This is a genomic window from Ensifer sp. KUDG1 (genome assembly GCF_050434285.1).
Classification (GTDB): domain Bacteria; phylum Pseudomonadota; class Alphaproteobacteria; order Rhizobiales; family Rhizobiaceae; genus Ensifer.
Window position 1 is genome coordinate 228645 of sequence record NZ_JBNDIG010000008.1, and the last position, 57671, is coordinate 286315.

Below are 57671 nucleotides of genomic sequence, written 5' to 3' on the forward strand. Positions count from 1 at the left end.
TCAAGGTGCAGCTTGCGCGCACCGCCTACATCGGCATGCGCTACCTGAAGCCCGAGCCGAAGAGCCGCGAGACCGGCGACGTCGCCCAGGACATCATCACCAAGTCGCAGAACGCGCTGTTCTTGCTGCATCGTTCGCTCGATCTGGCCGCGATCGAACAGGCGGTCGAGCGGATTGCCTCAGCGGAAATGATCTACGCCTTTGGTTCCGGTGGCAATTCGTCGATGATCGCCGGCGAACTTCAAAACCGGCTCTTTCGTTTCGGGCTGCGCATCACGTCCAGCTCTGATCACAGCATGCAACTGATGATGACGGCGGCGGCCCGGCCGACGGACGTGCTGATCGGCTCGTCCTTTTCCGGCCGTAACGCCGAACTGGTGCGCGCCTTCACGCTCGCGCGCGAACTGAAAGTGCCGACCATCGCACTGACGCAGAGCGGCAGCCCGGTGGCCAACGCTGCCAGCATCACCGTTCCGGTCGATCTGCCCGAGGGCAACAACATCTACCGTCCCACCTCCACCCGCATCGCCTATCTGGCGTTGCTCGACATCCTCTCCAGTCTCGTCGCCTACCGGGTTCAGCCGCAGGCGACAGCCACACTTCGGCGCATCAAACAGCAACTGGTGACGCACCGCGACGGTGACGACCGCCAGCTTCTCGGAGACTGACGTGCCGCGAAAGGTCAACGCATGACGCAATCTCTCGCGATCGTCACCGGTGCCGCCGGCGATATCGGCCGTGCCATCGCCCGCAAGCTTTCCGACGACCATGACGTGGTCCTGCTCGTCGACATCGATGCGGAGGCCGCCGAAAAGGCAGCACGGGCGCTTGGCGACGATAAGCGCTTCGTCGCTGTCGCCTGTGACGTGACCAACGCGACAAGCGTTGCTGCGATGGCAGCAAGGGCCGCAGAGAAGGGCGCTGTCCGCACCCTCGTCAACAATGCTGGTGCTGCCCGTGCCGTCAGCCTGCACGACACGACGCCGGAGATCTGGCGCATGGACAATGCTCTGAACCTTGAGGCGGCCTTCCTCACTTTTCGCGCAGTCGAGGACATGCTGAAAGAAACCCACGGTTCGGTCGTCAACATCGCCTCGGTCAACGGCATGAACGTCTTCGGCCACCCGGCCTATAGCGCCGCCAAGGCTGGCCTCCTGCACCTGACCCGACTGATCGCGGTCGAGTACGGCAAGTTCGGCATCCGCTCAAATGCGGTGGCGCCCGGTACGGTGCGCACCCAGGCCTGGGAGGCGAGGGCGGCATCGAACCCGGACGTATTCGAAGAGGCGCGCCGCTGGTATCCGCTGCAGCGCATCGTCAATCCCGATGACGTCGCCAATGCCGTGCACTTCCTGACAGGCCCGCTGGCGGCCGCCATTTCGGGCGTCTGCCTGCCTGTCGATTGCGGCCTGACCGCCGGACAGGCGGAGTTGGCCCGCACGTTCTCGCAATCAAGCCACTACTGACATAAGCATTCTGGAGGATGAGCATGCACCCGGTTTCCTACCGTCTCGAGGCGTCCTGGCAGCCGGATGGCGGGCCGTTCGGGCGGTTTACCTTCACGCTGTTCAATTTCTCCGGAGCGCCGCTTTCCGGTTTCAGGATCGTCTACACCTCGCTCACCCGGGTGATTGATCCTAAGGCCTGCGACAATGCCGTATTCCTGCGCCGCAACGCCAACTTTCACGAATTCGCGCCGCCAACGGGGCTGACGATCGAAAACGGCGAGAGCTGGACCTTCACTGTCAGCGGCCTGCACCGCAATGCGCGCCACTGCACCGATGGTGCGAAGTCTGCCTATCTGACGCTTGCCGATGGCCGGCACGTGCCGGTTGCCGTCTCCGACCTGCTGCTTGAAAATGCTGTCAGTGAGCCGCCGCCAGTGCGGCTGCCGGAAGGCAAGCTCGATCAGCCCTATGCGTTGCAGCCCTGGCCGGCGAAGCTCGAGCTTCGTGCTGGAGACGGATTCCCCGTCGTTCTCTATCCGGCGGTCGGCGCGTCGGGCGAGGATGTCGCAGCCATCGATACGGTTCTGGCGATGTACCACCGCCTTTTCTCGGCGGGTCACGCCCCCTTCAGCCTGGCGGCCTCGAAGCAGGGGCGGGCGATTGTCTTTGCCGCCGACGCTGGTCTTAAGGCTGAGGCCTATCGGCTCGACTTTTCCGAGACCGAAATTCGCCTCAGCTTTGGCGGCAGCGCTGGCCGCCAATATGGTTTGACCAGTCTGGTCCAACTTCTGGACGGGGCACGCAACCATCCGAACAAGTTCCGCTTTCCGGCGAGCGGCACAATTTCGGATGCGCCGCGTTACAGCTGGCGCGGTTGCCACCTCGACGTCTCCCGCCAGTTCTATCCGACGGCGGATGTGGCGCGGCTGATCGACATTCTCGCCTGGTTCAAGCTCAACGTTTTCCATTGGCATTTGACCGACGACGAGGCCTGGCGCCTGGAGATCAAGGCCTATCCGCAGCTGACGACGCTTGGCGTGTTGCGCGGGCCGGATGAGCCGCTGTTGCCGCAACTCGGCAACGGTGCTGAGCCCGTCGGCGGCTTCTACAGCCAGGAGGACGTCAAGGCGATCGTCGCGCAGGCGACGGCGCTGCATGTCGATGTCGTGCCGGAGATCGACATCCCCGGCCACAGCACGGCGACCCTGGTGGCGCTGCCGGATCTGACCGACGGCCAGGAGGCACCGGAGAGCTACCACTCGGTTCAGGGCTATCCCAACAATGCGCTCAACCCGGCCGTTGCCTTCACCTACGAGTTTCTGGAGAAGGTCCTCGACGAGATGGTCGAGCTTTTCCCGAGCGCCTACATCCATATCGGCGGCGACGAAGTGGCGAACGGTTCGTGGCTCGCTTCGCCGCTGGCCAAGAAGCTGATGGAGCAGGAGGGCATCTCCGGCACCTTCGCGCTGCAATCCTACTTCCTGAAACGGGTCAAGCAGATGCTGACGGCGCGTGGCCGCAAGCTCGCCGGCTGGAACGAGGTGGCGCATGGCGGCGGTGTCTCGACCGAAGATACGCTGCTGATGGCCTGGGAGCGGCCGGAGGTCGGGATCGAGCTCGCGCGCGAAGGCTATGATGTGGTGATGACCCCCGGCCAGGCCTATTACCTCGACATGGCGCAGGCCGATGCCTGGCAGGAGCCGGGCGCAAGCTGGGCCGGTACGGCGACACCTGCGCACACCTATGGCTACGAGGCCGAGGGCGAGTTCCCGGACGAATTGAAGGCCCGCCTCAGAGGGGTGCAGGCCTGCATCTGGTCCGAGCATTATCTTTCGCGGGGCTACTTCAACCGTCTCGTCTTCCCGCGGCTTCCGGCGATCGCCGAAGCGGCATGGACACCGAAGTCGGCGAAGGACTGGCTGCGCTTTGCGGCCATCGCGCCGCTTAGCCCGAACCTCTGAGGGGAAAGCCCATGCGCATTGCCGTTGGTGGGATCCATACCGAATGCAGCACCTACTCGCCTGTCCTGATGACGGAGGAAGATTTTCGCGTGCTGCGCGGACAGGCGCTGCTGGACGCCGAATACTTCGGGTTTATGAAGGCAGAAGGCGTCGAGCATCTGCCGCTGCTACATGCGCGCGCCGTGCCCGGCGGTCCGGTGTCGCGTCCGACCTACGACGCCTTCAAGGCGGAATTCCTCGACAAGCTGCGTGAAGCCCTGCCGATCGACGGCCTCTATCTCGCCATGCACGGCGCCATCAAGGTCGACGGGGTGGACGATGCGGAGGGGGACTGGATCTCGGCCGCCCGCGCTGTCGTCGGCCCCGATTGCCCGATTGCGGCCAGTTACGACCTGCATGGCAATGTCAGCCAAGAGATCATCGACCAGCTCGACATCTTTGCCGCCTATCGTACCGCGCCGCATATCGACACGCCGGAGACCATGACCCGCGCCTGGTCGATGCTCGTCTCGGCGCTGAGAGACGGCACGCGTCCCGGCATCGCCTGGGCACCGGTTCCGGTCCTGCTTCCCGGCGAATGCACATCGACGGAGGACGAGCCGGCAAAGTCGCTTTACGCGCAACTGCCCGAAATGGATAAGCGGCCGGGCGTTCTCGATGCCAACCTGATGGTCGGTTATGTCTGGGCCGACGAGCCGCGGGCGACCGCCTGTGCGGTGGTAACTGCCACCGATAGGGCGGCGGCCAAACGGGCAGCGGAGGAGATTGCCGCCGGCTACTGGTCTGAACGTCGAAACTTCCGCTTCGGTCCCGTGACGGGGCCGCTGAACGAAATGCTCGATGTAGCCGAGCACGCAACGACGACGCCGATCATTCTTGCGGATTCCGGCGACAACCCGACCGGCGGCGGCGTCGGCGACCGCGCCGATGTGCTGAAGGCGCTGCTCGCCCGCGGCTGGCGGGGCGCCTTGATTGCCGGTATCACGGACCTGCCGGCGGTCGAAGCCTGCTTTGCCGCCGGTACCGGCGAAACGTTGATGCTCAAGATTGGCGGCAGCCTCGATCCGGCAAGCCCCCGCGCAGAAATGCTGGCTGAGGTCGTCACGCTTGACGATCCCGGGCCTGCGAAAGAGCGGCAGGCGGTGGTGCGTGTCGGCGCGATCGATGTGGTCATCGCGGCACGCCGCAGGCCCTACCACAACATCGAGGATTTCCGGCGGCTGGGCCTCGACCCCAAGGCGGTGCGGCTGCTCGTCGTCAAGTCGGGCTATCTTTCGCCTGAACTGGCGCCGATCGCCAACCCCAACCTGATGGCCCTGACTGACGGGGTCGTCAATCAGGACATAGAGGGGCTCGCAAGCCTGCGCCGTCAGCGACCGGCCTATCCGTTTGACCAGGACTTTGCCTTCGAACCTGTCGCCCGCTTTTCGGCGCGTTGGTCGAGCGGCGCCTGAGACATGTTTCGCACTTTCCCTCCCCGATTTTCGGGTAGGGCTTTCCTCAAAGCGCCGCGCGTCGTTCGACGCGCAAGGAGCGCTGAAACGACTTGGCCTTCCGCATAACACCGTCCTTAAATCGATCACAATTTAAGCGATTGTGCGATATCCTCCACCCGCTTCGCGGACACGTTCTAGCATGACCTCCACCATTCTCAGCGCGATGCGCAACCCGGCCATGCGGATCAGCATGCTGGCAATCTTCCTGTTCGGGTTTGCCGGTGCGGCCACCTCGCCCTATCAGTCCGTCGTCGGTATCAACGAACTGGGGCTCAGCGATGCCGTCTATTCGCTGCTGATCCTGCTTGCCTCGACGGTGAACGTCATCGTCAGCGTTTCGATCGGCATTCTGGCCGATCGCGTCGGCAACTATCGACTGCTGATGTCGACGGCGATCTTTTTCGGCGTTGTCGGCTACGGCATCGTCTATGTGCTCCCGCACCAGATGAGTTTCGTCGTCAGCGTCCTTTTGCTGTTGCCGATCTACGGCGCGGTCTACACGCTGCTTTTCGCCAATGTGCGCAGTATCGCCCGGCGGATGAGCGGCCATGACGCTGCGTCGCTGACGACAGGCGCCCGCGCGGCCATATCCGTGTCCTGGGTTCTGGTGCCCGGACTGGTCGGCTTTGCGCTCGCCGGCGGCGACAGCATGTTGCCGGCCTATCTGCTCGCCTGTCTCGGTTGCCTCGCCAATCTGCTGATCGTCTATTTCAAGCTGCCCAACGAAAGCGGGGCCGACGCATCGCTCGGCAAGCGGCTTTCGTACTGGACGTCATTTCGGGAGATCCTGGCGCCGCGGATTTTCCTGCGCGTCATCGCGGTTGCGATCATCACCTCGTCGCTGCACGTCAACGCCGCCGTGCTGCCCCTGATCATGACCGACGAGATTGGCGGCAGCGTCACCGATATCGGCATCATCGTCGGTATCGTCGCCTTCCTCGAAGTCGTGTTCATCTTCGTCTGGGCGCGCATCCAGCTGAGCCTCGTGCCATTTAAGGCGCTCGCGCTCGGCACCGCGATCTATATCGGCTACATGGTGCTGCTCGGCTTCTCGACTGCGACCTGGCAAATCTACGCGCTGACGCTGATCAGCGCCTTTGGCGCCGCCGCGTTGATCACGATCCCGATAAGCTACCTCCAGGACCTGATTGCCGACCGGCCAGGATTGGGGAGCTCGCTGCTCGCCGTGAACCTTTTCCTGAGCGGCGGTCTTTGTGCTGGGCTTTTTGCACTCGGCACGCGGATCAGCGATTACTCGGGCACCGCCCTGCTTGGCGGTGCCGGGGGCCTTGCCGGGCTGGTGCTGCTGCTCGCGCTCGACGGCGACAAATCAGGGAAGAAAACAGTCCGGCGCTCGTGAGTCAGTCCCAGGGCTCGTCGACAAAAGTGCAGGTGAACTTTGTCTGATTGTCCTGGAGACACCTCTTCTTCTGATCGGCGAGGATCATGATCCTTGCGAAGAAGCGCGAAAAGTCGGCCTTGCTGGAGGTAAAGGTGGCGATCCCCAAAGCGTGCGCCTGGGCCTGCGCCACGCAGGTCGCCAATTCCTGATCGGGGACATCGCTGTTTGCAACGATGACGGCTCGGTCAAACCGTCCTTCCGCGGAATAGTTCACGGCGGAAGCGCAGTTCGGTACGCCAGTTGCCGCAGCATCGTTCAGTAGCCGCACGTAGTAGGCATCGAAGCCGAAATCTTCGATTTTGCTGACGTCGACCCGGCCATCCTTGACGACGTCCTTTCTGAAGATCACGCCGATGGTGTTTCTTCCAAGGCCCGGTTGTGCCTTGGTCTCAAGTCCGGCGGCCATGGCGATCATTTGAATTGTCGAGAAGACCACGTCCCTCTTCTTGGTCTCCCCTTGGCTCATTCCGACGCCGATAAACTCCGGGAAGGCGGTAAAATGCCGTTCGCCGTTGCGAACAGGGCCGAAGAAACTCACGGTCTGGGCGAGCGCGGACGAGGCAACAAAGACGCTCGCAAGAAGCCCGGTGGCAAACATCAGATGTCTAATGGTTCTTCTCCTGTTCGTGCCCTAACGCATCAAGCCTTCTCATCAAAGCCAGCGCGCGCGTGAGCGAACGGAGACGTCCTGCAACGCGTCGCGAGCAATGCGATGGCATCTCGATTTTTCTAGCATTGCTATCAACGGCTGCAAGGCGCCGGAGCGAGGAAGACGCACTCCTGACACCAGTCTCATCAAAAAGTGATAGGGGCGCCTTTCGGCGCCCCTATCTGTAGGTCCTTGATTATGTCGGTCGGGCGCGGCTCAGTTGCCGAGAATGCCCGGCAGGCGCAGGCCTTTTTCCTTGGCGCAATCGAGCGCGATCTCGTAGCCCGCATCGGCATGGCGCATGACACCGGTTGCCGGGTCGTTCCAGAGCACGCGCTCCAGGCGCTTGGCCGCATCATCGGTACCGTCGGCGCAGATGACGACGCCCGAATGTTGCGAGAAGCCCATGCCGACGCCGCCGCCATGGTGCAGGGACACCCAGGTGGCGCCCGATGCGGTGTTGAGCAGAGCGTTCAGAAGCGGCCAGTCGGAAACGGCGTCCGAGCCGTCCTTCATCGCTTCGGTTTCGCGGTTCGGAGAGGCGACCGAGCCGGAGTCGAGGTGGTCGCGGCCGATGACAACAGGCGCCTTCAGTTCGCCGTTCCTGACCATCTCGTTGAATGCGAGGCCGAGGCGGTGGCGATCGCCGAGACCGACCCAGCAGATGCGCGCCGGCAGGCCCTGGAAGGCGATGCGCTCGCGCGCCATGTCCAGCCAGTTGTGCAGATGGGTGTTGCCGGGGGTCAGTTCCTTGACCTTGGCGTCGGTCTTGTAGATGTCTTCCGGATCGCCCGACAGAGCCGCCCAACGGAACGGACCGATGCCGCGGCAGAAGAGCGGGCGGATATAGGCCGGCACGAAGCCCGGGAAGGCGAAGGCGTTTTCGAGACCCTCTTCCTTGGCGACCTGGCGGATGTTGTTGCCATAGTCGAAGGTCGGGATGCCCATGTCCTGGAAGGCAATCATCGCTTCGACATGCTCGCGCATCGAGGCGCGCGCTGCCTTTTCGACCGCCTTCGGGTCGCTTTCGCGCTTGGCCTTCCATTCGGCCATTGTCCAGCCCTTCGGCAGGTAGCCGTTGACCGGGTCGTGCGCCGAGGTCTGGTCTGTGACCATGTCCGGGCGGATGCCGCGGCGGACCATTTCCGGCAGGATCTCGGCAGTGTTGCCGAGCAGACCGACGGATTTCGCTTCGCCGTTCTTCGTCCAGCGGGCAATGATTTCCATCGCCTCGTCCAGCGTCTCGGCTTTTTCGTCGAGGTAGCGGGTGCGAAGGCGGAAATCGATCGAGTCCGGATTGCATTCGACGGCGAGGCACGATGCGCCGGCCATGACGGCGGCGAGCGGCTGGGCGCCGCCCATGCCGCCGAGGCCGCCGGTCAGCACCCACTTGCCCTTGAGATTGCCGCCATAGTGCTGGCGGCCGGCTTCCACGAAGGTTTCGTAGGTCCCCTGCACGATGCCTTGCGTGCCGATGTAGATCCACGAGCCGGCGGTCATCTGGCCGTACATGGCGAGACCCTTCTTATCCAGCTCGTTGAAATGGTCCCAGTTCGCCCAGTGCGGTACGAGGTTGGAGTTGGCGATGAGAACGCGGGGCGCATCCTTGTGGGTGCGGAACACGCCGACCGGCTTGCCGGACTGCACCATCAGGGTCTCGTCGTCGTTGAGGTCCTTCAGCGTCTCGACGATCTTGTCGAAGTCGGCCCAGGTGCGCGCCGCGCGACCGATACCGCCATAGACGACCAGCTCGTGCGGGTTTTCCGCGACGTTCGGGTCCAGATTGTTCATCAGCATGCGGAGCGGCGCTTCGGTCAGCCAGCTCTTGGCGTTGAGCGTGGTGCCCTGAGGGGCGCGCACGTCGCGAATGTTGTGGCGCGGATTGTTGATGGTCATGCCTCGCTCCCTGTCAGTGTCTTGAGGTCAAATGCTGTTGTTTCGATGCGGTTCAGGATCGCTCCCAGCGGCTCTCGCAAAAGGGCGGATCGCGTGGCGTCGAGCGCGAAGGGCGGCTCTTCGGCGGCGAGATGGGTCGATTGCGCGAGCTCCATCTGAATGGCATGCACGCCGGTTTCCGGGCGGCCATAGTGGCGGGTGGTCCAGCCGCCCTTGAAGCGGCCGTTGAGAATGCTGCTGTAACCTTCGGCAGCGGCGGCGATTTCTGCCGTCGCCTGCTCGATCTCGGGCGCGCAGGTCTTGCCCACGTCGGTGCCGATGTTGAGGTCCGGCAGCTTGCCTTCGAACAGGAACGGGATGCGCGAGCGGATCGAGTGGCAATCATAAAGCACGACCACGCCATGGATCGCTTTCACCCGCTCGATCTCGGCGGCAAGGGCCGCGTGATAGGGTGCATGGAACGCCTGGAGACGTTCGGCGATATCGGCTTCCGTCGGCGCTTCTCCATCCTTCCAGATCGACTTGCCGTCGAAATCCGTTTCCGGGATCAGCCCGGTCGTGTTCTGGCCGGGGTAGAGGCTGACGCCCTCGGGATCCCGGTTGGCGTCGATCACATAGCGATGGAAGGTGGCGCGAACGACGGTCACCTCGGGCAGAAGACCATCATAGAGCCGGTGGATATGCCAGTCCGTGTCGGCGAGGATACGGCCGTTGTCGTTCAGCCGATCCCAGACCGCCGCCGGCACGTCGGTGCCGGTATGCGGAAAGCCGAGGATGACCGGCGAGTTGCCTCTCTTGACTTCGACGACAGCCATCTCAAGCCTCCAGGCTTGGCAGGATGCCGGCGGAGACGGCGGCGTTCAGACGGCCCGAGGCGATGAGGTCGCCGGCGGCCTTGAGGTCGTTGGCCATGTAGCGATCCTCTTCGATCGTCGGCGAGACGGCGCGAAGGGCGGCGGCGGCCTTCTGCAATTCGGGGCTGGTGGCGAGCGGGGCGCGGAATTCGACGCCCTGGACGGCGGTTAGTGCTTCGATGCCGACGATCGAGAACAGGTTTTCCGTCATCTGCAGCAGGCGGCGCGCGCCGTGGCAGGCCATGGAAACGTGGTCTTCCTGGTTGGCCGACGTCGGCGTCGAGTCGACAGACGCCGGATGCGAGAGTTGCTTGTTCTCGGACATCAGGGCCGCCGAGGTTACCTCGGCGATCATCAGGCCGGAGTTCAGCCCCGGCTTCTTGGCGAGGAAGGCCGGCAGGCCGTAGGAAAGGGCAGGATCGACGAGCAGCGCGATGCGGCGCTGCGAGATCGCGCCGATTTCGCAGACGGCAAGGGCGATTTGATCGGCGGCAAAGGCGACCGGCTCGGCATGGAAATTGCCACCGGAAACAACGGAGTTGTCCGAAAGAACCAGCGGGTTGTCGGTAACGGCGTTGGCTTCGGTTTCGAGCACGCGGGCGACTGAGCGCAGCAGATCGAGGCAGGCGCCATCGACCTGCGGCTGGCAGCGGATGCAGTAGGGATCCTGCACGCGCTCGTCGCCTTCGATATGGCTTTCGCGGATCGCGGAGCCCGCGAGCAGCGCGCGGAGAGCAGCGGCTGTGTCGATCTGGCCGCGATGGCCGCGCAGCGTATGGATATCCGGATGGAAGGGGGCCGACGAACCCATGGCCGCGTCGGTCGACATGGCGCCGGTGATGAGTGCTGCCTGTGCGGCACGGTGGGCGCGGAAGAGGCCGGCGAGCGCCAGCGCCGTCGAGGTCTGGGTGCCGTTGATCAGCGCGAGGCCTTCCTTGGCGGCAAGCACCACCGGCTTGAGGCCGGCAGCGGAAAGCGCTTCGGCGCCGGACAGGCGGCGGCCTTCGAAGTAGGCTTCGCCGTGGCCCATCATGACGGCGGCCATATGGGCGAGCGGCGCGAGGTCGCCGGAGGCGCCGACCGAGCCCTTTTCGGGGATGACCGGGATCACGCCCTTTTCGAGCATGGCCTCGATCAGGCGCACGAGTTCGAGGCGGACGCCGGAGGCGCCGCGGCCGAGCGAGACGAGCTTCAGCGACAGGATGAGGCGAACGACGTTTTCGGCCAACGGCTCACCGACGCCGCAGCAATGCGACAGGATCAGGTTGCGCTGCAGCGTCGCGACATCGGCACTGTCGATCTTGATCGAGGCGAGTTTGCCGAAGCCGGTGTTGATGCCGTAGACCGGCGCATTGCCGGCGACGATCTCGGCAATGCGGGCGGCAGCCTTGTTGATGCCGGCGTCAAAGGAGGTGTCGAGGCGGGCCGGTTCGCCGGTCCAATAGATGGTTTCGAGGTCGCGGAGGGGCACAGAGCCCGGGTGTAGAGTGATGGTCATTGACCGATCCTTTGCCCTCTAAAGATGCGTTCATGAAGCGGATTGAAGCCGATGCGGTAGACGAGTTCGGCCGGATCCTCGATGTTCCAGATTGCCAGATCGGCGGACTTGCCGACTTCGATCGTTCCGGTTTCGGCCAACAGGCCAAGCGCGCGGGCGGCCTCACGCGTTGCACCGGCAAGGCATTCGGCCACCGTCAGCCGGAAGAACGTCGCCGACATGTTCATCGTGAGAAGCAGCGAGGTCAGCGGCGAGGTACCGGGATTGCAGTCGGTGGCGATCGCGATCCGCGCGCCGGCGTCACGCAAAGCCTGAACCGGTGGCAGGCGCTCTTCGCGCAGCGCATAGAAGGCGCCCGGCAAGAGCACGGCGACCGTGCCTGACTTCGCAAGAGCTGCAGCGCCTTCTGCGTCGAGATATTCGAGGTGGTCGGCCGAGAGCGCGCCGTAGGAGGCCGCAAGCTTTGCGCCACCAAGGTTGGAGAGCTGTTCTGCGTGCAGCTTGACCGGCAGGCCGAGCGCCTTGGCACGGTCGAAGACGCGGGCGATCTCGGCGGTCGAAAAGGCAATGCCCTCGCAGAAACCGTCGACCGCATCGACCAGGCCCTCGGCATGGGCGGCGTCGAGCCCAGGCAGCACGACCTCGGTGATGTAGTCGCCGTTGCGGCCCTTGTAGTCCGCAGGCGTTGCGTGGGCGGCGAGGTAGCTCGTCACAACGCGGACTGGCCGCAGCGTTTCGAGTTTGCGGGCGGCGCGCAGCATGTTGAGCTCGGCCGTGACGTTGAGCCCGTAGCCGGATTTGATTTCGACGGTCGAGGCGCCCTCGGCAAGAAGCGTATCGAGGCGCGGCAGGGCGCTTTCGACAAGCTGATCGACGGTCAGCGCATTGGTCGCCTTGACCGAGGAAACGATGCCGCCGCCGGCGCGGGCAATTTCTTCATAGGTGGCGCCTTCGAGGCGCATCTGGAATTCGCGGGCGCGGTTGCCGCCATGAACGAGATGGGTGTGGCAGTCGATAAGGGCGGGCGTCATTACGCGGCCCTGGCAGTCCGTCGTTTCGAGGCTGCGTGCGAGGTCGGCGGGCAGCCCGCTCTCCGGCCCGGCATAGGCGATCCGCCCATCGACGACCGCCACGGCCGCATTCTCGACGAGGCCAAGACCGTCAACGGATTCGCCAAGCGTCACGAGACGCACATTGCGCCAAATGCCGGATGCTGGCTTGCGGGTCGAGAATTCGTTCATCAGGTCGCCTCCACTGGATATAATGTATATACATATTAACTTGCTCCACAAGGGGAAATTTATGGAGCCTGCGGAAAAGGAAAGGGCGATCGGCCGAGTGAAGCGGAGCGGGAGCTTTGAGAAAATGGCCGTAGATCTCTGATTTCGCTGGAATTTCTTCTCGCGGGTTCGTCATCACGGCAGGTAAAAAGAAAAGGCTCCGAACCCTGAGGTTCGGAGCCTTCGCCTGTCCTTGGAATGGAGATCGCGATGCGTGCCCGCGACTCGCAAGCCTGCCGGGCCGCGAAAGCGGATCACGCTAAACCGCGTTATCCGCCTTTGCGCGCAGCCGTTCGACCACCTCGACGAAGCGGTTTCCGGCAATGTCGAGGCGCCCGCTGTTGTCGATCACGCTGACATCGGGGCCCGAGGTCACGTCAGGCGCTTGGCGGCTGAGGCGTCGCAAAACTTCCTCTTCACTCTCGCGACCGCGCTCGGCAAGTCGCTTTGCAAGCACCGGCGTCTCGGCTGTAACAACGACGACGGCGATCTCGCCGAAGGCTTCGCGGAACGCCGGCAGGGCACCGCGGCTGCCATTGACGATCGCCGTCATGCCGTCCCTGACATTCCTGAGCACGACGGCGGGGATGCCGTATTTCAGCCCATGCGCATCCCAGAAGACGGCGAAGGCGCCATCCTTCTGCATCTCGACGAACTCGTCTTCCGACACGCTTTCATGCACTTCACTACCGGCATCCGACGGACGGGTGATGACCCGGCGGACGAAATGCACGTCGTGACAATCGGCAAAGTGCCGAGCGGCAAAGCCCATGACGCTGTCCTTGCCGGCGCCGCTCGGGCCGACGACGACGACGAGCGCGCCGCCCTTTTCGGTCGCGCTCATGCGACACGCCGTCCTTCGCGCCAGACGGAGCGCACGACCGGGATGCCTTCCTTGCGGTGCACGCGGGCGATATCGGCGCGAAGGCCAACGGCGATGCGGCCGCGGTCATCGAGACCGACGGTGCGCGCCGGCGTCGACGTCACCATGGCGATTGCCTTCGGCAGGTCGACGGCGTCGAGTTCGTCGGAGAGCACGAAGGGGGCGTGGATCAGGCTGAAGGGCACATAGTCCGACGACAGCACGTCGAGCACGCCGCGCTCGGCGAGATCGCGGGCGGCGATGTTGCCGGAGTGCGACTTGCCGCGCACGATGTTCGGCGCACCCATCAACACGCTCAGCCCCGCGCGGTGCGACGCCTCGGCGGCCTCGAAGCTCGTCGGGAACTCCGCAAGCTTGATACCGAAGCCGATCGATTCTTCGACGTGGTCGACGGTCGCGTCGTCATGGCTGGCAATGGTGATGCCGCGGGCCGCACACGCCTCGGCGAGCGCGGTGCGGTGCGGACCGGCATACTTTGCCGACAATGCCTGCTGCCGCTCGACGAAGCGCGCGAATTCCTCGTCCGAGAAGCCGCGCTTGGCTTTGTAGTAGAGCGTGTACTGGTCCATCGTCTGGAACTGCCGCTGACCCGGGGCATGATCCATCAGCGAGACGAGCTTGACCTGCGGGTCGTTCTGGAAATCCTCGTAGTGATCAAGCACGTCGGAGGTCGACACCTCGCAGCGCAGGTGGATCAGGTGATCGGCGCGAAGGCGACCCTCTTCCTTGGCCTGGGCCAAGGCGTCGGCCATGCTGCGCATTTCGCCCTTCTGGAAGCCGCCGTCCTCGTCGGAGCCGAGACGCAGGCAGTCGAAGACCGTGGTGATGCCGGAGGTGACTACCTGGGCGTCATGGGCCTGGATCGCCGCGATCTTCAGCCAGCGCACGCCGGGGCGCGGGGAGTAGTGGGCTTCGAGGTGGTCGGTGTGCAACTCGATGAGGCCGGGGATCAGATAGTCGCCTTCGAAGTCCTCTCCGCTGGCAACCGTTCCCGCGGAGATATCGGCTATCTTGCCGTCGCGGATCAGCACCGAACCATCGAGGATGCTGTCCTCAAGGACGATGCGGGCGTTGGTCAAAACCTGTTCTTTGCTCATCTCATGCGATCTTTCGTTGGGTGTCGCTGCCGAGCGGCAGCAGGGAGCGGACAGTAAAGGGTGCGCCGCGCTCCGGTTCGACGAAAAGCGCGACTGACGTAACGTGAAGTGGTTTGCCGATATGCTCGGCAAAGGTGGTTTCGAGCGCGGTACGCATCACGCCGCTGGTTTCCGTGGGTACCGGGCCGGTCAAGGTCAGGTGGAACTGGAACTCTTCGAAAACATAGGGATAGCCCCATTCTCTGAGGTAGCGCCTCTGGCGCTCCGGCAGGCTGTTTGGCTTGCGGCGGGCAAAGTCGGCGTCCGACAGCGGCGCACGGAACGGGTCGAAGCGGTGAACGGCGTCTTCGGCCAAATCCTGCAGGTCGAGGCAAGGCGCGGATGGCACGAGAGCGAAGAACGGGCCCAACTGGTGCAGCACGATCTCAGGGATTTCGAACGGGTCGAGGTCGGCGGCAAAGCACTCGAAAATACTGAGAAGCTCGTCTTCGTCCCGGCCTTCGGCAAGTTCGAAAGGCGCCTTCAGCGTGCCGTGAAAACCGTAGCGCCGCGGGTCGGCCGTCAGTGCGCGTTGCGTCTCTTCGTCAATCCCGGCGATCGTCGGAAGCGTGAGGTCTTCGCCGGTAAAGGCATCGCGCCCAAGCCAACGGGACGCGACCTGCGACAGCCGGCTGTCCGCCGGCGGCGCGAAATAGATGGCATAACGCACGGTTTTCACTTTCTTGTAGCGACCGGCCCGCCAGGGCGGCGGGTCGATTGTTTGCGGGATGCGATGCGCAGCTAGCCGATTTCCATGACAACATCATGATGGCGGACACGCAAATGCTTGGCTGTCGTCAATGTGCCTTGCTGCCCATCAGGCGCGAACGGCACGCGTTCGAGATGCTGTCGAAAATAAAGACAACCAGCAAGATCAGAAGCACCATATAGGCGACATTTTCCCAATCGGAATTGGTACGCATCGCTTCCCAGAGTTTCAGGCCGATGCCGCCGGCGCCCACGGCGCCGATGATCGTTGCCGAACGGGTGTTCGATTCCCAGAAATAGAGCGCCTGGCTGGCAAAGACCGGCAACACCTGCGGAAGCACGCCGAAGCGTTGCACCGCAAGCGGCGTCGCCCCGACCGACTTCACGCCCTCGCGCTGCTTGTCGTCGATGTTTTCCAGCGCTTCGGAGTAGAGCTTTCCGAGTGTGCCGGTGTCGGTGAAGAAGATCGCCGAGATACCGGCAAGCGGTCCGGGGCCGAAGGCGCGGGTGAAAAACAGTGCCCAGATGAACATGTCCACCGACCGCAGGAAGTCGAAGAAGCGCTTGACCACCTGGTTGGTCAGGAAGCTCGGGGTGATGTTGCGGGCGGCCAGGAAGCAGAGCGGGAAGGCGATCAGCGACGCAAAGAGCGTGCCGACGAAGGCCATGACGACGGTCTGTAGCAGCTTCGTCCAGACGTCGAGATGCTGCCACTCGGCATTATAGAGGATGTTGTTCCAGGCAAGCGACAGGTTGGAACGGGCCGGATCGATGCGCTCGCCGGAGGCGATGAGCGAGGCGACCTCGCCATAGCTTTTGCCGAAGAAGGGCGAGTTGGTGTCGAACAGGAAGTTCGCCCAGCCGAAGAAGCGGTTGCGGACGGAGACCTCGTCGCCTTCCACTTCCGCCCAGCCGGTGGCGCCGAAGGCAAGCACGATCTTTTCGCCCGGCCGCTTCTGTGTTGCCCAGGCGGGCAATACGCCCTGCGGCCGCACCGTGTCGGCGCCGTCGACGGCCATGACAAGCGTGTCGCCGCCATGGGTCGCCTTCACCAGGCCATCGGTGATCTCGATCCTGGTCGAGCGGTTGTAGGTGACGACGACGCGCGTCAGGACTTCTTCTGTCCGTGTTTCGACACGGTTCTGCGGTTCCGTGGCGGTGGTGCCGCCGAGCGCGGAACCGGGGGCCATGAAGCTGAAGGACGAGCTAGCCTTCGGCTTGACCGCCTGCGTGGTGGCGGCCGGTATTTCGACCTGGCGTGTTACCGTCTGCCTGTCGAGTTCCACCCAATCCGGATTGGGATTGGGCCCGAGCGGCGAATTGCGCTGATAGTTGAGGCGCATCGTCCGGTCGGGGGCGACGTGGATTTCCGGGCGTACCTCATAGGAAACCCAGTCGGCGAGGTAGGTGCCGGCGATGCCCCAGTTGGCATTGCCGAGCACGTGGCCGATCGAGAAGAACCACCAGCTGAAGATGAGGTAGACGACGACGCCACCGGCGATGGCTGCGGTGCGCACGCGCCTGGAGGTCGAGGATTTCAGGAGTTCGGGATGGCGGCTCGCGATCGCGTCCATTTCCATCGGGTTCAATCGTGTGGTCGTGGTCATGGTGCGCACCTACTGGGCAAGCTGGAAGGCCTGCTCGCCAACGAGGCGGCGGCGAAGCCAGGCGGAGAACTGGTCGACGGCAAAAATGGTCGCAAACAGCAGGAGGACGATTGCAAGGGTCTTGGCCTGGTGTCCCTGGCCGATCGAAAGGCGGAGAAGCTCGCCAATGCCGCCGCCACCGACGGCGCCGATGATCGTCGAGGCGCGCACGTTGATCTCAAGGCGCAGCAGGAAGTAACTGGCGAAGTTGGGCAGAACCTGCGGCACCATGCCGAACCAGACGCGCTCGATCCAGTTGCCGCCGGCAGCCCGCAGGCCCTCGTCCGGCTTCATATCGGCGTTTTCGACCACTTCATAGAAGAGCTTGCCGAGCGCGCCGATCGTGTGGATCGAGACGGCGGCAATCGCCGGAATGGGGCCGAGCGACAGGATGGCGAGGAAAAAGCCGGCGATCACGACCTCGGGAAAGGCGCGCAGGATTTCCATGATGCGGCGAACGATGCCGCGGATCCACGGATTGGGCATCAGGTTGCGCGCGGCAAGGAAGCAGAGCACGAAGCCGAAGGCCGTGCCGATTACCGTCGAGAAGATCGCGATGTTCACGGTCTCCAGCATCTTGTGCACGTATTCGGGGATGTAGAAGCTCTCGGTCAGGTACAGCCGGCCCTCGGGATAGTTGTACTTGAAGCTGCCGTCGTCGTAGGGCGAGGGCAGGTCGAACATGGCGCGGAAAATTTCCAGCCCGTCGCGCGGGGCGAGATCGCCGACGAAATCGAAGAAATGCGGCAAACGGTCGAAGAACTTGCCGGCATTGGAATCGTTGGCGAACCAGAGCGAACCCGACAGCGCCAGGAGGAGAACGCCGAAGCCGAGCCAGGAGTAGAGCCGGCGGCGGGAACTGAGTTCCTGCCAGTGACGCTCGATGACGGCGCCGTTGTCGCTCAGATGTCGCGGGAGCAGGGAAGTTGCCATGACCGTTCCGGCTTTCGCCGGCCTCTAGAGCATTTCCAGGAAATTTGCGAAGCGGCTTTCCGCCCCGGAAATGCGTGAAAACAATGCGACGGAGGATGCGAAAGCACCCCTTCAAACAGTGAAACGCTGGCCGTTTGGGCGGCCAGCGTTCCCGAGTGGTGCGGGTCTATCAGCCGCCGATCGTCGCCTTGCGGGCGTCGATGATCGGCTTGTAGAAGTCGGCGTTGACTTCGGTGAAGCCGGTGAAGTCGCCGCCCTGGATGGCCGAGAAGCAAGCGGCGTCGGTCTTCGGCAGGTCGAGCATGAACTGCTTGAACTTGGCCTTCATGTCGTCGTTCATGGTGGAGCGCACGACGATCGGGCCGTTCGGGATCAGCGGCGACTTCCAGAGCTCGACCAGGTCGTTCATGTCGAGGATGCCCTTGTCGACCATCTTCTTGAGGTTGCCCGAGGTGTAGCCGTCCTTGAATTCGCCGACGCCCGAACCGAAGGTCGTGCCGGCATCGAAGGTGCCCTTGACGACTTCGAGAACGAGGTTCTCGTGACCACCGCCGAAGCCGGTTTCACCGAAGAATTCCTTGACCGGCGCGCCGATCGATTCCGGCAGCGTGACGAGCGGGATGAGGTAGCCGGAAGTCGAGTCCGGATCAGCGAAACCGAGCTTCTTGCCCTTCAGGTCTTCGAGCTTGGTGATGCCGGAATCCTTGCGGGCAACCATGATCGAGTGGTAGCCGGTCGAGCCGTCGGTCTGGACGGTCGTCAGGATCGGCTCGACGGCGTCGGCCTTGGCGAGATAGATCTTGGCAAAGCCGGAAGCGCCGAGTTCGGCGTAGTCGAGCGTGCCGCCAAGCAGGCCCTGGATGACGCCGTCATAGTCGGCGGCCGGGAACAGCGAAACCTTTTCGACGCCGATGGCAGCCGGCAGCTTGTCGACGATGCACTGGAAATTGCGCAGGCGGTCGGCTTCGTTTTCGCCGCCGATAATGCCGACGCGGAATTCCTTGAGGTCTTCAGCCTGGGCGTGGCCGACGAGGGCGAGGAGCGCGACGGCGCCCAGAAGAGCTTTCTTCAGCATAAGGTTCTCCCGTGTCCGGCTTGGCCGGATCCTATTGGGTTTCAAAGAGGTGCCCTTGACGCGGGCTTTCGATCGTGGCGGGCGTCAGATGCCGGCGAGTGCCAGCGGCTTGAGGCCGGCCGATGCCGTTTCTTCCTGCGGTACTGCCGCCGGAATGTTGATGCTGGTGGAGGTCATCGATTCCTCGATGCCCGTGTCGGCGCCGTAGATCTCGGCAACGGCTGCCGCCGTCAGATCCTTGGGCTGGCCGTCGAAGACCACGCGGCCGTGCGCCATGCCGATGATGCGTTCGCAATAGTTGCGGGCGGTGTCGAGCGTGTGCAGGTTGGTGATGACGGTGATGCCATCGCGCTCGTTGATGTCGCGCAGCGCATCCATGACGATTTTGGCGTTCAGCGGGTCGAGCGAGGCGATCGGCTCATCGGCAAGCAGAACCTTCGGCTGCTGCATCAGTGCGCGGGCGATCGCGACGCGCTGCTGCTGGCCGCCAGAGAGCGTGCCGGCCGGCTGCAGCGCGGTCTGCTCGATGCCGAGACGCTCGAGCGCGCCGATCGCCATGATCCGTTCTTCGCGGGTGAACATGTTGAGGATGCTGAGCACGGTCGAGCGGTGGTTGAGGCGGCCGAGCAGCACGTTGGTGAGCACGTCGAGGCGCGGCACCAGGTTGAACTGCTGGAAGATCATTGCGCAGTCGCGCTGCCAGGTGCGAAGGGCAGCACCGCGAAGCGACGAGACTTCCGTGCCGTCGAAGACGATCGCGCCGGAAGACAGGTCCACGAGGCGGTTGATCATGCGCAGGAGCGTTGACTTGCCGGCGCCGGAACGGCCGATAACGCCGACCATCTGGCCCTGCGGGATGTCGAAGGTAACCGAACTCACGGCTGTCTTCTTGCCGAACTGGCGGGTTACATTCTTCAACTGAAACATGTCTAGCAGGTCCTCTTTCGGGGAGACCGGTCATCGGTATGACCCTGCCATATCGCCGCTTCATGAAGCCGGAATGTCAGTTTGTTGTAAGTTCTGTTACAGTTCACAGCCCCGCATGTTTGGTTGACCAAATTTGACTGCCGGCGCGCAGGCGCCCGCACCCCCATCAACTTTCAGGGGGAGTTCGCATCAACATCGAGCGAATACCTGCGGTCGGCGACGCAGGACCGGTGAGGGGCGCTAGTTCTGCGGACCGGGGTCCAGCGTCGCGCCGGGAATGTAGAGTGCAATCGGCCGGATTTCGTAGATCGCGCTCGGATTGGAGCGGCGCAATTCGCGCGCGGCGTCAACGGCGGCGTCGATGGCCGGGAAGTCGACGACGTAGAGGCCGAGCAATTGCTCCTTGGTTTCGGCGAAGGGCCCATCGGTGACGATGCCTTCGCCGTTGCCCCTTAGCGTCACGGCACCTTCGGCTGGTCCGAGCCGGGCGGCCGGGCCAAAGGCCTTCTGCTGGACGAACCGGTCATGAACCTGAAGCAGGTCGGTCATCAGCGCTTCGTCCTCCTCCTCGGTCCAGGATTCGACGACGCCTGCTGTGTGGTAGGCCAAGATTGCGTAATACATGAACCGTCCTCCCGCGTGTATTCCTGTCAGGTTTTGCCGGCCGCATCAACGGCTCGTCGCGCGGACCGCATCACCGGGCGTGCCGCCGGAGAGGGGCGCCTGTTCATCCGATCAGCTCCAGGCCGTCGCCGCCCATCGACAGGCCTGCCGGGCGATCCGCGAACTGCGTGTGAGCTCGCCGCGGGTCGCCGCATCGCGGGCCCTCCAGACGAGGCCGCGCGCCAGCGAGCGGGCAACGTCGCGCCCCGACGGATATCGGCGGCTGAGTGCGCGCAGACCCTCATCGATCGCGGCGTTGCCGAAGACCTCGTCACAATCGTATTTCGATCCCGTTGCGCGCCGCAGGATGCGCTTCTCCTGACCGGTCAGCGCGATGGGGCTTTGCTCCATCGCGTGTCCGAAGTCGGTGATCGCCACGTCCCAGCGCTTCTTGCGGGCCATGATGGCGCCGCGCTGGAGAAGGGCTCGGCGTCGCTCTTCGGCGCTCTCGATCCGCCGCGTGGGCAGATAGTCCGCCAGCGGCAGTGTCTGGTGCAGGCGGTCGAATATGAGGGCGTCGTTGCTGATCCAGTTTTGATTTCGGCGATGTGCCTGGAAGCGGCTTGCCGCCGGCCCTCTGTCGCCATCATGCAAGCGCTGGTGAAAGATGATGTTGCGGCTCGACGTCGCCCTGCCGAGAAGCGACAGCCGGATCAGCATGTCGTAGTCGACTGATCGGGGCAGCGCTTCGTCGAAGGGGCCCGCCGCTTCGTAAAGCCGGCGGCGCACGAGCATGCCCGGCTGATGGACGAAAAAGTCTTCCAGCGTGGCGATCAGGAATTCGTCCGGCGGGCAGTCGGTCCAGTAGCCGGTGTCGAGGAAACGGGCAGGGGTGTCCAGCTCGTGCTGAAAGCGGACGTAGCGCCCATAGGCGATGTCGGCTGACGGATCCGCCTCGAAGACCTGCAGGAGGTCGGCGAGACCGGTCGGACAGACGATGTCGTCATCGTCGACGATCCAGACATATTGGCCAGTGCTCTGTTGCAAGCCGGCATTGAGGGCGCGTGCCTTGCCGGCATTTTCCTGGTTGAGGACGCTGATCCTGTCACCGTATCGGGACAGCACATCCATGGTCTCATCGGTCGAACCGTCGACGACGACGACGATCTCGTCATCCCCCGCGATCTGCGGCAGCAGCGCGTCGATTGAAGCCGGCAGAAACTGTGCGCGGTTGTAGGTCGGAACGATGATCGACACGCGGGCGCCGTTGCGAGATTCTTTCGACAATTTCATACTTTATGCTCCTCCTCGATCGCTGCCTCCCCTGCAGCGCATTCGCTCGATGAACCGGGCATCACCCGGAAAACGTGCACAACCATGACGCTTGAAACGTCCACAAAAAGGCGGCCTGCCCTCAATTTCGACAACAAGGCAAAATCTATCGTGAGATGGAAAGCAGGCTTGCTTCGGCTAGTTTGCGAGCCGAACGACGGAAGGCAGACCTATTGAGCCGTGCAGTAGAACTGACCGGGCAAGCCATCTGGGCGTCATTGGGCCAACTGGCGCAGGCGTTGCTTGCAACCATCAGCACCATCATCCTGGCACGAATTCTTGGCGCCGAGACCTATGGTGTGTTCGCGCTCGGATTGCTGATCGTCGGCTTCGCCGAGATCTTCGTTGGTGGTCATGCCGCCGACATCGTGGTGCAGAAACCGGATGTCACAGCCGGCCATCGCAATGCCGCCTTCGTCGCGCTGAGCGTGATTTCGGTTTTCTCGGCTGTCGTGATCTGGGCGGGCGGGGCCGCTGCGTCGGACTTCTTCGAGGCGCCGCAGCTGCAGGCGCCGCTTCTTGCGATGGCGGTTCTGCCCGTTCTCACCGGGCTTGCGAGCGTTCCCAACCAGATCCTCGTGCGGCGGCTGCAATTCAATGATCTCGCTCGCATCGGGGCGGTCAGCGGAACCCTGGCCGTTCTCGTCGGCGTGCTCCTGGCCTTCTCTGGCGCCGGCATCTGGAGCCTCGTTATCATGGAGATCGCGCGGCGCGCGATGAACCTCGCGATGCTCTTTCCGGCAGCGCGCTGGCGACCCGGCCTCGGCTTTCAGCGGCAGGAATTCGTCGAAGTCCTGCGTTTTGCATCGCGCCGGGTCGAAAACAACGGGCTGACCTACATCTCGCAGAACGCGCTGCCGCGGCTCTTCATCGGCCAATGGCTCGGCACCGAAGCGCTCGGCCTGTTTGCTGTCGCCCGCCGGCTGCTCGACCAGTTGCACAACATTCTGAGCGGTCCCGTTGCGGCAGTCGCCTTTCCCGCCGCCGCGCAGCTGCAGCACGACCGGGAGCGCCTTGCCCGGCTGATCGAGACATCCGTGCGGCTGACGACCTGGGTGTTCTGGCCGGTCGTGCTCGGGGTGGCGATGGTCGCCCCGGTCCTCGTGCCGCTGGCGTTCGGCGACGGATGGGCCGGCGCGATCCCCGTGCTTCAAATCCTTGCGCTTGGAACCCTGCGCGCGCCGGTCTCGAGCTTCAACACGGCGGTGCTGGTCGCGTTCGGCCGCATGGGGTCCGTATCCTTCATTTCCGTTCTGTCGATTGTTCTGGGCGCGGCCTTCCTCGCAGTCGGCGTCCAATATGGCCTCGTTGGCGTTGCCGCCGCGCTGTCGCTCCGGCAATGGGCGCTCTGGCCGGTCGGCGCGATGCAGGTCTATCGCGTCTCCGGGCTGCATCCCCTCGGCCAGTTGCGCATGCTTTTCATTGCAGCGCTTCCGTCCTTGATTATGGCCGGCTCCGTCTGGTTTGCCAGCGAGACCATTCATGGCTTGCAGCCGGTGCCGTTGCTCTGCTCACTGGTTGCGATCGGCGTGATCGTCTACGGGCTGGCCTGGGCCGCCTTCAATCCGCGGCAGACGATCCTGTTGCTCAAGGCCATGTTCGATGTGGTTCGTGGCGACTGGGCTTCGGCGAAATCACGCATCCCGCTGATCCTCGGAACGATTGCCGACCCGCAGGCATCGCGCAACGGCTGATCCAATCGCTCGTCAGGCAGCGAAGGCGCGCAGGCGCTTTACCCGGCGTTGGCTGATCGTGCCCTTGGCAGCGAAGAAGTCCCGTGCCTCCTTGCGAAGCAGCATCGGCTCATGGAATTGGATAAGATTGGGATTGGCAAGCGCGGCATTGCCCTCGATCACGACCGGGCCGGCTTCGGTCGACACGATATCCCAGCCGACATAGCTGAGACCGGGGATAGCGCGCGTGCATTGCAATGCCAGCGTCTTGATGTCGTTCCAACGTGGGATGACGGTTCCAACGATGGCAGTGCCCGTCTCCGGGTGACGATCGAAGATCGTCCTTTCAGGACCGCCGTCATTGGCGATCGCAGCGGTCAGCTGACCACTCTCGAGATCGACCAGCGCAACGATGCCGCCGGCCTTGAAGTTGTCCGTCGGGCGGGAGCGTTGCGTCCCGAAGCGGTGCGCGGCACCGAGCAGTACCGTCTTGCCGGTCGTCTCGTCATGGCCGACAAGGATCCGGATCGTGTTGACCGCATGCGGGTAGATGGCGGAAGCGTAGGGATGCTGCTCGACGGCGGCTTCGATCAGATAGCGGCCATGTCGGTCGACGTCATCGATCGACGCTATGCGCTTGACGCCCCGCCCGCCACTGCCGTCAACCGGCTTTGCGATTATCGCGCGGCCGTCGAATTCGGCGCGTGGCAGCGGGCTGCCGTCGGGCCGTCTCGTGACACCATCCTCGACGATACCGATCAACTCCGGACAGGATGCGGGAAAGGCGCCCGTGCCCGCCCATTGGTGGAACCGCAGCTTGTCGCCGAGAAGCGCCATCGCCTCCGGGCTGTTCAGCCGCGGCAACCGCGCTTCGGCTTCGAGGTCGGTCAGGAACAGGTGCTGGTCGAACTGGTCGAAAGGGTAGAGCCAGGCGCGGTTGGAAAGGAAGCCGCGGGTCAGGAGCTGCAACTTTGGACGACCGGCATTTCCACGTCGTTCCAGCGCCCAGAACTGCCGCAACAAGGAGACGCGGTGCCGGATGGTGCCGACGATCGGGAGCACGGCCATCAGAGCGGCTCACCGTTGGCTCGGGGGATATAACGGGCAAAGATGCGGCGCAGCCGGGGCTCATCAAGCAGGCGATCATAGAGCTGGAAGAAGCGCAGGCTCGGATGCGCATTGCCCTCGATCACCGTCGGGCCATCGGGCGTCACCGCAATGTCCCAGCCGACATAATGCAGATAGGGAAAGGCGCGGCCGAGATCCTCGACGAGCCGCAGGACCGCCGGCCAGTGGGTGATCTCGACATCGGTCATCGCTGCCCGCGTATCCGGATGCACGTCATGATGACGGACGTGATTGTCCTTGGCGATCGAAACGGCGCGCGAAAGCCGCCCCGTTTTCAGGTCCACCTTGGAGACGAGGCCGCCGGCGCTGAAGTTGTCGACCGGCACAGAACGCGCGCTACCGAAGCGATGGATGGCGGCGGCCGGGAGCGGAGTGCCATCGTCGTCGCGCAGCATGAGCAGGCGTATCGTGTTCAAGGCGTCCGGAAAAATAACCTGGGCATAGTCGGCCTGCTGCACGAAGCCGGTGAGAATGGCGTCTTCGCCGCGATAGCTGTCGACGGCGTCCGGGGTCGTGCCGATCTGCACCGAACGCCCTTTTGATCCGAGCGTCGGCTTGATGACAAAGCGGCCGCGTGCGGCGAGTTCGTCGTGGAAAGCGCTTCGGCTTTCATCGCGCCAATGCCACCTGTCTCCAAAGTAGCAGGCGAAGATCTGCGGCGTCGGCAGTTGAGCCGAGACGAGAAGCTCGGTGAACACGGACTTGTTGTCCAGCACATAGGCATAGTGGCCGTTTAGGCCATGCAGGTGCTGCTCTCTTTCGCAATTGGTGACGACACCCCTGACATCACCACGGATCTGGCGATACCAGTCGGCTTCCTTGGGGTCGAAGCCAGCCAGAATGTCCTGGATGCGCTGGAGCGCCGCCAACTGCCGCTCCTCGGTGGAAGCGCTGTCTGACCAGTAGCGCCGCGCGTGGCTTTTCAGAAAGCGAAGACGGCGTGTGTCGATCGTCTGCCGAACCAAAGCTTGCAGCATCAGGTGTGGGTCTCCTCTCCTGGTTCTGCTGTCGGCAATCGCAGCAGATCCCCGAAACGCAGTTCCCACTCATAAGGTTCGAAAACATCCATGCCGCCTTCCGGGAAGAAGGTGATTTCTCCGAACAGAACCCGACCGAAATTCTCGTAGAGATCGACGCGGCTGAACGCGAAGGGTGCAGAGAGTTCCGTCGCGACATCGAGCAGGGTGCGAAGGGACTGGGGTGCGGCGATCGCTTCCCGTTCGCACGGCGCGCAGCGCCGACGCACCGGCAACGGCTGCCAATCTGTGTCGAAAACCGTCTTGGTGCGCACGCCGTCCTTCTCGCGGATGACCATGATGAAATTCGGCCGACCGTGGAAACAGAAGATCTTGAACTCGCGCAGGCCGTCAGGACTATCTGCATGGAGAAACTCTTCGACGAGAACGCCCGGGCGGATGTCCCGATAGACCGGCTCGCGGTGTCGGTACCAATGGTTGAACGCCAGATGATCGGCGAGCTTGGCTCGGGCTGCACCCCAGTCGAAGGCGTTCCTGTCCCGGCAGATCACCACGCCGCCGAAGTCGTGGTTCGTCTTGAGGACAAAAGCATCCTGCCGAATGTTGCGGGGTGTCAGGTCTCTCAGCCGATAGGTTGCGAGTATGGCGCGGATGAGCAGATCTTTTCCGACGCGCTCGGCAACGTAGTCGCGCACCTTGATCTTGTCGGCGCAGATCGTCTGCAAGTCCGTAGCAGGCAGAAGCTTCAGCGCATTGAGCTTTTCGCTCAGTCCCCGCGGCCTGTCGACTTCGAGCACCCGTCCGGTTTTGCCGCGATACTGCGCCTGGATGAAGGCGCGCGTGCTGGTTCGGCGCTCTTCGCGGAAACGGCTGGAGCGGGACCAGCGGTAGAGTTGGGTCAGGAGATCGGGGGCCTGCCGCGCCAGCAACTGGCGGGAATATTCCTTCATGGTGGACATCGCTTATCCGTCACTAAGAAACCTCGGTGCCGGCGATCCGCTTGGGCGCGCGACGAGGCGGAGGTTTCCAGAACGATGTGGCGATACGGTGGCCGGGGCGCAACCCGACCTGCCGACGGGTTGCCTGCTGCCAACTTTGCTCGGGCTAGCGTTCCAATCGAGCCGGGCTGAACATCGCGGCATCGAGGCCGGCCGCTTCGAAGCCCTCGGGCGCTGGTGCACCGACGAGGAGATTTGCGGCGAATGCTCCAAGTGCGGGTGAGGTAAGGATTCCGTAGCCGCCCTGGCCGGCGAGCCAGAAGAAGTCCGGGCGCTCGCGGGCAAAGCCGATCACCGGAAGCTTGTCCGGCGAGAAGCTGCGCATGCCGGCCCAGCTCTTGAAGATACGGCGCACCGGCACGGTCGTTGCCTCCTCCACGTAGTGCGCGGCCCAGGCGACGTCGATCTCCTCCGGCTGGACGTCGGCCGGCTCGCACGGCGTTGCGTCGGCGGGCGAGGAAAGCAGTCGCCCGCCTTCAGGCTTCATGTAGAAGTCTTCGTCGATCTCGTTGATTTCGGGCAGCGTCAGCGCGTCGATGCCTTCGGGCAGGTCGACGGTGATCGCCGTGCGGCGATGCGGCACGATGCCGACGGGGGCGACGCCGAACGATTGCGCGACGGGATCGGCCCAGCCGCCGGCGGCATTGACGACCGTCTTCGCGCCAACCTCGCCGGTACTCGTTGCCAGCACCCAGCGGTCGCCGTCCCGGCGCGGCGCCAGCACGTCCGAGCGCTCGATGATCGCGGCACCGTGGCGGCGCGCGCCGCGGACGTATCCCTGCAACAGGTTCTCGACTTCGATGTCCCAGAACTGCGGATCATAAAAGGCCGCGGCCACATAGTCACGGCGCAGGATCGGCACGCGTGCGATCGCCTCGTCGACGGTCAGCCTTTCAATTTCGGCGTTGGCACGGCTTTCTGCGGCAAATACCTCTTCGAACCGCGCAAGCTTTTCGGCATTGGCGATCATCACGCCGCCGCGCTGCTTGAGCAGCACGATTTCCGAGAAGCCTTTGGGTGGGTTGTCGAAGAAGCTTTTGGAGATGGCCGCGAGCGCACAGACTTCCGGCGCATTGTAGCGCAGCACGAACTCCGCCGCCGAGCGGCCGGTGCTGTGATAGCCGAGGCCTTCTTCCCGCTCGATCACCACGACGGAGCGATGCGGCGCCAGGAAATAGGCCAGCGATAGGCCGGCAATTCCACCGCCAATGATCGCCACATCGTAGTCCTGCATGTCCCGCCTCCGTTGGTTGTCGGCCGGACCATAGGCAAGGCGTCATCCGTGTTCAAATTTATAACTGGAAAGGCGACTATCAATTTTGATGATGCTTAGGCAGCATCGACGCAGTGATCCAGCGGCTCCGTATCGGCCACATGGGCAAGAAATGCGGCTTCTGCCGGATTGAGGATCGCGTTCGGATTGGAGATGCGAAAGACGTCGGTGGTCGGCAGATCGCTATAGGGTGGCAGCTGCCAGAGTTGGCCCGCCGCGATGGCAGGTGACGCCAAGTGGTCCGGCAGCATGCCGATGCCGACATTGGAGGCAATCAGTCGCATCACCTCTTCGACATTGCAGGAGACGGCGCGGACCTGCTGGCCGAAAGACCCGACCGCGCGCACGGCCGTTACCGAGTTCATGTGCTGGCCGCCGAGAACGTCGGCGATGAAGGCGATATAGGGATTGCCCCTGAGGTCGTCGAAGTCGACGCCTTCGACCCCGAACAGCGGATGGCTTCTGCCGCAATAGAGCGCATAGCGCTCGCGCACGTGAAAGCGTCTGTTCAGCCAGTCGGGAATGTTGCCGTCGCAAAGGCCCATGGTCGCGACGTTGCGTTCGACGGCACTCAATACATCCACGGTCGTTGCGACCGTGACCGACAGGGTCACCTTGGGGTGCAGGCGGAAGAAGCTTTCGAGCTTGCGGTCCCAGGCGGGATTGTGGGCGTGGCTGACCGAGTGGATGTTGAGATGGCCGGTGATCTCGTCACCGGCGGTTTCCAGAACGTTCGGCAGACGGATGACGGCTGCGAAGATATCACGGCACTGGGCATGCAGCCGGGCACCGGCATCCGTCAGGTTGAAACGTCCGGGACGGCGGTCGATGAGCTTCTGGCCGACGGTCTGTTCCAGCCGCTTCAGCGCCATGCTGACGGCCGGCTGTTGCAGGAGCAGCCGGTTGGCCGCGGCCGTGATGCTGCCTTCCTCGACGAGCACGACGAAGGTGCGCAGCAGGTTCCAGTCGAGATTGTGGGCGAAGCGTTCGAGGCGGTCATTGGCCATGGTCGTGGCTTGCTTCTGATCTCTGGCGTTGCACTGGCATTCGATCTCCAAGGAGGGCAGGCAGAGCGAAAGACATCCGTTCTTGTCGTCATATTCCAGCGATTTTGCAACAAGGGCTGCACGAAGCCGGGCGAGGGGCCATTCCCTGGACGCATGAGGCGGTGCCTCAATTTCGTTTGAAACGCCATGCACCCCTTGCGATAACGTGAGCCGAATAATCCGATGGGAGAGAAACATGGCCGGCAAGACGCAATTTCAATGGGATGATCCGTTCCTCCTCGACGATCAGTTGACCGAGGACGAGCGCATGATCCGCGACACCGCGCGGGCCTATGCGCAGGACCGTCTGCAGCCGCGCGTCATCGACGCCTACCGCGAAGAATCGACCGATCCGGAAATCTTCCGCGAAATGGGCGAGCTTGGCCTGCTCGGCGTTACCGTCTCGGAAACCTATGGCGGCGTCGGCGCTTCCTACGTCGCCTACGGCCTGGTTGCCCGCGAAGTCGAGCGCGTCGATTCGGGTTACCGCTCGATGATGAGCGTGCAGTCGTCGCTGGTGATCTATCCGATCTATGCCTATGGCTCCGAGGAGCAGAAGCAGAAATACCTGCCGAAGCTGATCAGCGGCGAATGGATCGGCTGCTTCGGGCTGACCGAGCCGGACGCCGGATCTGACCCGGCCGGCATGAAGACGCGCGCGATCAAGACCGAGAGCGGCTACCGCCTCGTCGGCTCGAAGATGTGGATCTCCAATGCACCGATCGCCGATGTCTTCGTTGTCTGGGCAAAGTCGGAAGCGCACGGGGGCGCCATCCGCGGTTTCGTGCTCGAAAAGGGCATGAAGGGTCTGTCCGCCCCGAAGATCGCCGGCAAGCTGTCGCTGCGGGCGTCGATCACCGGCGAAATCGTCATGGACAACGTCGAGGTCGGCGAAGAGGCGCTGCTGCCGAATGTCGAGGGCCTCAAGGGTCCGTTCGGTTGCCTCAACCGCGCCCGCTACGGCATTTCCTGGGGTGCGCTCGGTGCGGCCGAATTCTGCTGGCATGCGGCGCGCCAATACGGCCTCGACCGCAAGCAGTTCAACCGCCCGCTCGCCCAGACGCAGCTTTTCCAGAAGAAGCTCGCCGACATGCAGACGGAGATCACGCTCGGCCTGCAAGGGTCGTTGCGCGTCGGCCGCCTGATGGACGAAGGCCGCATGGCTCCGGAAATGATCTCGATCGTCAAGCGCAACAATTGCGGCAAAGCGCTCGACATTGCCCGCATGGCCCGCGACATGCATGGCGGCAACGGCATCTCCGAGGAATACCAGGTTATGCGCCACATGGTGAACCTCGAGACCGTCAACACCTACGAGGGCACGCACGACGTTCACGCGCTGATCCTCGGTCGCGCCCAGACCGGCCTCCAGGCCTTCTTCTGAGCGGTGCCGTCATGGAAGCGCCGCTGAAGGGCATTCGTGTGCTCGAACTGGCCCGCATTCTGGCGGGCCCATGGATCGGCCAGACGCTGGCCGATCTCGGTGCCGACGTTATCAAGGTGGAAAGCCCTGATGGCGACGACACCCGCACCTGGGGCCCACCCTTTGTTGCGGGCGAGGACGGCGAGAAGCTGGACGCCGCCTATTTCCACGCCTGCAACCGCGGCAAGCGGTCCGTGGTGCTCGACTTCACGACTGAGGAAGGGCAGGAGGCCGTGCGCCGCCTTGCCGCTCAGTCGGACGTGCTGCTCGAAAACTTCAAGGTCGGCGGGCTTACCAAATATGGGCTCGACTACGAGAGCCTGAAGAAGATCAATCCGCGGCTGATCTATTGCTCGGTCACCGGCTTTGGCCAGGATGGCCCCTATGCCCATCGCGCCGGTTACGATTACATCGTCCAGGGCATGAGCGGCATCATGGACCTGACCGGCGAGCCCGATCGCGAGCCGCAGAAGATCGGCGTTGCCTTTGCCGATATCTTCACCGGTCTCTACGGCGTGATCGCCGTGCAGGCGGCCCTTGCCCAGCGCGAGCGCACCGGCGAGGGGCAGCAGATCGACATGGCTCTGCTCGACTGCATGACCGGCGTGCTCGCCAACCAGGCGCTGAATTTTCTGGTCTCCGGCAGGGCGCCGCGCCGGCTCGGCAATGCGCATCCGAACATAGCGCCCTATCAGGTCTTCCCGACCTCCGACGGCCACCTGATCGTCGCTGTCGGCAACGACCGCCAGTTCGTAAAGTTCTGCACCTTGCTCGGGCGTTCGGATCTTGCAACCGACGAGCGCTATCTGACAAATGCGCTTCGCGTGCAGAACCGAGACACGCTGACGCCGGAACTCGCCGCCGAGACGGCAAAGATCGAGCGCGACACGCTGTTGAAACTGCTTGAAGATGCCGGTGTGCCCGGCGGGCCAATCAACACCGTCGCCGACGTCTTTGCCGATCCGCAGATCGAGCATCGGCAGATGCGGGTGGATACGCCGCATTCGGGGGCCGCTGCCGGTACCTCGCCCGGGGTCCGGACGCCGATTCGCTTTTCGGCCGCCGAGTTGGCACTCGATCGTGGCGTGCCGCGGCTTGGGGAGCATACGGCTGAAGTGCTGACGGAGATCGGGATGGACGCGTCGAAGCGCGATTAACGCAGCGTGAGATGCTGAGTGTCTCGTTGATGCGCGACCTGAAGAAAACAGCGAAAAGCCCTGGAAATCGGAGAGATTTCCAGGGCTTCTTTGTTAGGCCTTGAGTGCGCGATCAAAGACGCGCGACAGCCGCTCGGCGAAGCCGCGCGGGTCCTGCGGCTTGTCGCCGTCGAGCACGCGCGCCTGGTCGAGCAGGAGTTGAACGGCGTCCGTGCGGAACGCCGTGTCGCCGGCGGGGCTTGCGGCCATGGCGGTGATCAGCGCGTGGCCCGGGTTGATTTCGAGGATCGGCTTGGGGGCGTCCTCGAGACGGCCGGCGCCCTGCAGCATCTTTTCAAGCTGGCGGTCGGGGCCGTGTTCGGGCGCCACCAGGCAGACCGCGCTTTCCGTCAGACGGTCGGAGGTGCGCACGTCCGAGACGGCCGCGCCGAGGGTTTCCTTGGCAAAGGCGACGAAGTCGATGACCAGCTGGCTCGCCTGTGGGGCCTCTTCCTTGCCGCCTTCGGGCTTGGAGATGGCGCTGAGATCGGCCGCCCCTTGCGTAATCGACTTCCAGGGCTTGCCGTCGAAATCCGGTGCCGAGGTCACCCAGAAGCTGTCGACCGGATCGGTCAGGAGCAGCACTTCGATGCCGCGGGCGCGAAAACCTTCGAGCTGTGGCGAGGCCTTGAGTTGGGCGAGGTTGTCGCCGGTCAGGTAATAGATCGCCGACTGGCCGTCCTTCATGTCCTTGACGTAATCGGCAAGGCTGCGCTGGCTCTCATCCGACGTGGTGGTACGGAAGCGCGACAGCGCCACCAGCTGCTCGCGGCGCTCGTAGTCTTCGTAGATGCCTTCCTTCAGCACGCTGCCGAAGTTTTCCCAGAGCTTGTCGAAGGTCTCGGTCTCGTTTTCCGCCAGCTTCTCGATCGCCGTAAGCACGCGGTTGGTGACACCCTTGCGGATGCTGGCGAGCAGCGGGCTTTCCTGGATCATCTCGCGCGAAACGTTGAGCGGCAGGTCCGACGTGTCGACCAGGCCGCGCACGAAGCGCAGGTAACGCGGCAGCAATTCCGCCTCGTCGGTGATGAAGACGCGCTTGACGTAGAGTTTCATCCGACCCTTGCGGTCCGGGTCGAACAGATCGAAGGGCTTCGAGCCAGGCACGAAGGCAAGGGCCGTATACTCGTGGCGGCCTTCGGCGCGGAAATGCACCGTCAGCGCCGGATCGTCGTACTGGCCGGCGACGCCGCGATAGAAATCGGCGTAGTCTTCCTTGCTGATCTCGCTCTTCTGCTTCGTCCAGAGCGCGGTGCCGTCGCCGATCTGGACAGGCTCGGCGTCGGGCTTTTCGAGAATCGAGATCGGCACAGGCACGTGGCCGGACTGGTCCTTGACGATGCGCTCGACGGTCCAGCGCGACGTGTAGGTCTTGGCGTCTTCCATCAGGTGCAGCGTGATGCGCGTGCCGCGCGCCGGGGCGTCGGCAAGTTCGGCTGCAGAAACGGTGTAGCTGCCCTTACCGTCCGACGACCACAGGAAGGCATGCTCGGAACCGGCGCGGCGCGATACCACGTCCACCTTGTCGGCGACCATGAAGGCGGAATAGAAGCCGACGCCGAACTGGCCGATGAGCTGCGCGCCCTCCTTGCCCTGGGCGGCTTCGATACGCTCCATGAAGGCGCGCGTGCCCGAGCGGGCGATCGTCCCGAGCGCTTCGACCAGCTCGTCGCGGCTCATGCCGATGCCGTTGTCCTCGACGACGAGCCGGTTGTTTTCCTCGTCCAGCTTCAGGATGATGCGCGGGGTCGGGTCACCGGCCAGAAGCTCCGGCGAGACGATCGCTTCGTAGCGCAGCTTCTCGCAGGCATCCGCGGCGTTCGAAATCAGTTCGCGGAGGAAGACGTTCTTGTCGGAATAGACAGAATGCACCATCAAATGGAGCAGTCGCGCCACATCGGCTTCGAAGACATGTTTCTCTACGGACATTTCGATTTCGCTCATTGCCTGGCAACTCCTTTGGGTTTCGCCCCAATTGGCAAGCGGTGTTCGGAATTTCAAGGCCTGACTTGCGCGCTCCCCATTTCTGGATAATGCTGCAGTGCGAAAGATCAGTGAACGCTAGCGAAACGATGCTTCTTCAACGGGGTCCACGGCGAGGAAGTCGCGCGGGCGACAAATCACCGTAACACTCCGCAGTTATGCTGCTTCGACCCGGGCAATGGCCTTGGGTTATCATGCCGAGTTCATATCGCGGCCCTGCCGCCTGTCTCTTTGACTAAGGTCAATGCGAGACGAATTGCGTTGTTCTATTGGCTTTGGAAACGGGGCCGACCTTCAATCGCACCGAGGAGTGGACATCATGCCCAAGCATTCCACGAGCCCGACCATCCCGACTTTCGCAGATGCCTATTCCTATTCGCTCGATGCCTGGCAGCGTTCCGTCCTCTTTCTCGATGTGATGCGCCAGCGTGGCGCGCAATATGAGGAACATCGCACCCAGACTGCGCCGAACGTTCTGGAGTTCGAGGCCCGGCTCGTTACCGATGGGCGCACGCTCGCCCGGCCGGTGAACTATGCTCTGGTCAGCATCGTTCCGCCCGAGGGTGTCACGATCGATCCGACGAAGCGTCCCTTCGTCGTCGTCGATCCCCGGGCGGGGCACGGCCCCGGCATCGGTGGCTTCAAGGCCGATAGTGAGATCGGCGTGGCGCTGAAAGCGGGCCATCCCTGCTATTTCATCGGCTTCCTGCCGGATCCGGTTCCCGGCCAGACGATCGAGGACATCGCGCTTGCCGAAGCCGGTTTTCTCGAAACCGTCATCGCCCGCCATCCGCAGGCGGACGGCAAGCCCTGCGTGATCGGCAATTGCCAGGCGGGCTGGGCGGTCACGATCGTCGCAGCGCTGCGTCCGGAACTCTTCGGCCCGATCATCATTGCCGGCGCGCCGCTATCCTATTGGGCAGGGGTGCGCGGGCAGAACCCGATGCGCTATTCCGGCGGGCTTCTCGGCGGCAGCTGGCTGACGGCGCTGACCGGTGACCTCGGTGGTGGCATTTTCGACGGCGCCTGGCTGGTGCAGAATTTCGAGAACCAGAATCCGGCAAATACGCTTTGGACCAAGCAATACAATCTCTATTCGAAGATCGACACGGAGGCGGCGCGCTACCTCGGCTTCGAACGCTGGTGGGGCGGCCACGTCACGCTCAATGCCGAGGAGATGCAGTTCATCGTCGATGAGCTCTTCGTGGGCAACAAGCTCGCGGCCGGCGAGATCCGAACCTCCGACGGCACCGCGATCGACCTGCGCAACATCCGCTCGCCGATCGTGGTCTTCTGCTCCAAGGGCGACAACATCACCCCGCCGCAACAGGCGCTCGACTGGATCCTCGACCTCTACGACAGCGTCGACGAAATCCGCGCCTACGGCCAGACGATCGTCTACACCGTGCACGAGACCGTGGGCCATCTCGGCATTTTCGTCTCCGCTGGCGTCGCGCGGAAAGAACATGACGAATTCGCCTCCAACATCGAGTTGATCGACGTGTTGCCGCCCGGGCTTTACGAGGCGGTGCTGACGCCGGCAAGCGAAGCTGTCGAGGGCCGGGCGCTCGTCTCCGGCGAATGGCTGATGCGCTGCGAGCCGCGCACCCTTGAAGATATCCGCGCACTCGGCGGAAACGACATCGAGGACGACAGGCGCTTCGCCACCGCGGCGAAGCTCTCGGAGATCAATCTGGCGCTCTACCGCACTTACCTGCAGCCGATGGTCAAGGCCGCGGCGACGCCGCCCGTGGCAGAGGCAATGCGCAACATGCATCCGTTGCGCCTGCAATATGCGCTTTTCGGACCGGACAATCCGTTCATGGTCTGGACGTCGGCGCTCGCGGACCATGTTCGCGAAAACCGGGAACCTGCCGCCGCCGGAAACCCGTTCATCGCCTGGCAGGAGGCACTGTCACAGCAGATCGTCGATGGTCTCGAGACCTGGCGGCGGACGGCCGAGTATCTTTCGGAGCAGAGCTTCCACGCCATCTATGGCGCTCCGAGCCTGCAGGCCGCGCTCGGTATCGACACGAACACAAAGCAGCCGCCGCGAAAGGCGGAGAAGAGCCTGCTGCACCAGGAGCTCGTCAAGGCGCGGATCGCCGAACTCAAGGCCCGGATGGCCGAGGGTGGAACCTGCGAAGGCCTTGCCAGAGCCCTGACTTTCGTCGGCATGGCGCGCGGCGGCGCGGACGAACGTGGGTTTGAGGCGGTTCGCCGGCTCCGGCTTTCCCATCCAGAGGCGAAACGGCTGAGCCTGGCCGAGTTCAAGACCGTGATGCGGGAGCAGTACTTCATGCTGCTGATCGACGAGGCGGAGGCGCTCGCTACCCTTCCGAAGCTGCTGCCGGAAACGGTCGAGGAGCGTCGCAGCGCCTTTACGGCCCTTCGTGAGGTGCTGGAGGCATCCGGGGCCGTCACGGGCGTCGCTGCCGAGCGGCTGCAGCAGGTTGCCGCGCTTTTCCGGCTGGAGAGCGAGCCGCCGGTTCCGATCGAGGCGGGCAAGACCATTCGCAATCGCACTGCATCCTGATGGGGGAATCGACGTGTCCGAAGTAACCGAACTGCCGGTTGAGCAGTCCAAATACGATCTCCTGATCGCCACCGCGCGAGATGAAACGCCGGCGGTTACCATCGTCGCGCATCCCTGTGACGAAACCTCTCTGTGTGGTGCGCTGGAGGCCGCGCAGATGGGTTTGATCGCGCCCGTTCTGGTCGGGCCGGAAGCAAAGATCCGCAGCGTTGCCGCCGAACATGGCCTCGATCTCGGCCGGAGCGAGATCGTCGATGCGCCGCACAGCCATGCGGCGGCGGCCAAAGCGGTGGCGATGATCCGGGAGGGGCGAGGCGAGCTGTTGATGAAAGGCAGCCTGCATACCGACGAGCTGATGAAGGAGGTCGCGGCGTCGGCGACCGGACTCAGGACCGACCGACGGATCAGCCACGTCTTCATCATGGACGTGCCGGGGCATAGCGAAACGCTGTTCATTACCGATGCCGCCATCAACATTTTCCCCGACCTCGAAGCCAAGCGCGACATCGTGCAGAACGCCATCGACCTCTGGGTGACGATCGGGCTCGGCGAGCCGCGGGTCGCCATCCTTTCGGCGGTCGAGACCGTGACGACGAAGATCCCCTCGACGATCGAGGCGGCGGCACTCTGCAAGATGGCCGAGCGCGGCCAGATCACCGGCGGCCTGCTCGACGGTCCGCTTGCCTTCGACAATGCGATCGACCCGAAAGCGGCACGGATCAAGGGCATCACCTCGCCGGTCGCCGGGCGCGGCCAGATCCTGGTGGTGCCGGACCTTGAGGCCGGCAACATGCTGGCGAAGAACCTCACCTTCCTGTCCCATGCCGATGCGGCCGGCATCGTGCTGGGTGCCCGCGTCCCGATCGTGCTGACGTCGCGGGCGGACTCCGTGCGCACGCGTCTCGCCTCCTGCGCCGTCGCCTCGCTCTACGCGGCGCGTCGGCGGACCTCGCAAGTCGCGGCGGTGTGACATGGACGCGCTTCTCGTCGTCAATGCCGGCTCGTCGAGCCTGAAGTTCCAAGTGTTCGGTATCACGGATCAGGGGCTCGAGCGCCAGATCAAGGGCCAGATCGGTGGCATCGGCACCCGTCCCCGCCTGCAGGCAAAGACTGCCGACGGGACCGTGCTGATCGACAAAAGCTATGATGCGGGTGTCGTTGGCGACTTGCCGGCAGCGATCGCGGCGGCGCGCGACTGGTTGCTGACGCTGGAAGGCTTCACCCTGCGGGCGGTCGGCCATCGAGTCGTGCATGGCGGTCCCGATTACGCCGCGCCGGTGCTGATCGACGCGACCGTCCTCGATCGCCTCGCGAGCTACCAGGATCTGGCGCCGCTGCACCAGCCCAACAATCTGGCGCCGATCCGCCAGGCGATGGCGATCAACCCGGATGTGCCGCAGGTCGCCTGTTTCGATACGGCCTTTCACCACGGCCACCCGCAAGAGGTGAACTGCTACGCGATGCCGCACAGCTATTATGACGAAGGCGTGCGGCGCTACGGCTTCCATGGCCTTTCCTATGAATACATCTCGGAGCGACTGCGGGATGTGGCGCCACAGGTCGCCGGTGGCCGCGTTATCGTCGCGCATCTCGGCAGCGGCGCCTCGATGTGCGCCCTCAGCAATGGTCACAGCGTCGAGAGCACCATGGGCTTTACCGCGCTCGACGGTCTGCCGATGGGAACCCGGCCCGGCCAGCTTGACCCGGGCGTCGTGCTCTATCTGATCCTACAGCGCGGCATGAGCGCCCAGGCCGTTTCCGATCTGCTCTACCATGAGGCCGGCCTCAAGGGGCTCTCGGGCGTGTCGAACGACATGCGGGACCTGCTTGCAAGCGCGGATCCTCATGCCAAGCTCGCGATCGACCACTTCGTCTATCGCTCAGGGCTCAATGTCGGGATGCTGGCAGCCGCGCTCCGTGGCGTCGATGCCTTGGTCTTCACGGCGGGCGTCGGGGAAAACTCCGCCCAGATCCGTGCCCGCATCGCCGAAAACATCGCCTGGCTCGGTGCCGGCCTCGACCCAGCCGCCAACGAGGCCGGCGCAACGCTGATTTCGATGCCTTCGAGCCGCGTTGCGCTCTACGTCATCCCGACCGACGAGGAACTGATGATCGCCCGCCATACGCTTGCCCTGCTTAAATCCCGCGCAGCCTGACCATCGGAGACAATTGATGTCCATTCCTGTCGCAAAGGCCAAACTTCTCGATGGCCGCAAGGGCCTGATCGTCGGTATCGCCAATGACCGCTCGATCGCCTGGGGCTGCGCCCGTGCCTTCCGCGCCTTCGGGGCGGAGGTCGCCGTCACCTATCTGAACGACAAGGCGAAGCCCCATGTCGAACCCCTGGCGCGTGAAATCGAAGCGCCGATCTTCCTGCCACTCGACGTTGCCGTGCCGGGACAGATGGAAGCGGTGTTCGAGGAAATCGAGAAGACTTGGGGCGAACTCGATTTCGTCGTCCATTCGATCGCTTTTTCGCCGAAGGACACGCTCGGCGGCCGCGTGGTCGATGTCCCGCGCGATGGCTTCCTGAAAACCATGGATATTTCCTGCTGGTCCTTCATCCGCATGGCGCATCTGGCCGAACCACTGATGAAGAATGGCGGCACGCTCTTCACCATGACCTATCATGGCTCGCAGGTGGTGGTGGAAAACTACAACATCATGGGCGTCGCCAAGGCGGCGCTCGAAAGCGCCGTGCGCTACCTTGCCTCCGAACTCGGCCCGAAAGGGATCCGCGTGCATGCGATTTCGCCGGGGGCGCTGGCGACACGCGCCGCTTCCGGCATTCCGGAATTCGACGCGCTGCTCGAAAAGACCAAGGTCAAATCGCCGAGCCGCGAACTGATCGACATCGACGACGTCGGCGCAGCCACCGCCTTCCTTGCCCACGACGCCGCCCGGCTGATCACCGGGCAGGTCCTCTACGTCGACGGCGGGTACCACATCATCGATTGACCCGTCGCCAAGACCGTAGGACGACATAAACATTGTCGCGCCTGACTTTGGCGAGTGTTTTGCCTTTCGATGGAAGCAGAGGTGTAAGGTTGAAAAAGAGACGTCTGTTTTACGTCGTCTGCGTTGCCTTAAGCGTATTGTCGATTTCTTATGTCTTTAGCGCACAACAGGCCGAATATGAGCGTAAATGCCTGTCCGGATTTTCTGAGAAAAACAATAAGGCCGGGATCGTAGATTATTACAAGGACTGGACAACTATCGACATAACCGAAGATCAGGTGGCGATCAGTCGTGTTGAGCAGAACGAATACGGTACGTACGACTACGAGTATAGTGTACTTGGTGGACGGGGTTCCGGATTTGCAACCGGAAACAACTGCGGACACGAAGAGATCAGCCCAGAAGGGCCAGTACCTTTGAAATAGAACCGGATCCGTTTGCTCTGGTCGAAACAGTCAGATGTTGCCCATGCAGAGATATTTCATTTCGAGATAGTCCTCGAGCCCGTGACGCGAGCCTTCGCGGCCGATGCCGGACTGCTTGATGCCGCCGAAGGGGGCGGCTTCCGAGGACATGCGGCCGGTGTTGATGCCGACCATGCCGTATTCCAGCGCTTCGGCCACATGCCAGACCCGCTTCAGGTTCTCGGCGTAGAAATAGGCGGCAAGACCGTAGATTGTATCGTTGGCTTCGGCGATGACCTGTTCGGCCGTCTCGAAGCGAATGATCGGGGCGATCGGGCCGAAGGTTTCTTCTTGGGCGACGCGCATGTCGGTGGAAATGCCCGTGAGAACAGTCGGCTCGAAGAAGGTGCCTGACGCGCCGATCCGGTGGCCGCCTGCGCGCACCTTGGCGCCCTTGGAAACGGCGTCGGCGACGTGCGCCTCGATCTTTTCGATCGCGTGCCTGTCGATCATCGGGCCGAGTGTAACGCCGGGCGTAAAGCCGTCGCCGACGGTCAACTCTGCGACGCGCCTGACGAACTTCTCGGCAAAGGCATCGTGTACGCCCGATTGCACATAGATACGGTTGGCCGAGACGCAGGTCTGGCCGGCATTGCGGAATTTCGCCTGGATTGCGCCGTCCACCGCCTCGTCGATGTCGGCGTCGTCGAAGACGATGAAGGGGGCGTTGCCGCCGAGCTCGAGGCTGACCTTCTTGATCTGGTCGGAGCATTGCCGCATCAACAGCCGCCCGACCTCGGTCGAACCGGTGAAGCTGATCTTGCGAACCTTGGGATTGCTGCAGAGTTCGCGGCCGATCGCGGCGCCTTCTGCGGCATAGAGCAGGTTGACAACACCGGTGGGGAAGCCGGCCTTTTCGGCGAGCACGAACATCGCGCCGGCAACGAGCGGTGTCTGCTCGGCCGGCTTCAAGACGATGGTGCAGCCGGCGGCAAGGGCCGGCGAAATCTTGCGGGCGACCATCGAAGCCGGGAAGTTCCACGGCGTGATCGTACCAACGACGCCGACGGGCTGCTTGATCACAAGCATGCGCCGGTCGTTGGCCGGGGCCGGGAAGGTTTCGCCATAGATACGCTTGGCCTCTTCCGCATACCACTCGACATAGGCCGCAGCATGCAGCACTTCACCCTTCGATTCGCCGATCGGTTTTCCCATCTCAGCCGTCAGGATGGCTGCAAGATCGTCCGCATGAGCGACGATCAGGTCGTACCAGCGGCGAAGCACTGCACTCCGGTCCTTGGCGGGCTTTGCCGCCCAGAGAACCTGCGCCTTGGCAGCAGCTTCGATTGCGGCATGGGCCTCGTCGATGCCCATGTCCGGAAGCGTTGCCAGCTTTTCGCCGGTCGATGGGTTGAAGACGTCGAAGGTCGCGCCCGCCCAGTTCCTGCCGGCCTCCGGAACGGTATGAAGCGACGCGAACAGGTCGGCGTCACGCAAGTGCTTGGTCAAGGCGGGGGTCAAGGTCATGGCGGGCATCCTCCGGCGATGGCCTGCCGCGAGACGGCAGGCCCGCTTTTGCTTGTTCTTGCGGGTGCCGACTTATCCCGGCACCCGAGCATTGCGCGCTTGAAATTGGCGCGCAGCACCCACAGCGCCGCGCGTCTTTCAAGACGCGCTAAGGTCGCCGTAGCACTTTGAATTGCTGCATAATTTTACCCTCAAGTCGATCCCGAATTGAGGAATTATGCACCGGGCAACCGCGTTGGCGGGCGCCCGGTCGAGGATCACGCGCGCGCCGCGAGGATCGAGGCTTCGAGAATGTCGAGCGCTTCGGCGAAGACTTCGTCCTGGATGGTGATCGGCGCCAGGAAACGAATGACGTTGCCGTGCACGCCACAGGTCAAAAGGATCAGGCCTCTTTCCAGTGCGATCAGGCGCACCTTGTTGGCAAAATCGGCGCTCGGCAGGTTGGTCTTCACGTCGTTGAACTCGACGGCGTTCATGAAGCCGGGGCCACGGATGTCGACGATTTCGGGTGCCTGCTCGCGGATTGCGGCAAGGCGCTGCTTGAGGCGGCCGCCAAGCTGTTCGGCGCGTTCGCAGAGTTTCTCTTCTGCGATGACATCAAGCACGGCATGGGCTGCAGCGATGCCCAGCGGATTGCCGCCATAGGTGCCGCCAAGGCCGCCCGGAGCCGGTGCGTCCATGACTTCGGCACGGCCGGTGACGGCGGCCAGCGGGAAGCCGCCGGCAAGGCTTTTCGCCATGGTGATGAGGTCGGGCGCGACATCATGGTGGTCCATTGCAAACATCTTGCCGGTACGGGCAAAGCCGGTCTGGACCTCGTCGGCGATGAGCAGAATGCCGTGCTGGTCGCAGATTTCGCGCAGCGCCTTCATGAAGGCGGCGGGCGCCGGGTAGAAACCACCTTCGCCCTGCACCGGCTCAAGGATGATCGCAGCGACGCGGCCCGGATCGACGTCGGCAGCAAAGAGCTTCTTCAATGCGGCGAGCGACTGTTCGGTGGTGATGCCGTGCAGTTCGATCGGGAAGGGGGCGTGGAAGACATCGCCCGGCATCGCACCGAAGCCGACCTTATAGGGAACGACCTTGCCGGTCAGCGCCATGCCCATGAAGGTGCGGCCGTGGAAGCCGCCCGAGAAGGCGATCACGGCCTGGCGGCCGGTCGAAGCACGGGCGATCTTGACGGCGTTTTCGACAGCCTCGGCGCCTGTTGTCACGAAGATCGTCTTCTTGGCGAAGTCGCCGGGCGTCAGCGCATTGAGGCGCTCGGCGAGGTGCACGTAGGTTTCGTAAGGAACGACCTGATGGCAGGTGTGGGTGAAGCGATCGATCTGCGCCTTGACCGCTTCGATGACCTTCGGGTGGCGATGGCCGGTGTTGACGACGGCGATACCGGAGGCGAAATCGATGTAGCGATTGCCTTCCTTGTCCCAGATTTCCGAATTTTCCGCGCGATCGGCGTAGATCTGGGTGGTCATGCCGACGCCGCGCGAGATGGCGGCGTTCTTGCGGTCGGTGAGGCTGGTCATGGCGCGTTCCTGTCGTCTGGAGTTAATATATTGCATTTTTTCTGCAAGTTTATTGTGGAAGTGGTACACCTTTCACAGTCGATTGCAAATCAAATTTGGTGATCGAGACACCACGGTTGCTGATGCGCCGTTCTTGTCAGATCTCGATCGCGGCGGCTAAGGTTGCGGACACGCCGGAATTGCAAGGATTCGGGCAGCGCCGCTTGAGCGGTAAAGGGAAATTGGAATGGGCGCAGTGCGCTACAAGGTCGCCGAAGCGGCACGATTGGCGGGTGTTTCCGCCTCGACGCTGAGACTATGGGAGACGCAGGGTCTCGTTGTGCCCGAGCGCTCGCCGACGGGACATCGGCAGTATACCGAGAACGATCTTGCCCGGTTGAAGCGCATCTCCTGGTTCCGGGCCGAGCGCGGTCTCAATCCGGCTGCGATCCGTGAGGCGCTGGACGCCGAAGGGGCTGCGGACGACCAGCCGTCGGCGGCAGCAAGCGACGGTCCTGAAAACCAGGTCGGGCGCAAGCTGCGCAGCCTCAGGCACGCCGCCGGCAAGACGCTGGAGCAGGTCGCCGGTGAGGTCGGCATCGCCGCCTCGGTGCTCTCGACGCTGGAGCGCACGTCGCAGGGCGTCTCGGTCGCGGTGCTGCACAACATCGCTGAATTCTTCGGCACCACCGTTTCCAGCCTTGCCGGTGAAGAGGAGGCGGATGGGCGCGCCGTCGTTCGGGCCGGAGAATGGCGGACATGGCCGCGCACGACCCCCGGCGTCACGGTGCAGCTTTTGGCCGATGGCCGCAACCAGATGGATTGCCACCGCTTCGTGCTGGAGCCGGGCGCGTCCAGCGAAGGCGCCTATGGGCACGAGGGCGAGGAGTTTGTCTATGTCCTCTCCGGCCGTGTCGAGTTCATTCTCGACAGCGACCAGTTCTACGACCTCGGCGTCGGCGACTCGCTTTATTTCGAAAGCAAGCGGCGGCACGCCTGGGCGAACCGTCACGACGGCGAGACCGTGCTTCTCTGGGTCAATACGCCGCCGACGTTCTAATCGTCGGACGGTCACGCGGCATTTCCCAACTGAAACGAAATCGGCGCACGGTTTGAATAGAACCGCGCGCCGATTGGTGTTGTGAGCTTAGACAAGCCGTCTGCTCCCCGATCCGGTGATCCGGCGCGGGGTTAGTCGGATCAGCCAGCCGCGTAGCGCTTTGCCATTTCCGGCAGGCGCAGCGTGCGGATCTTCGAGGCCTTGCCGGCGGTGCGGAAGGCTTCGAAGCGCTCGCGGCAGACTTCGGTCATCAGCGCGGTTGCCGGCTTCAGGTAGGTGCGCGGGTCGAAGTTCTCCGGGTTCTCGGCGAAGTTCTTGCGGATCGTGCCGGTCATGGCGAGGCGCAGGTCGGTGTCGATGTTGACCTTGCGAACGCCAAGCGGGATCGCCTTCTGGATTTCCGAGACAGGAACCCCCCAGGTCGGCTTCATCTTGCCGCCATAGGTGTTGAAGAGATCCTGGAGATCCTTCGGCACCGACGACGAGCCGTGCATGACGAGGTGGGTGTTCGGCAGCTTCTTGTTGATCTTGGCGATCGTTTCGATCGACAGGATGTCGCCATCGGGCTCGCGGGTGAACTTGTAGGCGCCGTGGCTGGTGCCGATCGCGACGGCCAGCGCGTCAACGCCGGTCCTGGTGACGAAATCCAGCGCCTGGTCCGGGTCGGTCAACAGTTCGTCGCGCGACAGCTTGCCTTCGAAGCCGTGGCCGTCTTCCTTGTCGCCGGCGCCGGTTTCAAGGTTGCCGAGGCAGCCGAGTTCGCCTTCGACCGAAACGCCGGCCGCATGCGCGATCTTCACGACTTCCGCGGTGACGGCGACATTGTATTCATAGCTGGCAACGGTCTTGCCGTCCTTCTCCAGCGAGCCGTCCATCATGACGGAGGTGAAGCCGTTGGTGATGGCCGAGATGCAGGTCGACGGCTGGTCGCCGTGGTCGAGATGCAAACAGACCGGGATATGCGGATATTCTTCCGCGGCACCCAGGATGAGGTGGCGCAGGAACGCGTCACCGGCGTAGGAGCGCGCGCCACGGCTTGCCTGGAGGATGACCGGGCTGTCGGTCGCATCGGCGGCGCGCATGACGGCCTGAATGTATTCCAGATTGTTCACATTGAACGCCGGCAGCGCGTAGTCGTTCTCCGCCGCATGGTCGAGCAGTTGCCGCAATGTGATCAATGCCATTCGCTATCTCCCTTTGGATACTCGGTGCAACCTATGCGGCGCACCACAAAAACAATCCGGCCGATGAACCGCACGAAATGCATCGATGGCAAAGTCGATGGCCGGCTTTTTCGTGCGGCGTGACGGCGCGCGCGAATTGGTCGCGCCCACCGAAGTCAGGCGCACAATAGTTCATCGAAGTGGTTTGACAACCGGGCAAAAGGCAGGTTGCCAGAGGTCGAAACTCGCTTCAATCGATTTTACTGTGGACTGGATGCAACACCTTCAGTGTGAAGTGTTTTCACTTTCTGGTGGTGGCTGAGAGGAGGCGGAGTCGAGGGGCCTGAATGCAACCCCTGAGCGCTGGTTTCGTCTTCTGCACTATAGTGGTAGATGCCCTGTCGGAAACAGTCTGTCGACAGGAGCTGAGCGGCTCGCAAGAAGATTGCGGCAATACCCCTCTTTCTTTGCGCAGATTACGTAAACTGCCGCTAAAATTCACAAACTTTGCATCGGGGATGATTCGAAGCGCGATCCGGCCGAGGAAAAGCGCGGACCTAAAACGTTGCAGTAGATTTCGCAGAAATGCCCTGTTCACGTCATATGTCCGTCGCAAAGGCGATGAAAAGAATCGCAAACAAAATACAACCTATGGGATAGGTCGATTCCCTGCCTATAGATAAAGATGCAGACAGTCGCAGAATCCGCCTTGCGTTCGCGAACGATTTGCACTTCTCTCCTGCGATCACAAACCCAAAAAAGGGGAAGGAGAGAAACAAAATGGCATCACTGAAACTCAACCTGAGCGCTGCTGCGCTACTCGGCTCTTTGCTTATCACAGCGAGCCCGGCGCTTGCCGAAGCTGTCCTGCATCGCGGCAACGCAGGTGAGCCGCAGACGCTGGACCAGCACCACACCTCGATCAACATCGAAGCGTTCATCCTCAAGGACCTCTATGAAGGTCTGACGATCTATGACGCCTCTGCCAAGATCGTCCCCGGTGTTGCTGAGACGTGGGAGCTTTCGGACGATGGCACGGTCTACACCTTCAAGCTGCGCGCCGATGCAAAGTGGTCGGACGGTTCGCCGGTAACGGCTGAAGACTTCGTCTTCTCCTTCCGCCGCGTCGAAGATCCGAAGACCGCAGCCGGCTACGCCAACATTCTCTTCCCGATCAAGAACGCTGAAAAGGTCAACAAGGGCGAACTGCCGGCCGACCAGCTCGGCGTAAAGGCCGTTGACGAAAAGACGGTCGAAATCACGCTTGAGCGTCCGACCCCGTTCTTCCTGGAACTGCTCGCGCACCAGACCGCACTTCCGGTCAGCAAGGCAAGCGTCGAAAAGAACGGCGCAGACTTCGTCAAGCCGGGCGTCATGGTTTCGAACGGCGCGTTCACGCTGCAGGCCCATGTTCCGAACGACAGCCTGACCGTCGTCAAGAACGCCAACTATTGGGATGCGGCCAACGTCAAGCTCGACAAGGTCATCTTCTATCCGATCGACGACCAGGCCGCTTCGGTTCGCCGCTTCGAAGCCAAGGAAATGGACCTCGTCTATAACTTCTCGGCTGACCAGATCGACCGTCTGCGCACGTCCTACGGCGAGCAGGTCCACGTCTCGCCGTCGCTCGCGACCTACTACTATGCCTTCGACACCCGCCAGGAGCCCTATAGCGACGTTCGCGTCCGCCAGGCCCTTTCCATGGCTGTAGACCGCGACTTCCTTGCAAAGGAAATCTACGCTGGCTCGCAGCTGCCGGCCTACTCGATGGTTCCCCCGGGCATTGAAAGCTACGGCGAGCCGTCCAAGGCCGAGTTCAGCACGATGTCGCAGCTCGACCGCGAAGACAAAGCCATCGCTCTGATGAAGGAAGCCGGTTACGGCGAAGGTGGCAAGCCGCTCGACATCGAGCTGCGCTACAACACCAACCCGAACCACGAGCGCGTCGCGACTGCCGTCGCCGACATGTGGAAGAACACCTTCGGCGCCAAGGTGTCGTTGGTGAACCTCGACGTGTCCTCGCACTACGCCTACCTGCAGGAAGGCGGCAAGTTCAACGTTGCCCGCGCCGGCTGGCAGGCTGACTACGCGGACGCCGAGAACTTCCTGGCGCTCAGCGTCGGCTCCAACAAGACCTTCAACTACGGCCACTTCGAAAACGCTGAATTCGACGGCCTGATGAAGAAGTCCTACGACGAGCAGGACCCGGCAGCCCGCTCCAAGCTGATGCATGACGCCGAAGCGCTGCTGATGAAGGAACAGCCGATCGCTCCGCTTCTGACCCAGGCCGACCTGTGGCTGGTTGCCAGCCGCGTCAAGGGCTGGGCGGACAATGCTCCGAACGAGCACCTCAGCAAGTTCCTGAGCATCGCCGAATAACGAACAGAGACGACGCGCGGTCGGAAGGCCGCGCGTCGCCTCCGGAGTACGTCCATGATTTCCTTCATCCTTCGCCGATTGGCGAGTGCGGTGCCGACCTTGTTTATCGTCGTCACCATTTCGTTTTTCTTGATGCGGTTCGCCCCTGGTGGTCCCTTCAATCTCGAGCGTCCTCTTCCGCCACAAACGATGGCGAACCTGATGAAGACGTACCAGCTCGACCAGCCTCTTTGGCGCCAATACACGCACTATCTCAGCAATGCGGTGACCGGCGACTTCGGGCCGAGCTATGTCTACAAGGACAACAACGTCGCTGAACTGATCGGCAAGGGGCTGCCCTATTCGATGGAGCTCGGCTTCTACGCGTTGCTGATCGCGCTGATCGGCGGCGTTACCGCCGGAACGATCGCCGCGCTTCGGCAAAACAGCGTGCTCGATTTCACCATCATGTCGTTTTCGACGATAGGGGTCACCGTGCCCAATTTCGTCGTCGGTCCGGTGTTGACGCTGGTCTTCGCAATCGTGCTCGCATGGTTGCCGGCCGGTGGCTGGGGTGATGGATCGTTGCGCTTCCTGATCCTGCCGATGATCGCGCTGGCGCTGCCGCAGCTTGCAGTTTTCGCGCGTTTGACGCGCGGCTCGATGATCGAGGCGCTGCATACCGACCATATCCGAACGGCCAAGGCCTATGGCCTGCCATCCCGAACGGTGGTCGTCACCCATGCCATGCGTGGTGCGATGTTGCCGGTCGTCTCCTATCTGGCGCCCTGCGCCGCGGCCCTTTTGACGGGCTCGGCCGTCGTCGAGACGATCTTCACCATCCCGGGCGTCGGCCGCTACTTCGTCCTCGGCGCTATCAACCGCGACTACACGCTGGTGATGGGCACGGTTATTCTCGTCGCCATCTTCGTCATCGTCTTCAATCTCCTGGTCGACATTCTCTACGGCCTGCTCGATCCGAGGGTCCGCCATGACTGATATCGCCCAGACCCCGGCGTCGACGCCGGAAACGAAGGGGCGCAGCCTCTTCCAGCTCGCCGCCATGCGCTTCAAGCGCAACCGCGCCGCCATGGCCGGCTGCTTCATGCTCGCGCTGATCGCACTGTTTTCGTTCCTCGGTCCGTTCTTCGTTCCGCACACCTATGACCAGGTGTTCCCGTCCTATGTCTCGATCAGCCCGAGCCTCGAGCCGCGGCCGGATACGTCGACGCTTCAGGACGTGATGGAAGGTGTCGCCACCCGGGCACGCGTCACGCTGAAGGAGTTCAATCTCGAGGGTGAAACCTTCACCGCGACGATTACCTCCGAACAGCCGATCGATTCCCGTGCCACGCGCTACTTCGACCGCGCCAATGAATTCCGCGATACCCAGGTGGTGGCATCGGAAAACGACGGCAAGACGCTGAAGGTGACCGGTCAGGTCGACCGGGAATATTTCCCCTTCGGCACGGATTCCAACGGCCGCGACCTGCTCGTTCGCGTCATGCTCGGCGGCCAGATCTCGATCGCCGTCGGCCTGCTCGCGAGCCTCGTGTCGCTCGGCATCGGCGTCGTCTACGGCGCGACATCGGGCTATATCGGCGGGCGCGTCGACAACGTCATGATGCGTCTGGTGGAGATCATGTATTCTCTGCCCTTCGTCTTTCTCGTCGTCGTGCTCGTCGTGTTCTTCGGCCGCTCGTTCATCCTGATCTTCCTGGTGATCGGGGCGGTGGAATGGCTCGACATGGCCCGTATCGTGCGCGGCCAGACATTGGCGTTGAAACGTCGAGAATTCGTCGGCGCCGCGCAGGCACTCGGTCTGACGGACTGGCAAATCATCCGCCGGCACATCATCCCCAACACGATCGGCCCGGTCATCGTTTTCGTGACCGTCGTCGTGCCTAAGGTGATCCTGCTCGAGAGCTTCCTCTCCTTCCTCGGCCTCGGCGTTCAGGCGCCGCTGACGAGCTGGGGTGCGCTGATCTCGGAAGGCGCAAACAACATCCAGTCGGCGCCGTGGCTTCTGATCTTCCCGGCCATCTTCTTCGTCCTGACGCTGTTCTCGCTGAACTTCGTCGGCGACGGCCTGCGCGACGCGCTCGACCCGAAGGATCGCTGACATGGCTGATACCAAGGAAACCATCCTGGCCGTTCGCGGCCTCAAGGTGAACTTCTCGACGCCCGATGGCACCGTCGAGGCGGTCAAGGGCATCGACCTCGATGTGCGCACCGGCGAAACGCTTGCCGTCGTCGGCGAGTCCGGCTCCGGCAAGAGCCAGACGATGATGGGCATCATGGGACTGCTCGCCAAGAACGGCACCGTGACCGGCTCGGCCCGCTACCGCGGGCAGGAGCTCGTCGGTCTGCCGCCGAAGGCGCTCAACCAGGTGCGCGGCGCGAAGGTCACCATGATCTTCCAGGAGCCGATGACCTCGCTCGACCCGCTCTACCCGATCGGTCGCCAGATCGCCGAGCCGATCGTCCATCACCGGGGCGGCTCGTTCAAACAGGCGCGGGCGCGCGTGCTCGAACTGCTGGAACTCGTCGGCATCCCCGAGCCGGGACGCCGTATCGACAGCTACCCGCACGAGCTTTCGGGCGGCCAGCGCCAGCGCGTGATGATCGCCATGGCGCTCGCCAACGAGCCGGATCTGCTGATTGCCGACGAACCGACGACGGCGCTCGACGTGACGATCCAGGCGCAGATCCTCGATCTCCTGAAGTCGCTGCAGCAGCGCTTTGGCATGGCGATCGTGCTGATCACCCACGACCTCGGCATCGTCAAGCACTTCGCGGACCGCGTGGCCGTGATGCGCCGTGGCGAAGTGGTCGAACAGGGCACGACGGCCGACATCTTCGAGCGGCCGCAGGCCGACTATACGAAGATGCTGCTGGCTGCCGAGCCGAGCGGCCGCAAGGCATCTCCGCCCGACAGCGCGCCGATCATCCTGGAAGGGCGCGACGTCTGCGTCGATTACCAGATCGGCGGCGGTCTCTTTAAGGGTGGCAAGTCGGTCTTCCGCGCCGTCGACAGCGTCAATCTGCGCCTGAAGGAAGGGCAGACGATCGGCGTCGTCGGCGAGTCCGGTTCCGGCAAGTCGACGCTCGGTCGGGCGCTCCTGAGGCTCCTGCCGAGCAGCGGTCACTACCGCTTCGGCACGACGGATATTTCCGGCTTCGACCGTGGCCAGATGCGGCCGCTGCGCCGCACGCTGCAGCTTGTCTTCCAGGATCCCTACGGCTCGCTTTCGCCACGGCGCACCGTCGGCGAAATCATCACCGAGGGGCTACACGTGCACGAGCCCGAGCTCACCCGTGCCGACCGTGACCGCCGGGCGTCGGAAGCGTTGAAGGAAGTGGGACTCGATCCCGCCTCGCGTAACCGCTACCCGCACGAGTTCTCGGGCGGCCAGCGCCAGCGCATCGCCATTGCCCGCGCCATGATCCTGAAGCCGAAGGTCGTCATCCTCGACGAGCCGACCTCGGCGCTCGACCGGTCGGTCCAGGGCCAGGTGATCGAACTGCTGCGCGACCTGCAGCGTTCGCACGGGCTGTCCTACATCTTCATCAGCCACGACCTTTCGGTGGTGAAGGCGATGTCGGACTACGTGATCGTCATGAAGAACGGCAAGATCGTCGAAGAAGGCGAGACCGACGCGATCTTCGAGGCGCCGAAGCAGCCCTATACCAAGACGCTGATTGGCGCTGCCTTCAACGTCTGAGCCGGTCGCCGTGACCATTGCCGGGGACGCGAGCGATCGCGTCCCCTTTTTTGTTGCCTGCGTTTGCGCACTGCGCCCTTGCCTTTGCGACTTGCCGTATGCGCCATGATCGGAGGTCGCTTTTCATCGAAGACCCGGATCGCATCAAGGTGGAATTCGTCGCGACTGCCGACGCAGAATAGCGCGGCGGTTTCGGTGCGCGGGCGTTACCGCTCGGGGCATCGGGCCGGTGCGCCGATCCGACCGGCGAGGCGCGCCGGTCAAGGGCGTTGCGTTAGGCGCTCGACCGGGTCAATGCTCGCCGTCCGCAGAAAAGTCGGCGGCGACCAGTTTCTTGTCGAGCCCGAACTTCTGCATCTTCTCGTAGAGGGTCTTGCGCGAGATGCCGAGGGTCTCGTAGACCGGCTTCAGCGCGCCGCCATGGGCGGCGATGGCGCTGGCGATGAGACCCTTTTCATAGGCTGCCACCTTGTCGGCAAGACGGTTGCCGTTCTCCGATCGTGCGCTGTCGTCGGGGGCCGCATCGAGCCCGAGCACCAGCCGCTCGGCCGCATTGCGAAGCTCGCGCACATTGCCCGGCCAGTCGCGCTCGGCGATTTCGGCCAGCATCGACTGGGAAATTTCCACCTCATCCCGGCCGTAACGTGCAGCCGATTCCCTGACCAGTTGCAGGAAGAGCAGCGGAATGTCGGCGCGTCTTTGCGCAAGTGAGGGGACGCGGAGCGTTGCGACGTTGAGGCGATAGAGAAGGTCCGCCCGGAAGCGGCCGGCCGCCACTTCCTTCTCAAGATCGACCTTGCTGGTGGCGATGAAGCGCACGTCGAGCGGCACCTGCTCGTTCGACCCGAGCCGGGTGATGACGCGTTCCTGCAGCACGCGCAGAAACTTTGCCTGCAGGTCGAAGGGCATCGAGCCGATCTCATCGAGCAGGATCGTGCCGCCGCGACCGTGTTCGAACTTGCCGTAGCGCGGACGGATGGCGCCAGGGAAGGCGCCGGGCTCATGGCCGAAAAGTTCGCTTTCGATCAGGTTTTCCGGCAATGCGGCGCAGTTGATGGCGATGAACGGGCTGTTGGCGCGGGTGCTGAGGTCATGCAGCGTCCGGGCCAGCACCTCCTTGCCGACGCCGGTGTCGCCGATAATCAAGGTATCGGCATCGGCCGCGCCCAGTGCGCGGATACGGTAGCGCAGGTCGACCATGACCTGGCTTCGCCCGGGCAGTCGTTGCTCGATGTCGTCGCGCTTGCCGGCCACCGCCTTCAGCCGCCGGTTCTCGAGAACGAGCGCGCGCCAGTCCAGCGCCCGGCGGATCGTGCCGGCGAGCATCTGGGCTGCAAAGGGCTTCTCGACGAAATCATAGGCGCCTTCGCGCATGGCGCGAACGGCAAGCTGCACATCGCCATGGCCAGTGATGAGAATGACCGGCACTTCCGCATCGATCTCGCGGATGCGCTGCAGGAGCGTCATGCCGTCCATGCCCGGCATTCGGATATCGCTGATGACGACGCCCGGAAAACTGTAGCTGATGAATTCGAGCGCGCGTTCGGCGGCCGAAAAGGCGTCGACGCGGAAACCGGCGAGTTCCAGCGCCTGGGCGCTCGAATGGCGCACATCCTCTTCGTCGTCGACGAGCAGGATCCGGCTCTCGATCATTCAGCGGCCTCCCGGGCATTGCTGTTTTCGGCAGCGAGTTCGATGCGGAACTCGGCGCCGCCGCCCGCAGGGTTGGTGGCGATAAGGCTCCCGCCGAAATCCTTGATAATGTTATAGGAAATCGAAAGGCCAAGGCCCAGCCCCTTGCCGACGCCCTTTGTGGAAAAGAACGGATCGAAGATGCGCTCGGCAATCGCCGGGGCAATCCCCGGTCCCGGGTCGCTGACGGTCAGCACGACTTTGCCGTCTTCCTGTCGCGCACGCAGGCGGATGGTGCGGTCATCGAGCCCTTCGACAGCATCGGCGGCATTGGAAATGATGTTGACGAGCACCTGCTGCAGGCGCACCGAGCCGGCGCGAACGACGAGCGGTTCGTCTCCGAGATCGATGTCGATGCTTGCCGCCGCCGCCTTCAGTCGAACCGAGACGATTTCCATCGTATCGCGCACCACGTCCTCGACGAGAACGGGCCCGAGTTTCTCGTTCGGCTTGCGGGCGAAGTTGCGCAGGTGCTTGCTGATTGCCGCCATGCGGTCGACGAGCCCGGAGATGCGGCGGATATTGTCGGTCGCCTCGTCGGACCGGCCTCGTTCGATCAGCAGCGCGGCGCTGTCGGCATAGGTCTTGGCGGCGGCAAGCGGCTGGTTGAATTCGTGCGAGAGGGCAGCGGACATCTGCCCGAGCCCCGCCAGTTTCCCGGCCTGGATCAGATCGGCCTGCGTGCGGCGCAGCTGCTTCTCCGTCAGCCGCCGTTCGGCGATCTCTTCCTCGATCTGGGCGTTGACGCGGGCGAGGTCGGCAGTGCGTTCGTCGACCCGGCGCTCCAGCTCGGCCTGGGCTTCCGCCTGCATCGACAGGCGCTCGTTGAGGCGCGCCCGTCGCTGAAAAATGATGGCGACGCCGAGGCCGGCAAGGCAAAGCAGAAGCAGGGCGGCGATAACAGTCGTCAGCGCCTGTGTTCGCACCGACGCGGTGTCGACCAGCACGTTTACGGTCCAGTCGGCGTCGGGCATCCGCTGCGAAAGCATCAGGTATTCGCGGCTCGAGTTTCCGGCCGAAACGGTGAGGAAGTGACGATCGGAGGAGACGCGCTCCACGACGGGAAGGGCGTGCACGGTGGCGTCGGCGTAGCGCCTGGAGGCCTCGGTTCGCGCCAGCCGGTCCGATGTCAGCGGCAGGACCGACGCGTAGCGCCACTCCGGATCGCCGGACATGAAGATGATGCCTTCCGGGTCGGAGACGAAAATCTTGTACTCGCCGCCCTGCCAGGAGGCTTCGATGCGCTCGACATCGACCTTGAACACCATGACGCCGCGGATCTCGTTTCCGACCCGGATCGGGGAGCCGAAAAAGTAGCCGCGCTTCAGCGATGTCGTCCCGAGCGCATAGAACCGCGATTGCTGCCCGCGAAGCGCTTCCTGGAAATACGGCCTGTAGCTGAAATTTTGCCCGACGAAGCTCGTCGGCCCGTCATAGTTGCTGGCGGCGATGGTGTTGCCATCCGGCGTGATCACGTAGATGTCCGAGGACTGCAGCAGGCCGTTGATGTCCTTGAGATAGCTGTCGACGGCCTCCCGTAGCCGCCGGTCGCGCGGGCGGGTGACGAGTTCGCGGACGTCGTCATGATCCGCAATCAGCGCCGGCAGCGCCTGGTATCGGTTGAGGTGGCCGTCGAGTGCGGTGACGGCGAGGCGAAGCGCCGTCGTCGCCTGGGCGCTTGCCTCGCGCAAATAGCTGTCGGTCGTGACCGCATAGCCTTTCCATGCCAGCATGGCTGCAAGCAGCGGCAACAGCAGGAACGCCAGGACCAAGCGATGTTTCACAGATATACGCGCCCCTCCTCGCGTTGCCGCAGCAAATGCCGACGATCGATCTTAAGCATCGCGGCGAGGGCTCACAAGTCGCCTCCGGAATTCCTGTCTGTTGACGAGTTTCGGGTGTCGTCAATGTCGTGTTGACAATGCGTTTGGTTGCGGCCGTCTTTCGCAGAGGGGCAGATAGGCGCATCTAAGACCCAACGGAGCGCCCGGTGGCGCCGGAGAGAAAGGATCACGGCAATGCTCAATCAGATCAAGGGTCTGCATCACGTCACCTCGATGGCCGACGATGCGCGCGAGAACAACCTGTTCTTCACCAGGTCGCTCGGCCTGCGCCGGGTCAAGAAGACGGTCAACTTCGACTCGCCCGATGTCTATCACCTCTATTACGGCGACGAAGCTGGCACGCCTGGCACGGTCATGACCTATTTCCCATTCCCGCAGATGCCGCGTGGCCGCGCCGGTACCGGCGAAGTCGGAACCACCGTCTTCTCTGTACCTGAAGGCTCGCTCGGGTTCTGGAAGGAGCGGCTGGCGACGCTGGGGGTCACCGGTCTCAAGGATGAGGAAACCTTTGGTGAAAAGCGCCTGAATTTTGCCGGTCCCGACGGCGACGGCTTCGCACTCGTCGAGGTCAAGGACGACGGGCGGGCGCCCTGGACGGAAGGCGGCATTTCGGCGGACCATGCAATCCGCGGCTTCCATTCCGCAGCCCTGCGTCTGCGCGACGAAGGCGCGACGGCCGAGCTTCTGAAGTTCATGGGATACGAAGAACTCGATCGCAAGGATGGCGTCACCCGTCTGATCGTGCCCGGCGGCAACGATGCCCGCGTCATCGACCTCGAAACGATGCCGAACATCGGCCGCGCTTCGCAAGGGGCAGGCTCGGTGCATCACATCGCCTTTGCCGTCGAGAACCGCGAAAAGCAGCTCGAGGTGCGCAAGGCGCTGATGGACACGGGCTACCAGGTGACGCCGGTCATCGACCGCGATTACTTCTGGGCGATCTACTTCCGCACGCCGGGCGGCGTGCTGTTCGAGATCGCGACCAACGAGCCGGGCTTCGAGCGGGACGAGGATCTTGCCCATCTCGGCGAGGCCCTGAAACTGCCGCAGCAGCACAAGCACCTGCGTCCGATCCTCGAAAGCCACCTTGAGAAGATCGACTAGGAGACCAAGACAGAGAAGGCTCGCCGCTGCGGCGAGCCTCCGGTACCGGCACTTGCACAGAACGGTTCACAGTTTCGTCGAAACCGTGAAGCCAACGCTTTGAAATCAGGCAGGTTCGAACGCGGCATCGACCCCGTTCGGAAGCCTGCTCCAGGAGACAAAAATGGTAGATCATGGCTATGTTCACAAGCTGAAGGCCGGGAAGCCCGGCCAGCCGATATTTTTCGTGTTCCACGGGACCGGCGGTGACGAGAACCAGTTCTTCACCTTCGCATCCGAGCTTCTGCCCGAAGCGACGATCGTTTCGCCGCGTGGCGACGTTTCGGAATATGGCGCCGCACGCTTCTTCAAGCGCACCGGCGAGGGTGTCTACGACATGGCGGACCTTGCCCGCGCCACCGAGAAGATGGCGGGCTTCGTCAAGGCGCTGGCTGCGGAGCATCAGGCTTCACAGGTGATCGGCCTTGGTTATTCCAACGGCGCAAACATTCTCGCCAACGTTCTGATCGAAGGCGGTGTTTTCGACAAGGCAGTGCTGATGCATCCCTTGATCCCGTTCCGCCCGAAGGACAATGCGGCGCTGAAGGGGCGTCGCGTCCTGATTACCGCCGGCGAGCGTGACCCGATCTGCCCGGCGCCGCTGACCCAGGCACTCGCGGACTACTTCCAGGGACAGGGTGCCGCAACCGAGACCGAGTGGCATTCGGGCGGGCACGACATCCGCCAGAATGAGATTGCGGCGATCGCGCGCTTCCTGAAGGACTGATCACTCCAGCCGGCGACGGAAAAGCCAGGAGGCGGCCGAGAGGGTGACGATGGCGATCAGAAACAGCGGGATCGTCTGTCGCGCCACCTCGACCGCCGGAATGTCCTTGAGGAACACGCCCTTCACGATCACGAGGAAGTAGCGCAGCGGATTGACATAGGTGATCGGCTGCAGCCAGGACGGCATGTTCTCGATCGGCGTGGCAAACCCCGAAAGCAGCATCGCCGGCACCATGAACAGGAAGGCGCCGAGGATCGCCTGCTGCTGCGTCATCGACAGGGCCGAAATGAACAGGCCAAGACCGACGACGGAGGCGAGGTAAAACACCGCGCTGCCATAGAGCAACAGCAGCGAGCCGCGCAGCGGCACCCCGAAGATGAAGACGGCCGCCAGAATATAGATGGTGATGTGGAAGAGCCCGATCATCATCGGCGGGATCAGCTTGCCGATCAGGATCTCATGGGTTCGAAGCGGCGACACCATGAGTTGGTCGAAGGTCCCCAACTCGCGTTCGCGCGCGATCGACAGCGCGGTCACGATCAGGCCGATCAACAGCGCGATGCTGGCGACCAGGTTCGGAACCATGAACCACTGATAGGTAAGGTTCGGATTGAACCAGTTGCGGGCAACGACGGTGACCGCCCCCGATGCCAAGCGCTTGCCGGCGGGTGTCTCGGCGGCAAGCGCGCCGACGATGCGGCCGAGATAGCCGGAGACGATCTGCGACGCATTGGAGCGGCGGCCGTCGAGGATGACCTGCGCCTCCGCCGGCCGGCCGGCCTCGATATCGCGCGAGAAGGTGGGCCCGATTTCGATCGCCGCAATGACCTGCTGGGTGTCGATCGCCAGGCGCACCTCCTGCGGACTGTCGGTGAAGCGGATGCTTCGGAAGGTCGGCGAGCCGTCGATCCCCTCGATCAGATCCTGGCTCCAGTGGCCGTTGTCGCGGTTCAGCACCAGCACGTCGACATTGGTGACCTCGAGCGTCGCGGCGTAGGAAAACACCAGAAGCTGCAGGATCGGCGGCACGATCAGCACGGTGCGCCCCTTGGGGTCGCGCAGCACCGCCAGCAATTCCTTGACGATCAGGGCTTTCAGTCTGGTCCACCACATCTCAGCCGATCCTCTTGCGGGTGCTGCGAGCGGCGAGCGCAAAGAACACGCTGCCGATCAGGAGCATGGCGGCAATGGACTTGCCGAACATCGGCCAGATGTCGCCGGCCAGAAACACCGTCTGCAGGCTCGGGATCAGATAGCGCGCCGGCACGATGAAGGTGATCCACTGAATGACCGTCGGCATGGAATTGATCTCGAAGAGAAAACCCGAGAGCAGGAAGGCCGGAAGAAACGCCGAAATCAACGCGAGCTGCGAGGCGAGGAACTGGTTCTTGGTCGCCGCCGAAATCAGCAGGCCCTGGCCGAGCGCCGGCATCAGAAACGTCGCCGACAGTGCATAGAGCGCTGCGACGGAGCCGCGAAAGGGGACACCGAAGAGGAAGACGGCAAGGAGGACGCAGAGCGTCATCGAGGTGAGCCCGAGAATAAAATAGGGGAGCAGCTTGCCGGCAAGGAGCTCGGCTGCCGAAACCGGCGTTGCCATCATCG

Annotated in this window: 47 protein-coding genes (2 of these 47 cut by a window edge); 20 read left to right on the forward strand and 27 right to left on the reverse strand. The window is 63.2% G+C overall.

The features are described 5' to 3' along the window. The 5 genes from M2267_RS20645 to M2267_RS20665 all read left to right on the forward strand — a co-directional run. On the forward strand, positions 1 to 668 hold the 3' portion of the coding sequence (locus tag M2267_RS20645) for a MurR/RpiR family transcriptional regulator (protein ID WP_043613460.1). The gene continues 196 nt to the left of window position 1, outside the view; 668 of the gene's 864 nt are visible here — the last part of the coding sequence; the start codon falls outside the window, past its left edge; the stop codon is at positions 666 to 668. Positions 669 to 689: 21 nt separating this feature from the next. After that, positions 690 to 1466, forward strand: a complete 777-nt coding sequence (locus M2267_RS20650; protein WP_429116660.1) for an SDR family oxidoreductase — start codon at positions 690 to 692, stop codon at positions 1464 to 1466. A gap of 23 nt (positions 1467 to 1489) precedes the next feature. Next, a complete protein-coding gene (locus M2267_RS20655; RefSeq protein ID WP_429116662.1) occupies positions 1490 to 3409 on the forward strand; it encodes a beta-N-acetylhexosaminidase in 1920 nt (639 codons plus the stop codon). Between the two features lie 11 nt (positions 3410 to 3420). Beyond that, on the forward strand, positions 3421 to 4863 hold the full coding sequence (locus M2267_RS20660; RefSeq protein WP_429116665.1) for a M81 family metallopeptidase: 1443 nt from the start codon (positions 3421 to 3423) through the stop codon (positions 4861 to 4863). Positions 4864 to 5044: 181 nt separating this feature from the next. Next, the gene (locus M2267_RS20665; protein WP_043613453.1) at positions 5045 to 6265 is read left to right on the forward strand and encodes an MFS transporter; all 1221 of its coding nucleotides are present in this window, start codon (positions 5045 to 5047) and stop codon (positions 6263 to 6265) included. A 1-nt stretch (position 6266) separates the two neighbouring features. On the opposite strand, the gene M2267_RS20670 is transcribed toward M2267_RS20665, so the two are convergent. The 14 genes from M2267_RS20670 to M2267_RS20735 all read right to left on the reverse strand — a co-directional run bounded on the left by M2267_RS20670 (position 6267) and on the right by M2267_RS20735 (position 21688). Continuing rightward, a complete protein-coding gene (locus tag M2267_RS20670) occupies positions 6267 to 6905 on the reverse strand; it encodes a hypothetical protein (protein ID WP_429116667.1) in 639 nt (212 codons plus the stop codon). 267 nt (positions 6906 to 7172) lie between these two features. After that, positions 7173 to 8846 (reverse strand): urocanate hydratase, encoded by a 1674-nt coding sequence (gene hutU, locus M2267_RS20675; RefSeq protein WP_429116886.1) that lies wholly within the window; start codon positions 8844 to 8846, stop codon positions 7173 to 7175. A 2-nt stretch (positions 8847 to 8848) separates the two neighbouring features. Then, a complete protein-coding gene (gene hutG, locus M2267_RS20680; protein ID WP_429116669.1) occupies positions 8849 to 9667 on the reverse strand; it encodes an N-formylglutamate deformylase in 819 nt (272 codons plus the stop codon). A 1-nt stretch (position 9668) separates the two neighbouring features. After that, positions 9669 to 11204, reverse strand: a complete 1536-nt coding sequence (gene hutH, locus M2267_RS20685; protein WP_429116672.1) for a histidine ammonia-lyase — start codon at positions 11202 to 11204, stop codon at positions 9669 to 9671. Beyond that, a complete protein-coding gene (gene hutI, locus M2267_RS20690; protein WP_429116674.1) occupies positions 11201 to 12445 on the reverse strand; it encodes an imidazolonepropionase in 1245 nt (414 codons plus the stop codon). The genes hutH and hutI overlap by 4 nt, the downstream gene beginning before the upstream one ends. A gap of 298 nt (positions 12446 to 12743) precedes the next feature. After that, complete coding sequence (gene phnN / locus M2267_RS20695) at positions 12744 to 13328, reverse strand: phosphonate metabolism protein/1,5-bisphosphokinase (PRPP-forming) PhnN (RefSeq protein WP_429116677.1); 585 nt, start codon at positions 13326 to 13328, stop codon at positions 12744 to 12746. Beyond that, positions 13325 to 14464, reverse strand: a complete 1140-nt coding sequence (locus M2267_RS20700; RefSeq protein ID WP_205236633.1) for an alpha-D-ribose 1-methylphosphonate 5-triphosphate diphosphatase — start codon at positions 14462 to 14464, stop codon at positions 13325 to 13327. The genes phnN and M2267_RS20700 overlap by 4 nt, the downstream gene beginning before the upstream one ends. Before the next feature lies 1 nt (position 14465). After that, positions 14466 to 15173, reverse strand: a complete 708-nt coding sequence (locus M2267_RS20705) for a DUF1045 domain-containing protein (RefSeq protein WP_043613437.1) — start codon at positions 15171 to 15173, stop codon at positions 14466 to 14468. 127 nt (positions 15174 to 15300) lie between these two features. Continuing rightward, positions 15301 to 16818 (reverse strand): phosphonate ABC transporter, permease protein PhnE, encoded by a 1518-nt coding sequence (gene phnE, locus M2267_RS20710; RefSeq protein ID WP_429116680.1) that lies wholly within the window; start codon positions 16816 to 16818, stop codon positions 15301 to 15303. 9 nt (positions 16819 to 16827) lie between these two features. Next, a complete protein-coding gene (phnE, locus tag M2267_RS20715) occupies positions 16828 to 17790 on the reverse strand; it encodes a phosphonate ABC transporter, permease protein PhnE (RefSeq protein ID WP_043613435.1) in 963 nt (320 codons plus the stop codon). Between the two features lie 169 nt (positions 17791 to 17959). After that, complete coding sequence (gene phnD / locus M2267_RS20720; protein ID WP_025428673.1) at positions 17960 to 18865, reverse strand: phosphonate ABC transporter substrate-binding protein; 906 nt, start codon at positions 18863 to 18865, stop codon at positions 17960 to 17962. 84 nt (positions 18866 to 18949) lie between these two features. Then, positions 18950 to 19792: a phosphonate ABC transporter ATP-binding protein gene (phnC, locus tag M2267_RS20725; RefSeq protein ID WP_113293619.1), complete on the reverse strand. Its 843-nt coding sequence runs from the start codon at positions 19790 to 19792 to the stop codon at positions 18950 to 18952. A gap of 240 nt (positions 19793 to 20032) precedes the next feature. Then, a complete protein-coding gene (locus tag M2267_RS20730; protein WP_043613427.1) occupies positions 20033 to 20416 on the reverse strand; it encodes a YciI family protein in 384 nt (127 codons plus the stop codon). Positions 20417 to 20527: 111 nt separating this feature from the next. Then, positions 20528 to 21688, reverse strand: coding sequence for a glycosyltransferase family 2 protein (locus M2267_RS20735; protein ID WP_052201648.1), 1161 nt, complete (start codon positions 21686 to 21688; stop codon positions 20528 to 20530). Positions 21689 to 21900: 212 nt separating this feature from the next. Here M2267_RS20735 and M2267_RS20740 point away from each other — a divergent pair, with 212 nt between their 5' ends. Next, positions 21901 to 23421 (forward strand): lipopolysaccharide biosynthesis protein, encoded by a 1521-nt coding sequence (locus M2267_RS20740; protein ID WP_429116686.1) that lies wholly within the window; start codon positions 21901 to 21903, stop codon positions 23419 to 23421. Between the two features lie 12 nt (positions 23422 to 23433). Here the strand turns inward: M2267_RS20740 and M2267_RS20745 are convergent, their stop codons facing one another. The 5 genes from M2267_RS20745 to M2267_RS20765 all read right to left on the reverse strand — a co-directional run bounded on the left by M2267_RS20745 (position 23434) and on the right by M2267_RS20765 (position 28783). Next, a complete protein-coding gene (locus M2267_RS20745; protein WP_429116689.1) occupies positions 23434 to 24468 on the reverse strand; it encodes a sugar-transfer associated ATP-grasp domain-containing protein in 1035 nt (344 codons plus the stop codon). Further along, on the reverse strand, positions 24468 to 25505 hold the full coding sequence (locus tag M2267_RS20750; protein ID WP_429116691.1) for a sugar-transfer associated ATP-grasp domain-containing protein: 1038 nt from the start codon (positions 25503 to 25505) through the stop codon (positions 24468 to 24470). The genes M2267_RS20745 and M2267_RS20750 overlap by 1 nt, the downstream gene beginning before the upstream one ends. Then, entirely contained in the window at positions 25505 to 26464 is a 960-nt protein-coding gene (locus tag M2267_RS20755) for an ATP-grasp fold amidoligase family protein (protein ID WP_429116693.1), read from the reverse strand. Before M2267_RS20755 ends, M2267_RS20750 begins: the two co-directional genes overlap by 1 nt. Before the next feature lie 145 nt (positions 26465 to 26609). Then, a complete protein-coding gene (locus M2267_RS20760; RefSeq protein WP_429116695.1) occupies positions 26610 to 27737 on the reverse strand; it encodes an NAD(P)/FAD-dependent oxidoreductase in 1128 nt (375 codons plus the stop codon). Positions 27738 to 27832: 95 nt separating this feature from the next. Continuing rightward, positions 27833 to 28783, reverse strand: coding sequence for a LysR family transcriptional regulator (locus tag M2267_RS20765; protein WP_429116698.1), 951 nt, complete (start codon positions 28781 to 28783; stop codon positions 27833 to 27835). A 235-nt stretch (positions 28784 to 29018) separates the two neighbouring features. Between M2267_RS20765 and M2267_RS20770 the strand changes: the two genes are divergently transcribed. Together M2267_RS20770 and M2267_RS20775 are read left to right on the forward strand one after the other, a co-directional pair. After that, positions 29019 to 30206 carry an acyl-CoA dehydrogenase gene (locus tag M2267_RS20770; protein ID WP_034799596.1) on the forward strand — a complete coding sequence of 396 codons (1188 nt, stop codon included), beginning with the start codon at positions 29019 to 29021 and terminating at the stop codon, positions 30204 to 30206. 11 nt (positions 30207 to 30217) lie between these two features. Continuing rightward, on the forward strand, positions 30218 to 31402 hold the full coding sequence (locus M2267_RS20775; protein ID WP_429116703.1) for a CaiB/BaiF CoA transferase family protein: 1185 nt from the start codon (positions 30218 to 30220) through the stop codon (positions 31400 to 31402). Positions 31403 to 31495: 93 nt separating this feature from the next. Here M2267_RS20775 and htpG read toward each other — a convergent pair whose 3' ends face one another. Further along, entirely contained in the window at positions 31496 to 33385 is a 1890-nt protein-coding gene (htpG, locus tag M2267_RS20780; protein WP_429116705.1) for a molecular chaperone HtpG, read from the reverse strand. A gap of 358 nt (positions 33386 to 33743) precedes the next feature. Between htpG and M2267_RS20785 the strand changes: the two genes are divergently transcribed. Genes M2267_RS20785 through M2267_RS20805 form a run of 5 tightly spaced genes read left to right on the forward strand, consistent with a single transcriptional unit; the run spans position 33744 to position 39343 of the window. After that, positions 33744 to 35960 (forward strand): DUF3141 domain-containing protein, encoded by a 2217-nt coding sequence (locus tag M2267_RS20785; RefSeq protein WP_429116708.1) that lies wholly within the window; start codon positions 33744 to 33746, stop codon positions 35958 to 35960. A gap of 13 nt (positions 35961 to 35973) precedes the next feature. After that, entirely contained in the window at positions 35974 to 36930 is a 957-nt protein-coding gene (locus tag M2267_RS20790; RefSeq protein WP_429116711.1) for a phosphate acetyltransferase, read from the forward strand. Position 36931: 1 nt separating this feature from the next. Next, on the forward strand, positions 36932 to 38116 hold the full coding sequence (locus M2267_RS20795) for an acetate/propionate family kinase (protein WP_429116712.1): 1185 nt from the start codon (positions 36932 to 36934) through the stop codon (positions 38114 to 38116). Positions 38117 to 38132: 16 nt separating this feature from the next. Beyond that, positions 38133 to 38918: an enoyl-ACP reductase FabI gene (gene fabI, locus M2267_RS20800; RefSeq protein ID WP_060518199.1), complete on the forward strand. Its 786-nt coding sequence runs from the start codon at positions 38133 to 38135 to the stop codon at positions 38916 to 38918. Positions 38919 to 38950: 32 nt separating this feature from the next. Beyond that, entirely contained in the window at positions 38951 to 39343 is a 393-nt protein-coding gene (locus M2267_RS20805) for a hypothetical protein (protein ID WP_429116714.1), read from the forward strand. Positions 39344 to 39373: 30 nt separating this feature from the next. Here M2267_RS20805 and M2267_RS20810 read toward each other — a convergent pair whose 3' ends face one another. Continuing rightward, positions 39374 to 40849 (reverse strand): NAD-dependent succinate-semialdehyde dehydrogenase, encoded by a 1476-nt coding sequence (locus tag M2267_RS20810; protein WP_429116716.1) that lies wholly within the window; start codon positions 40847 to 40849, stop codon positions 39374 to 39376. Positions 40850 to 41106: 257 nt separating this feature from the next. After that, a complete protein-coding gene (locus M2267_RS20815; RefSeq protein WP_429116718.1) occupies positions 41107 to 42375 on the reverse strand; it encodes a 4-aminobutyrate--2-oxoglutarate transaminase in 1269 nt (422 codons plus the stop codon). A 226-nt stretch (positions 42376 to 42601) separates the two neighbouring features. On the opposite strand from M2267_RS20815, the gene M2267_RS20820 reads away from it, so the two are divergent. Next, positions 42602 to 43414 (forward strand): MerR family transcriptional regulator, encoded by an 813-nt coding sequence (locus M2267_RS20820; RefSeq protein WP_429116721.1) that lies wholly within the window; start codon positions 42602 to 42604, stop codon positions 43412 to 43414. A 140-nt stretch (positions 43415 to 43554) separates the two neighbouring features. Here the strand turns inward: M2267_RS20820 and fba are convergent, their stop codons facing one another. Next, positions 43555 to 44598, reverse strand: coding sequence for a class II fructose-bisphosphate aldolase (gene fba / locus M2267_RS20825; RefSeq protein ID WP_429116723.1), 1044 nt, complete (start codon positions 44596 to 44598; stop codon positions 43555 to 43557). 759 nt (positions 44599 to 45357) lie between these two features. On the opposite strand from fba, the gene M2267_RS20830 reads away from it, so the two are divergent. Genes M2267_RS20830 through M2267_RS20845 form a run of 4 tightly spaced genes read left to right on the forward strand, consistent with a single transcriptional unit; the run spans position 45358 to position 50660 of the window. After that, a complete protein-coding gene (locus M2267_RS20830) occupies positions 45358 to 46956 on the forward strand; it encodes a peptide ABC transporter substrate-binding protein (RefSeq protein ID WP_192449736.1) in 1599 nt (532 codons plus the stop codon). Between the two features lie 54 nt (positions 46957 to 47010). After that, a complete protein-coding gene (gene oppB, locus M2267_RS20835) occupies positions 47011 to 47934 on the forward strand; it encodes an oligopeptide ABC transporter permease OppB (protein WP_034799616.1) in 924 nt (307 codons plus the stop codon). Next, positions 47927 to 49057, forward strand: coding sequence for an ABC transporter permease (locus M2267_RS20840; RefSeq protein WP_043613392.1), 1131 nt, complete (start codon positions 47927 to 47929; stop codon positions 49055 to 49057). The genes oppB and M2267_RS20840 overlap by 8 nt, the downstream gene beginning before the upstream one ends. Position 49058: 1 nt before the next feature. After that, positions 49059 to 50660, forward strand: coding sequence for an ABC transporter ATP-binding protein (locus M2267_RS20845; protein WP_192449738.1), 1602 nt, complete (start codon positions 49059 to 49061; stop codon positions 50658 to 50660). Between the two features lie 291 nt (positions 50661 to 50951). Here the strand turns inward: M2267_RS20845 and M2267_RS20850 are convergent, their stop codons facing one another. Then, positions 50952 to 52313: a sigma-54-dependent transcriptional regulator gene (locus M2267_RS20850; RefSeq protein ID WP_429116728.1), complete on the reverse strand. Its 1362-nt coding sequence runs from the start codon at positions 52311 to 52313 to the stop codon at positions 50952 to 50954. Next, complete coding sequence (locus M2267_RS20855; RefSeq protein ID WP_043613383.1) at positions 52310 to 54136, reverse strand: sensor histidine kinase; 1827 nt, start codon at positions 54134 to 54136, stop codon at positions 52310 to 52312. Before M2267_RS20855 ends, M2267_RS20850 begins: the two co-directional genes overlap by 4 nt. Before the next feature lie 234 nt (positions 54137 to 54370). Between M2267_RS20855 and M2267_RS20860 the strand changes: the two genes are divergently transcribed. Both M2267_RS20860 and M2267_RS20865 read left to right on the forward strand, forming a co-directional pair. Beyond that, positions 54371 to 55300 (forward strand): VOC family protein, encoded by a 930-nt coding sequence (locus M2267_RS20860; protein WP_429116730.1) that lies wholly within the window; start codon positions 54371 to 54373, stop codon positions 55298 to 55300. Between the two features lie 163 nt (positions 55301 to 55463). After that, positions 55464 to 56066 (forward strand): alpha/beta hydrolase, encoded by a 603-nt coding sequence (locus M2267_RS20865; RefSeq protein WP_429116733.1) that lies wholly within the window; start codon positions 55464 to 55466, stop codon positions 56064 to 56066. Here the strand turns inward: M2267_RS20865 and M2267_RS20870 are convergent, their stop codons facing one another. Both M2267_RS20870 and M2267_RS20875 read right to left on the reverse strand, forming a co-directional pair. Then, the gene (locus M2267_RS20870) at positions 56067 to 57179 is read right to left on the reverse strand and encodes an ABC transporter permease (protein ID WP_429116734.1); all 1113 of its coding nucleotides are present in this window, start codon (positions 57177 to 57179) and stop codon (positions 56067 to 56069) included. Between the two features lies 1 nt (position 57180). Further along, on the reverse strand, positions 57181 to 57671 hold the final stretch of the coding sequence (locus tag M2267_RS20875; protein ID WP_429116736.1) for an ABC transporter permease. It continues 658 nt past the right edge of the window; 491 of the gene's 1149 nt are visible here — the last part of the coding sequence; its start codon lies beyond the right edge, outside the window; the stop codon is at positions 57181 to 57183.

Excerpts from the sequence above, each read along its gene's own strand:
- hutH (WP_429116672.1), bottom strand. The coding sequence starts at position 11,204 with ATGACCATCACTCTACACCCGGGCTCTGTGCCCCTCCGCGACCTCGAA.
- M2267_RS20865 (WP_429116733.1), top strand. The coding sequence starts at position 55,464 with ATGGTAGATCATGGCTATGTTCACAAGCTGAAGGCCGGGAAGCCCGGC.
- M2267_RS20765 (WP_429116698.1), bottom strand. The coding sequence starts at position 28,783 with ATGGCCAATGACCGCCTCGAACGCTTCGCCCACAATCTCGACTGGAAC.
- phnD (WP_025428673.1), bottom strand. The coding sequence starts at position 18,865 with ATGCTGAAGAAAGCTCTTCTGGGCGCCGTCGCGCTCCTCGCCCTCGTC.
- fabI (WP_060518199.1), top strand. The coding sequence starts at position 38,133 with ATGTCCATTCCTGTCGCAAAGGCCAAACTTCTCGATGGCCGCAAGGGC.
- M2267_RS20815 (WP_429116718.1), bottom strand. The coding sequence starts at position 42,375 with ATGACCAGCCTCACCGACCGCAAGAACGCCGCCATCTCGCGCGGCGTC.
- M2267_RS20785 (WP_429116708.1), top strand. The coding sequence starts at position 33,744 with ATGCCCAAGCATTCCACGAGCCCGACCATCCCGACTTTCGCAGATGCC.
- M2267_RS20860 (WP_429116730.1), top strand. The coding sequence starts at position 54,371 with ATGCTCAATCAGATCAAGGGTCTGCATCACGTCACCTCGATGGCCGAC.
- phnN (WP_429116677.1), bottom strand. The coding sequence starts at position 13,328 with ATGAGCGCGACCGAAAAGGGCGGCGCGCTCGTCGTCGTCGTCGGCCCG.
- M2267_RS20750 (WP_429116691.1), bottom strand. The coding sequence starts at position 25,505 with ATGCTGCAAGCTTTGGTTCGGCAGACGATCGACACACGCCGTCTTCGC.
- M2267_RS20840 (WP_043613392.1), top strand. The coding sequence starts at position 47,927 with ATGACTGATATCGCCCAGACCCCGGCGTCGACGCCGGAAACGAAGGGG.
- M2267_RS20820 (WP_429116721.1), top strand. The coding sequence starts at position 42,602 with ATGGGCGCAGTGCGCTACAAGGTCGCCGAAGCGGCACGATTGGCGGGT.
- M2267_RS20775 (WP_429116703.1), top strand. The coding sequence starts at position 30,218 with ATGGAAGCGCCGCTGAAGGGCATTCGTGTGCTCGAACTGGCCCGCATT.
- oppB (WP_034799616.1), top strand. The coding sequence starts at position 47,011 with ATGATTTCCTTCATCCTTCGCCGATTGGCGAGTGCGGTGCCGACCTTG.
- M2267_RS20795 (WP_429116712.1), top strand. The coding sequence starts at position 36,932 with ATGGACGCGCTTCTCGTCGTCAATGCCGGCTCGTCGAGCCTGAAGTTC.
- M2267_RS20755 (WP_429116693.1), bottom strand. The coding sequence starts at position 26,464 with ATGTCCACCATGAAGGAATATTCCCGCCAGTTGCTGGCGCGGCAGGCC.
- M2267_RS20845 (WP_192449738.1), top strand. The coding sequence starts at position 49,059 with ATGGCTGATACCAAGGAAACCATCCTGGCCGTTCGCGGCCTCAAGGTG.
- M2267_RS20655 (WP_429116662.1), top strand. The coding sequence starts at position 1,490 with ATGCACCCGGTTTCCTACCGTCTCGAGGCGTCCTGGCAGCCGGATGGC.
- M2267_RS20870 (WP_429116734.1), bottom strand. The coding sequence starts at position 57,179 with ATGTGGTGGACCAGACTGAAAGCCCTGATCGTCAAGGAATTGCTGGCG.
- M2267_RS20700 (WP_205236633.1), bottom strand. The coding sequence starts at position 14,464 with ATGAGCAAAGAACAGGTTTTGACCAACGCCCGCATCGTCCTTGAGGAC.
- M2267_RS20745 (WP_429116689.1), bottom strand. The coding sequence starts at position 24,468 with ATGGCCGTGCTCCCGATCGTCGGCACCATCCGGCACCGCGTCTCCTTG.
- M2267_RS20665 (WP_043613453.1), top strand. The coding sequence starts at position 5,045 with ATGACCTCCACCATTCTCAGCGCGATGCGCAACCCGGCCATGCGGATC.
- M2267_RS20850 (WP_429116728.1), bottom strand. The coding sequence starts at position 52,313 with ATGATCGAGAGCCGGATCCTGCTCGTCGACGACGAAGAGGATGTGCGC.
- phnC (WP_113293619.1), bottom strand. The coding sequence starts at position 19,792 with ATGTTTCAGTTGAAGAATGTAACCCGCCAGTTCGGCAAGAAGACAGCC.
- hutG (WP_429116669.1), bottom strand. The coding sequence starts at position 9,667 with ATGGCTGTCGTCGAAGTCAAGAGAGGCAACTCGCCGGTCATCCTCGGC.
- M2267_RS20760 (WP_429116695.1), bottom strand. The coding sequence starts at position 27,737 with ATGCAGGACTACGATGTGGCGATCATTGGCGGTGGAATTGCCGGCCTA.
- htpG (WP_429116705.1), bottom strand. The coding sequence starts at position 33,385 with ATGAGCGAAATCGAAATGTCCGTAGAGAAACATGTCTTCGAAGCCGAT.
- fba (WP_429116723.1), bottom strand. The coding sequence starts at position 44,598 with ATGGCATTGATCACATTGCGGCAACTGCTCGACCATGCGGCGGAGAAC.
- phnE (WP_043613435.1), bottom strand. The coding sequence starts at position 17,790 with ATGGCAACTTCCCTGCTCCCGCGACATCTGAGCGACAACGGCGCCGTC.
- hutI (WP_429116674.1), bottom strand. The coding sequence starts at position 12,445 with ATGAACGAATTCTCGACCCGCAAGCCAGCATCCGGCATTTGGCGCAAT.
- M2267_RS20730 (WP_043613427.1), bottom strand. The coding sequence starts at position 20,416 with ATGTATTACGCAATCTTGGCCTACCACACAGCAGGCGTCGTCGAATCC.
- M2267_RS20670 (WP_429116667.1), bottom strand. The coding sequence starts at position 6,905 with ATGTTTGCCACCGGGCTTCTTGCGAGCGTCTTTGTTGCCTCGTCCGCG.
- phnE (WP_429116680.1), bottom strand. The coding sequence starts at position 16,818 with ATGACCACGACCACACGATTGAACCCGATGGAAATGGACGCGATCGCG.
- M2267_RS20735 (WP_052201648.1), bottom strand. The coding sequence starts at position 21,688 with ATGAAATTGTCGAAAGAATCTCGCAACGGCGCCCGCGTGTCGATCATC.
- M2267_RS20650 (WP_429116660.1), top strand. The coding sequence starts at position 690 with ATGACGCAATCTCTCGCGATCGTCACCGGTGCCGCCGGCGATATCGGC.
- M2267_RS20830 (WP_192449736.1), top strand. The coding sequence starts at position 45,358 with ATGGCATCACTGAAACTCAACCTGAGCGCTGCTGCGCTACTCGGCTCT.
- M2267_RS20660 (WP_429116665.1), top strand. The coding sequence starts at position 3,421 with ATGCGCATTGCCGTTGGTGGGATCCATACCGAATGCAGCACCTACTCG.
- M2267_RS20770 (WP_034799596.1), top strand. The coding sequence starts at position 29,019 with ATGGCCGGCAAGACGCAATTTCAATGGGATGATCCGTTCCTCCTCGAC.
- M2267_RS20810 (WP_429116716.1), bottom strand. The coding sequence starts at position 40,849 with ATGACCTTGACCCCCGCCTTGACCAAGCACTTGCGTGACGCCGACCTG.